We start from the raw sequence: 57,671 nt of genomic DNA on the forward strand, positions 1-57,671 counted from the left end.
CCAAAAGTAAAAGTAAAAACCTCAAGATCTATAGTAAATTTCGGTATGCCAATACTCTGTGAAACACCTAAAAAAGCTAATTCAGGCCATAATTTTATTATAGCATTCCCGATCCATCCTCCCACAATTCCTCCTAAGATAAGCAAAATGAGTAATACCTGCCAGGCAGGATATGAATGCGACCTTGATGCCATCAGCTTTATCTCCCCCTGCAAGATTTTTCTAAAGTTTAACATTACTTTTTAGTAAAAACAAGGGAGATTAAAAGAGTAAAAGCCCTCTTAAAGAGAGCTTTTATCAGCAATATATTATATATGACTAATCGAATAATCAACTGTTAAATACAAGATTGAAGCTTAACACTTCGAGATTAACCGAAAGATCCACATTACGCAAAACAACTTCACGCGGCACTTTTAATACTCGCGGGGAAAAGTTTAAAATGGCTTTAACTCCAGCCTTGATTAATTGATCTGTCACATCCTGAGCAGCTGAAGCCGGCACTGCTACTACCCCAATAGTTATATTTCTTTCCTTGACTCTAGTTTCTAAAACCTCTAAAGGTTCAACCTCAATATTGCCCAACTTAGTGCCGATTATATTCTCATCTACATCCAGAACCGTCGTAATATTAAAACCTCTTTCAGCAAATCCCTGATATAAGGCCAGAGCAGAACCCAATTTTCCGGCTCCTACAATCATAACATTCCACTGCTGGTCTAATCCTAATATTTTAATGATATGATTGTACAACTCTTCTACTTTATATCCTACCCCTCTGGTACCAAACTCACCAAAATAAGCTAAATCCTTTCTTACCTGGGCTGAGCTTACCCCTACACCTTTTGCTATATCACCTGAGGATACTGTTTCTACCCCTTCGCGTCCTAACTGATATAAATATCGGGAGTAAACAGAAAGCCTCATTACAGTTGCCTCAGGAATTTTAAAGACCTTCAAAAACCTCCCACTCCTTTAACATGGTTATACCTTATTGTAGCATTTTGTGAAAAAAATATCTATTATTTCTTTACTTATTAATCAACTAAATATCCTTATCATATTATAAAATAATGCGGCAACTAATCCAGATAAAGGTATAGTAATAAACCAGGCTATCACAATTTGGCGGGCAATACTCCATCTTACGCCTTTTAATCTTTTAGCTGCTCCTACTCCCATTATCGAAGATGAAACTACATGGGTGGTGCTGACAGGTGCCCCCAAAAGGGTTGCTGTATAAATAGTGATAGATGAAGTAAAATCAGCGGCAAATCCGTTTATGGGCTCAATACGAAATATCTTACCGCCCATAGTTCTTATAATCTTCCACCCTCCTATTGCTGTTCCTGCCGCCATAGACAAAGCACATGCTATCTTTACCCAGAGAGGAACATAAAAAGTTGAAATAAATCCTCCACTAAACAGAATCATTGTAATTATTCCCATGGACTTCTGGGCATCATTTGAACCATGAGCAAATGATGCCATGGCAGCAGATAGGACCTGCAGCTTGCGGAATTTATTATTAGTTTTAGCTGGAGATGCCCATCTAAAAAGCCAGAAAAGCAAGGTCATCATAATACTGCCCATAACAAATCCTATAACTGGGGAAATAATCAAACCGGCAAAGATTTTAACAAAACCATGCCAGTTTACAGCTTCAGATCCAAAAGCAGCCACAGCAGCACCGCTCAATCCCCCAATCAAGGCATGGGAAGAGCTGCTTGGAATGCCAAAATACCAGGTAAATAAATTCCAAAAAATTGCCCCTGAAAGGGCTGCAATTAAAACCAGAGGGGAAATAACTTCCGGCTGAACTATATTTTTACCGATTGTTGCTGCCACGGCAGTTCCGCTTAAAGCCCCTAAAAAGTTTAAGACAGCCGCCATCATTACCGCTGTCCTGGGAGATAAAGCTTTGGTTGATACTGAAGTTGCTACTGCATTGGCAGTATCATGGAATCCATTGATATAATCAAATGCAAGAGCTAATAATACTACCAGAACTATGGAGAAAAAACTATACATATTTTATAGCTACTCCCTTTAATATATTGCTGACATCTTCACAATCATCCAGAGTAGTTTCCAAATGTTCATAGATTTCTTTCCATTTTATAACATCAACCGGATTTTCGTTTTTCTCAAAAAGAAGGGCAATACCTGTACGATACAGGTAATCCCCTTCATGTTCCAATGCTCTTATTCTGTCACAAGAACTTATAATTTCTTTATACGCATTTCGTATGTCCGGAAGTTTTTTAATTGCTTTCTTAATTTCCAACGCAGCTTCTTCTAGGACATCAGCCAGTTTCAATACATAAATTGATTCAGGCTTACCTGCCTTATAGATAACTACCTTTTCCATAGTACCCTGGATGTGATCTATTACATTGTTCAATTCCCTTACCAGAAGCAGAATATCTTCACGATCAAAGGGGGTAACAAAAGAACTGTTAAGCTGCCGCATTACCTTTGATAAAAGTTGATCTCCCCGTTCTTCAACTTTGTTCATTTTTTCCAAAGTACTTTCCGGCTCAGCATATTCGGCAAAAAACTTTTTCAAAAGCTCCGATCCTTCACATAAAATATCTGCCATTTCATCAAAATAGGTAAAAAATCTTTCATCACGCGGCTTCAAGCGAAAGACCAATTTTATGCCCCCTTAAGATTTGCTATCCTGTATACATTATATCAACAATAAAATGAACTTACTGTTAAGAATTTGTTAATACTCTAGTCCTTCACAAATACACGGCGGGCTTGATTTATCACATAAAACGAACCGGTAATAAGCAGATATTCATCTTTCCTTAACATTTCTAAGCCTTTTTTTACCGCTTGAGCAATATCTTCTATCTGATAAACTTCTATTTCGGGATACAAATCGGCAAAAATAGCGGCTGCTCTCCTCCAGTTATTTCCACGCGGGCCTTCCGGCCTCGTAAGGACACACACTCTGGTGTCCTGACCTAAAAAATTCAAAGTTTCTGTGGCGTCTTTATCGTCTACCATCCCGCATACCAAGACCTTTTGCCTGCCTGGAAGCAAAGAGGCTAATGAACGGTTCAAAGCAGAAGCCCCATGCGGATTATGCGCCACATCGACAATTACCAAGGGATCACGACTAACTATTTCAAGCCTTCCCGGTATGTGAAGTGAAGCTAAAGCATCCCTGACATTATCATCAGTAATTTTATAGCCCAGTTGTTTTAAAACCATTAAGGCAGTATAAGCAGTTGCCAGGTTGTCAAGCTGATAATCTCCTAAAAGCGCAAAAGAAACTGAGTTTAATTCATACCCAGCAAATTCTATCGATACCTTTTGCTCCCCGATTTGAGGAAGATCCTCTCTTTTTACCCAGGTCATACTGCTGGCATAAATAGGAGCCCCTTTAGCCCCGGCCTCCTTTATTACTACCTGCCAGGCTTCTTCAGGCAAATCGCCTACTACTACCGGAACACCAGTTTTTATTATTCCCGCCTTGTTATAAGCTACTTCAGCTATAGTTGTCCCTAAAAAATCAGTATGGTCAAGCCCCACACTTGTTATTACTGAAACCAAAGGAGTAATTACATTGGTAGAATCATACAATCCTCCCATTCCTACCTCTATCACGGCAATATCAACTTCAGCATCCTTAAAATACTGAAAAGCTATAGCAGTAAGCACTTCAAATTCCGTAGGATGAGGGAAACCTTCTTCTACCATCACCGCAATTTTTTCTTCTACCTCATCGATATACCTTTTCAAAGTCCAGGGATCGATTTCCACTCCATCAATCGTAAATCTTTCCCGATACGAATGGACATGGGGAGAAATAAATCTCCCCACCTTATACCCGGCTTTAGTCAAAACAGAAGCGATTATAAGAGAAGTAGAACCTTTACCATTAGTTCCGGCAATATGCACACACTTAAGCTCTTTCTCCGGATTTCCCATTTCTTTCAATAATCTTTCAATTCGCTCAAGTCCCGGCTTGCTTCCCAAAGCAGTAAGCTGGGACAAATGTTCTTCTATGAGTTTTTCAATATTGCTAATCGTTGTAAGATACCCTCCTTCTTCAATTTTGCCTCTCTTAATTTAGCCTGTTCTTTCTCAATTACTTCTTTAGGAGCCTTGGCCAAAAAGTTCTCATTTTTAAGCTTGCCTTCTGCCTTTTTAAGCTCGGTTTCCACCTGAGACAGTTCCTTATTGAGGCGAACCAATTCCTTTTCAATATCAATAACCCCTTCTAAAGGAACATAAATTTCTGCCCAGGCGGTAAGGCTTGATACTGCCTGTTTCGGTTTTTCAAGCATTTCTTCCACAATCTCAATTTCATTCAAATTGGCCAGCTCTTTAATATAAATCTGATTATCCATAAAAATCTGTTTTTTGCTTAAGTCTTTAACCAATATTATCGTATTTATTTTAGCTCCGGGACTTATATTAAATTCAGCCCTTATATTTCTTATTCCCCTTATAACCTGCATAATATGCTGCATCTCTTCAACAGCTTCCATCCAAATTTGTCTATCATCAACTGTCGGCCATGGATCTAGCATAATAGTTTCAGTATGTCCAGGCAGATGCTGATAAATTTCTTCAGTTATAAAAGGCATGAATGGGTGTAAAAGCCTTAATACAGTAACTAATACCTTATGCAAAACATTCTGCACAACCAATTTTTCATGATCAGACGACGGTCTAAACAGCCTGGGTTTAGCCAGCTCAATATACCAATCGCAAAACTCATCCCATATAAAATCATACAGCTTTCTAGCTGCCTCTCCACTGTCATACTGTTCCAAAAGCCTGGTTACTTCCTTAATAGTGATATTCAGTCTAGAAATAATCCAGCGGTCAGGCAGAGCAAGTTCTTCATCTTTGAGCTCAATTGCTTCATATCCTTCCAAATTCATTAAGACAAAGCGGGAAGCATTCCATACTTTATTGGCAAAGTTGCGCGTATTCTCAACCTTTTCCCAGTGGAAACGAACATCATTGCCGGGAGTTACACCGGTAATCAGTGAAAACCTTAAAGTATCTGCTCCATATTTTTCTATCACTTCAATAGGATCGATTCCATTGCCCAGAGACTTGCTCATTTTTCGGCCTTGCCCATCAAGTATAAGCCCATGAATATTAACATCGCGGAAAGGAACCTTCCCAGTATGCTCAAGTGAAGAAAAAATCATCCTTGCTACCCAGAAGAATATTATATCCCTTCCGGTAACTAAAACACTGGTAGGGAAGAAATACTCTAAATCAGGTGTCTTTTCCGGCCATCCCATAGTAGAGAAAGGCCATAATGCACTGGAAAACCAGGTATCAAGCACATCTTCGTCCTGCTTCAGTTCAGTTGAATTGCATTTCACACATCTTTCCGGATCTTCTTTACTGCATATAACCTCACCACAGTTTTGGCAGTACCAAACAGGAATACGATGTCCCCACCAAAGCTGTCTTGATATACACCAGTCCTTAATATTTTCCATCCAGTTTATATAAATCTTTGTAAACCTTTCAGGAATAAAGCGAATTTCTCTATTTAATACCTTCTCTATTGCAGGCTCTGCCAAAGGCTTCATTTTAACAAACCACTGTTTTGACACCATAGGCTCAATTACGGTATCACATCTTTGACAATGTCCAACCGCATGGCTATGTGGCTCTACCTTTACCAAATAACCGCCCGCTTCTAAATCACGAACAACAGCCTCACGACATTCACGCCGGTCTAATCCTTGATATTTGCCGGCGTTTTCATTCATTATACCGCTTTTATCCATAACCACTATTTGCTCCAAATTATGCCTCAAACCCATCTCAAAATCATTGGGATCATGGGCAGGAGTAACCTTGACCGCACCCGTTCCAAACTCACGATCAACATATTCATCAGCAAAGATAGGTATAACCCGATTTACCAGCGGCAACACTACCCTTTTCCCTATCAAATGTTTATACCTTTCATCTTCTGGATGTACTGCTACCCCGGTATCCCCAAGCATTGTTTCCGGACGGGTAGTAGCTACTACCAAATATTCATCGCTGTTCTCAACCGGATATTTTATATACCAGAGATTTCCGTCAGTTTCTTTATGTTCCACTTCAATATCAGAAATGGCAGTCTGACAACGTGGACACCAGTTTATTATGTAGTCTCCCTGATAAATAAGTCCCTTTTCATATAAATTTACAAACACCTCACGAACCGCCCGGGAACACCCTTCATCCATAGTAAATCTTTCCCGGTTCCAGTCACAGGAAGAACCTAAAAGACAAAGCTGGCTGGTTATGCGGCTACCATAACGATTCTTCCATTCCCAAACCCTTTCCAAAAATTTTTCTCTTCCTAAGTCATATTTTGTTAAGCCTTCTTTAGCCAAAGCCTCTTCTACCTTGGCTTGAGTAGCAATTCCCGCATGGTCAGTCCCAGGAAGCCAAAGAACATTATATCCCTGCATCCTGCGCCAGCGCACTAAAATATCCTGTAAGGTATTATCCAAAGCATGTCCCAAATGAAGTGATCCTGTAACATTGGGTGGAGGCATCACTATAGAAAATGGCTTCTTGCTGCGATCTTCACTTGGGGTAAAATAACCGTTTCCCTTCCAGTATTCATACCATTTGCTCTCTACATTCTGGGGATTATAAACACTTGGCAAATTATCAGCCGGCATCAAAAAACCTCCTCTAAAAAAGACAATTTCTGACCTTATCAAATAACACCATACTTTATAAATTTTAATTAATACCTGCCATATAAAGCAAGTATCTGGTTTTTCTAAAATTATTAAACAAAATCAGGCTAAATAAACTAGAAAACTAAATATTGTTTGTCCCATCTGTATTATGATAAGCTAAAGTTCAGTAAATGGTCAAACGCCTTTAAAACAACATAATCAAACTAAAAATAAGCAGAAGAAGTCCCTGTTCATAAGGAAGCTATAAAAAGTACAAAAAATACTGCGGTTGCTTGGAAGAAATAACACGCAAATACAAATAAACTAAAATAAAAAGGGAGATTTTTACACTCTCCCTTCTTTAGAATTCCAAAAGTTCCTCAATAGCCGCTAAAATCTCTCCTACTCCTTCACCGGTTGCAGCTGAAAAAGGCAGTAAAATATCCTCCGGTTCAAGATCTAAAGCTTTTCTTATCTGGTTTAAATGTTTTTGTCTTGCTCCTTTAGAAATCTTATCTGCCTTAGTCGCTACAAGCAGCAAAGGTATTTCATAATGTAAAAGCCAGTCTTTCATCAGGACATCATTCTCGGTTGGAACATGGCGTATATCTAGAAGCTGAATTACTCCTTTAAGCTGCTTGCGCTTACTCAAATATCCTTCTATCATACGGTTCCACTTTAACCTTTCCGTTTTGGAAACCCGGGCAAAACCATAGCCGGGCAAATCAACAAAATACCAAGAATCATTAATCATATAAAAATTTATGGTACGGGTTTTCCCCGGCGTAGAACTTGATTTAGCTAAATTCTTACGGTTTACTACTTTATTTATCAAAGAAGATTTACCTACATTTGACCTGCCTACCAATGCTATTTCTAAATTATCTTCATCTGGAAGCTGCTTTAAATCTACAAAAGAACCTTTAAATTCTGCTTTTTTTACTTTTATCATTTTCATCACCTAATAATTTTTCATTTAAAAGACCAGGGACTAACCTGGTCTTTTCTCATCTTGACTTAAAGTTTCGTTTAAAACCTCATCCATATGTTCCACCAATACAAACCGCATTCTCTTTTTTACATTAGCAGGGACTTCATCTAAATCTTTTTTATTTTCGACTGGCAAAATAACCGTATTAATACCAGCTCGATGGGCTGCTAAAACCTTTTCCTTCACTCCTCCAATAGGCAGGACTCTGCCTCTTAAAGTTATTTCTCCCGTCATAGCCACATCATTCCTAACCGGCTTTCCAGACATAGCTGAGGCCAAGGCAGTTGCTATGGTAATCCCGGCCGATGGCCCATCCTTCGGAATAGCACCTTCAGGTACATGCAAATGCACATCATAAGTATCACGTACTTCATCACTTATTCCCAACTGTTCAGCCCGTGAGCGAACATAGGTTAAAGCAGCCTGGGCCGATTCTTTCATAACATCACCTAATTTACCGGTTAAGGTGAGATTTCCTTTCCCCTTGAGCAAAGCTACTTCAACCGCTAAAATATCTCCCCCCATCTCTGTCCAGGCAAGGCCAGTAGCTACCCCAATCTGATTTTCTTTTTCTGCCGTACCATAGCGGTATTTTTCAGGTCCCAACATTTTTATTATCCGGTTAGAAGTTATGTTGGCATAATAATTTTTGTCTTCTACTACCTGACGGGCTACCTTACGGCAAACAGCAGCAATCTGCCTCTCTAAATTTCTGACTCCTGCTTCCCTCGTATACTCGCGGATTATCTTGCGTACGGCTCCTTCGGTAAAAGAAATATTAATATCTTTTAATCCGTGTTCTTTTATCTGTTTTGGTATAAGATAATCCATAGCAATATGGACTTTATCTTCTTCAGTATATCCACCAAGCTCTATTATTTCCATACGATCAAGCAGGGGTCTTGGAATATTGTGTATTGAGTTGGCAGTTGTTATAAACATCACTTTGGACAGGTCAAAAGGTATCTCAAGATAGTGGTCACTAAAAGTATTATTCTGTTCCGGATCTAACACCTCAAGCAAAGCAGAGGCTGGGTCTCCCCTAAAATCCATAGTCATTTTATCAATCTCATCTAAAAGAAAAACTGGATTTTTAGAGCCTGCCTGTTTCATCCCCTGTAATATTCTTCCCGGCATCGAACCGACATAAGTCCGCCTGTGACCTCTAATTTCAGCTTCATCACGTATTCCGCCCAAAGATATGCGGACAAAATTTCGATTTAAAGCATGGGCTACCGATTTTCCAAGCGAAGTCTTGCCAACTCCAGGAGGTCCTACCAGACATAATATCGGACCTTTCATCTTTTTAGCAAGTTTGCGTATAGCAAGATACTCTATAATCCTTTCTTTTGGCTTTTTAAGTCCATAATGCTCTCTCTCTAGGATTTCTTCCGCCATTTTTATATCTAGTCTGTCCCGGGTTTCTACTGACCAGGGAAGAGATAAAAGCCAATCCAGATAATTTCGAACTACCACCGCTTCTGCCACCATAGGAGGCATCTTTTCCAATCGTTCCAGCTCCTTATAGGCTTTTTCCTCTGCATGTTTGGGCAGATTGGCTTTTTCGATCTTCTCCTTCAACTCTTCAATTTCTGTAATTTTCTCGTCTCTTTCTCCCAGTTCCTTTTGTATGGCCTTCATCTGTTCTCTCAGGTAATATTCCTTCTGAGACTTTTCCATCTGCTTGCGGACCCGAATATTTATTTTTCTTTCCAGTTCCAGGACTTCCATTTCCTTGGCTAATATTTCACAAAGATATTCCAAACGCTCATTTATATCTAAAGCCTCTAATATGCGCTGTTTTTCATTAATCTTCAGTGTTAAATGCGAAGCAATTACATCTGCTAATCTTCCCGGCTCCTCAATAGCTACTACTGATATAACCGTTTCCGGGGAAATTTTTTTGCTCATGCGAACATATTGCTCAAATTGGGAAATCAAAGTGCGCATCAAAGCTTCAACCCTATTGTCTTTTTCAATATCACTTTCATTAAATTGCTCTATCTCCACCTTAATATAGGGATCCATGGAAGTAAACTGCCTTATTTTGGCACGGCATATTCCTTCTACCAGTATGCGCATGGTTCCGCCCGGCATCTTTAAAATCTGCCTTATTTCCGCAACTGTACCTATATGGTAAATATCATCTTCTCCTGGATCATCAGTCTGGGCATCTTTCTGAGTAGCAAGAAATATTTCTTTATCTATAAGCATAGCTTCTTCTATAGCATTGATAGATTTCTTTCGTCCCACATCTAAATGAATTACTGTATAAGGAAAAACTAGGACACCTCTTAACGGTAACATGGGCATAACTCTGTATCCATTTTGCTGCTGCAAACATAACACCTCCCAAGCAAGTCCATTCTACTACAAGTGGATACACCGTGCAATAATTCCTGTTTAAAGCATAATGATCTTTTTTATATTACCTAATATATAGCCATTAAATACAACAAAAAGCAATACTTTTAAACAGATAAAGTGCCGTATTCTTTTAAAACATCGCTTTTATTCGGCACAAAAGCTATATTAAAGACATCTTCCAGTTTTTCCACCGGAATAACTTCAATATCGGAAAAATCTTTAAAAATACTAAGCCAGTTATCTGCTGGTATAACTACCCGTCTTATTCCAGCCCGTCTGGCAGCTTCGACTTTGCTGATTACTCCTCCAACCGGTTTGACCATACCATGAACAGAAACTTCTCCTGTCATTGCCAGGAGATTATCTACCGGCAGTTTTTTAATAGAAGAATAAACCACTGTAGCTATGCTTATACCTGCTGAAGGTCCATCGACCGGAACTCCTCCCGTAAAATTTATATGAATATCATAATCCTTAAGCTTAAGGTCATATCCACTTTTTAAAACTGTAATAACATTTTCGACTGCACCTTTTGCCATACTTTTACGCCTTATTTTGCGCGCTCCATTCTCCATCTGTTCTTCTTCAACCACCCCAGTAACAGTAATTTCTCCATTTCCCTTCACAGCAGGGACAACTGCTGCTTCGATTTCTATCAAAGTTCCAATATTAGCTCCATAGACTGCCAAACCATTTACAACCCCTATCTGTGGAATATCAGCAGGCTTCATATCAAAACGCGGTGAAAACCTGCCATTATTTAAAACCTTTTCAATTACTGCTAAATCAATTTTTCTTTTTCCTTCCATCATGGCTATTCCTGCAGCAAGCTGCATTATATTTACTGCCTCACGCCCATTATTCGCATATTTTATAATCTCATTTAGCGCATCTTCATCTAAATCAAAATTTATTTTAGATGCCGCATTTAAAGCAATCACTTTTATATGTTCTTTTTCTAAAGGCTTAAAAAATATTTCCACACAGCGGGATCTTAAAGCAGGGGGGATTTCTTCCGGCATACGGGTAGTAGCTCCCACCAGCCTGAAATCTGCAGGTAATCCATTCTGGAAAATATCATGGATATGAGGAGGTATACTGCGGTCATTTTCATTATAATAGGCGCTTTCTAGCATCACTTTGCGATCTTCTAACACCTTCAAAAGCTTATTCATCTGCATAGGATGCAGCTCACCTATTTCATCAATAAAAAGAATACCTCCATGTGCCTTGGTGCAAGCTCCCGGTTTGGGCTGAGGAATGCCAGCTGCTCCCATAGCTCCAGCTCCCTGATAAATGGGGTCATGTACCGAACCGATTAAAGGATCCGCAATATTTCTTTCATCAAATCGTGTAATAGTAGCATCAACTTCAACAAATGCAGCATTTTTCCCAAATGGTGAAAGGACATTTTTTTTTGCCTCTTCCAACACTAAACGAGCAGCAGCAGTCTTACCTACCCCAGGGGGACCATAAATAATAACATGCTGGGGATTAGGTCCGCACAAAGCAGATCTTAAAATACTTATCCCTTCTTCCTGGCCTATAACATCTTCTAATTTAGATGGCCTAGTTAAACTGGATAAAGGTTCTGTAAGCCTTATACCACGCATATTTTTTAATTTAATTCTTTCTCTTTCGGATTCTTTAGATACTACTGTCTTCTTGCTTTGCTGATTTTTTAAAAGATTCCAGAAATATATCCCAATTATTACCGCAAAAAACAGCTGAATTAAATACAGAATACCACCATATTTTATAAAAAAATCATTCATAAATTTTTCCCTTTCCTCAAGATTTTTTAATATTATCCCCTGTTATTCCCTGAGGAATGAGAAAAAAAACAAGTAAAAAAAAGGCAGCATACGCTACCTTTTCCTGTATATTAATTATTAATTTATTAATTAATTTTCCGCTTTGCATCAACAGTTACTAGCAAAGGTTTTTCTTTCTTTTCAATGACCTCTTTAGTAATTACTACCTTAGTTATATCTGCCCTTGAAGGTACTTCATACATTACATCCAGCATTATATCTTCAATTATCGCTCTCAAACCTCTAGCTCCTGTATTTCTTCGCAAAGCTTCTGTTGCTACCGCATCTAAAGCATCTGCAGTAAATTCTAGTTCCACTCCATCTAAATCAAAGAGCTTCTTATATTGTTTTACCAGAGCATTTTTAGGTTCAGTAAGGATCCTTATTAAAGCTTCCTTATCCAAAGCATCGAGAGTAACTATTATGGGAACACGGCCAACAAATTCTGGAATCAACCCATAGCGCAAAAGATCCTGGGGAAGAATCATTTCTAAAATCTCCCCGATATTCTTCTCATTTTTGCTTTTAATGTCTGCCCCAAAACCTATATTTTTTTGACCTATTCGGCTCTGGATAATTTTATCAATACCTTCAAAAGCTCCACCACATATAAACAGTATATTAGTAGTGTCGATTTGAATAAATTCCTGATGCGGATGCTTACGTCCACCTTGAGGAGGAACACTGGCTACTGTACCTTCTAAAATTTTAAGCAAGGCCTGTTGAACACCTTCACCTGAAACATCCCTAGTGATGCTGGGATTATCTGTCTTGCGGGCAATTTTATCTATTTCATCAATATAGACAATGCCCTTCTCCGCTTTTTCAATGTCATAATCAGCCGCCTGAATAAGCTTAAGCAAAATGTTTTCTACATCTTCCCCTACATACCCAGCTTCAGTAAGAGAAGTAGCATCAGCAATAGCAAACGGCACGTTCAAAATTTTGGCCAATGTTTGAGCCAAAAGGGTTTTTCCACTTCCAGTGGGACCTAAAAGCAAAATATTACTTTTCTGTAGTTCTACATCATCAAGCTTTCCGCCTATATTTATCCGCTTATAATGATTGTAAACTGCTACAGACAATGCTTTTTTGGCTTTTTCCTGCCCAACAACATATTCATCGAGTATAGCCTTAATTTCTTTGGGCCTGGGAATATCCCCCAAATCAAGATCAAATTCATCAGCCAGTTCTTCTTCAATTATTTCGTTACATAGCTCAATACATTCATCACATATATATACTCCGGGTCCTGCTACCAGTTTTTTTACTTGATCTTGGGTTTTTCCACAAAATGAACACTTTAATTGGCCTCTTTCGTCCCCGTATTTATGCATAACTTCACCTCTCTAAAAAAAGCTATTTGGCATTAGCTTTTTTCGGTTTAATTATCACCTCGTCAATAATGCCGTATTCCTTGGCTTCCTGGGCAGTCATAAAATAGTCTCTCTCCGTATCCTGCTGAATTTTTTCCAGTTTCTGACCGGTCCTTTCAGCTAAAATCCGATTTAAGGAATCCTTCATCCTTAATATGCGACGGGCATGGATTTCAATATCAGTAGCCTGCCCTTGAGTGCCTCCTAGAGGCTGATGAATCATAATCTCTGCATTAGGTAAAGCAAACCTCTTACCCTTTTGGCCCGCAGCCAATAAAAATGCTCCCATGCTGGCTGCCAGTCCTACACATATAGTTGAAACATCAGGCCTTATATATTGCATAGTATCATAGATAGCCATACCTGCACTTATTGATCCACCAGGGCTGTTAATATAAAGGTATATATCCTTATCCGGATCCTCAGCTTCCAAAAAAAGCATTTGAGCTATAACTAAATTAGCCACAGCATCATCAATGGCACTTCCCAAAAAAACTATGCGGTCTTTTAAAAGTCGCGAATAAATATCATAAGCGCGTTCACCGCGATTAGTCTGCTCAACTACCACTGGCACCAAATAAGACACAATCTCCACCCCTTTCCATCCTATGCATTACATTTAACACATAGTATTCTTTATTATTTAATTAGATTCCACTTTATCGCTTTCTTCAGGCTTCTTAACAGTAATATCAGCATTCTGAATTAAATAATCAAAAACCTTATCTACTTTTACAGTATATTCCATTCTTTCCCGCATACCTACAAGGCTTTCCTTGGCTTTTTCAAAATCCATTCCCATGTTGTCTGCGATTTCCTTAATTTGTTTATCTATTTCTTCATCGGTAGCAGCAAAACCTTTTTCTTCAATAATTTTTTCTAAAATAAAGTTGGTTTTTACTCTCTTGTCTGCTTCCGGCCAAATATCTTTTATAAAATCTTCTTCACTCATATTGAGTGCATTAAAATATGCTTCTAAGTTGAGCCCCTGTGCGTAAAGGCTGCGTTCAAACTCCTGCATCATCCTCATTGCCTGATCTTCAACCACTGCATCAGGTACAGCCAATTCGCAAACTTCTAAGAGCTTTTCAGTTATCTGCTCTCTAATAAGTTCTTTTTTCTGCTTCTCAACTGCATCTTCCAATCTCTTTCTAATATCAGCTTTAAGTTCATCCAAAGTTTCAAAATCGCTTACTTCCTGGGCAAAATCGTCATTAAGATCTTTTAACTTCTTGGTTTCAACTTTTTTAACTTTTACCACAAAACGGGCTTCTTTACCAGCTAGATCTTCAGCATGATATTCTTCCGGAAATACTACATTAACCTCTACTGTATCTCCGGCCTTTTTCCCAACCAATTGTTCTTCAAAACCGGGAATAAAAGTTTTAGAACCCAACTCTAAAGGATAATCTTCTCCTTTTCCTCCAGCAAAAGCTTCATCACCTATAAATCCTTCAAAATCAATAACTACCGTATCTCCCAGTTCGGCTGGTTCATCCTTGGATTCAATTTGAGCATAGCTCTCCCTCAGGTTTTCAAGGCTTTTTTCTACTTCCTTGTCAGTAACAGCCAATTCAGGTATCTCTACCTTAAGGCCTTCAATATTACCCAGTTTAACTTCCGGTTTGACAGGCACTTTAGCTGTAAAGATAAACGGCTTTCCAGCCTCAATATCACCAATGTCAAAATTAGGATCAGCAATAGGTTCAATATTAAGATCCTGCAGAGCCTTTTCGTATGCATCAGGAACTATATACTCTAAGGCATCCTGATAAAGTATTTCCTTGCCATAATACGACTCCAGAATCGGTCTTGGAGCTCTACCTTTGCGAAAGCCTGGAATATTCACTTTCTTTACAACTTTCCGATACGCATATTGTAAGCCTTCTTCCAGCTTATTGGCATCTACTTCAATCTGTATGTATGCCTCACTGTTTTCTATCTTCTCTAATTTAGCCTCCATCTATGCTCCTCCTAACTGATATTTTGTAATTATTCTTACAGCCTTAGAGTATATCAAAGTGCATACATTTAAAATAGTTCTCCTTAAGAATTTACCCTAATTTAATTAAAAATACAACACCTCGGCAGCCGCCGAGGTACAATTTTCTTTTATATTATGGAGCGGAAGACGGGATTCGAACCCGCGACCCTCGCCTTGGCAAGGCGATGCTCTACCACTGAGCCACTTCCGCACTAAATTGTATCCTTTATTAGGATATATAATTATCCACCTCGTAGTCAAGAGTTTTTATTTTTTAAAATATTTTCTTTAGTTCCTATTTGTCATTATTTTTTTATAAAACTCAAATATTTCTTAAACTTTTTCATAATTATTGCCTACTGCTCAATTTTTTAACCAATTTACTTTAAAATTAATTTTCTTTCAAATGCTCCATAAGCCTTGAGCCGAGCTTCAACAAGAATATACCCTGTGTCATCTCCATTTTCTCATCACCCAAATCATCCTGCCGCAATAACGCTAAAGACATCTCAGGATTCTTATTGAAAAAAGCAGCTAAATGAGCCACCATATAACTTTCCAATCGCTTAAGGCTCTGAAAACTTCCAGTATAATCCCTAAAAAAAACTACTATATCTTCACTTCGAAAAGCCTTTCTTATATCCTTAAGCATTTTTCCCTGATCCTTGCCAGGAGGAACGGTTAAAAACAGCTTATTATGCAAGATTAAAACATATCCCCACTGGTAATTTTGATCGCCCGAAAAAACAATCCATATAAAAGAAGCAACTTCTTCTGATTCAGTTAATAGTTTAAAACGGCCATATTTCTTAAGCTGCATAACAGCCTTATCAGGGGCTATAAGCTCAGCTACCTGCCATTTGATTTCCAAAGGTTGATTAATGAGATTCAGGGTATTCTGCTCCATTTCATCCAAAGCCAAAACATATGATTTTAAAATAATTTGTCCTCTGATTTTCAAATAGTCAAAATCATTGGCATCATATGGATGACAATTCTCCAAAAGCATTTGAACTTTAGCTGAAAAAATATCAGTGATTTCAGGCATGATTACAAAAAGAGGCGGCAAAACCCAAAAACCTTCCGTCAAAGGCAGTAAACGCGTTATACAAAGCATTCCAGGTTTTATTTTTTCTTTTATTTTCCACCCCAAAATTCCATATATCTCATAGCTCTGCCCGGTAAAAAAATCTTTAAACCTGATCCCATTTGCATCACGATAGTTAACTTCATAAACCCCTACATAACTCATTATCAGATTAAAAGCAGCTGTTTTCAGATATGGCGGAAACATAGAAGCATGCTCATCCCAAAAAATATGGGCAATAGTTTTTTCATCCTCTCCCTTAAAATCCAGCAAAGCAGATTTAAAGCAAAATTTATTATAAACCTCCTTAATGCTTTCATTCCAGAATTTACGGTTCTCATCTACAAATTGATAAAAATAATTCTTACATTTCTTTTTTCTATTTTCTCCTATATTTTTTAAACAATCGGCAAAAATACAAAGATGATGCCATACCTCCTCATAGATCTTGATTTTTTCTTCATCATCTAATTCTTCAAAACGCGGATACCAAGCAAGAGGGCGCGAAAAATCAAGCGGATATTGATTAAAATGGCGAACTATAAGCTGGGCATTCTTGCTTATAAGGCCAGTAGCAATACCAAATTTTTTAGCTATCTTTGCAAAAGCTATTTTCATACCTGCTAATTCCTGATAAGCATATTCTAAAGCAGCCATCCACCATTCAGGTTTATAAATCTTGGGTCTAAAAAGAGTAGAAAATTCATTCCACATAAAAATAATCCAGGCCAATTTCGGTCTCTCTTCAGGCACACGATAATAAATGTTATAAAATGCCGCGGCGATTTGTCTGTAAGATTCATTAATCCAGGTATAAGCCCCAACATATGGACTCAACTTTTGACGCAAGCGGAATTTTTCTACCCTTATAGCCATAACTTCGGGATTAAGCATTTCCCTGCTATTTATATTTTGGTGTAAATTAAGCCTCTTCCTTATCACGTAAGCAGGTAAATAATATTCTCCCCTGTTTCTTGCCTTAATCTCCATAATTTCTAAATCACTCAAGAGATTTTCCATTAAAACCCTGCCTTTAAGATTCTTAACTGCTTCTACAGGTGTCATTCCATCAAGTTCATGCTTGGGAGTATTAAGCCATTCCTCTAAATATTTATCATGCATTACCTCCAGAAGTATTTCTTCCGCTTCTTCTTCACATGTAAAATCGTAGCCCTCGCTCCATTTAATATGTGGATTTGTAGAATCGTCATTCAAAATACTATCAACCCTGCTGATTATAAAATCCAAATCTTCATCATTATCAGCTACTACGACCAAAGAACTCATACCCAAATAAACCCTTTTAAACCCCGGACTTTCATTCTTGCAAGCAAGTTTTAAGCATTTACTTCCCTGTTCTAGGACAACAAAATCACTTTTCTTAACCATTCTTATAAACTTATCTCTCTGTCCGCTATCCTTCCATATCAAACTGCAGCTTTTCAAAGTGTTCTTTCTTATCCCTATACTTAAATCCATCACCAAACCACACAAAAACTCAGCATGCTCGCGTAAAAAAACTTCCATATCGCTTATTCGCTCATTAATACGGCAGGAATTTAATTCTTTTACTAAAAACTCTTCATTATCCGAAGAAATTACTACCGTTCTGCCAACTGCTATCACAGCGTTGTTTACGATTACTAACCTTAAAAGCAAAAGATCTCCTTCCTCAATTATTCTTGTAACATCCCCAAAATTTCTTTCCACCACAAAATCACGAGAACTGATAAAAATATCCTTGAGTCCTACTGCATTGTTATTTATCCATTCAACCTTATAAACAGATAAATAAGATCTACGCAGGGCATTTACCACCATTTTCATAATTTCGTCAAATTTGTCCTCATATTCCACAAAATAAAAATCTATAATAGGTGATACATCTTGAAAAAATCGGTAATTAGTTATATACCAGAGCCAAAAAATTTCGGCCATTTTTTCATCAGGTTCTCTTAAATCTGTCCAAGACATAAACTTATCCCAAGCTGTTTCCTCCCAGTTGTAGTAATAATTTTTCGCATATAAAGTAAGATTATTTATAGCTTTCTCCAAATAACTCCCGTATTGATTTTTTTTCCCCAAAGGAAAGTGAATAACTGTGCACTCATTGATATTACATTTACCGCTTCTTTGTTCTTTTCTATCGCGGGACATCCGGGAATTCTGTTTATCCACCCTGGTCATATAAGACCCTCCCCCGTTATATTCCCTCTCTTCTATAACAAAGGGTAATTTTTATCACATATTGATATATTATATATATTCATAATAACAAAAATTCTGGTATTTTGTATATCAAAAAATAAATCCGGCCCTAAGCCGGTAAAAAATTTAGAAAATTCTACTGACCATTTACAACTTTTTTGAATAAATCACTCGTAACATAACCACTCTGCGGATATAACTGTTTAAGCTTAACAAACATTTCCTTAGCTTTATTAAAATCACCTCTTTCATGATATAATAATCCTAGATAATAAAGGCTTTCATCATAATAGTTAGAATCAGGAAACAAATTAAGGTATTTTAAATAATATTCTTCAGCATTTTCATAATCCTTTTTCAAATAAAAAGTCCGGGCTAAATAATACAAAGCTTCGCGATTTATATAACTTCCTGAATTTATAGCCACAACCGCACTTAAATTGCTTACTGCCTTATTCAAATTACCTGTTTTATATGCTTTATAACCTTCCCTGTAATAATATATTTCCTTATCTTCATCATAATAAGACCCCTGACTTAAAGTATCCTCTTCATAATTTTCTGAAACAGACTGGTTTGCGCTTAAAGCCGGAACAAACTGCTCATTAGGGCTGGCTTTCTCTTCTACAACCTTCGAATTAACAGAAGCTGCTTCATGCAAAAAAGAACGATCAGCACTAACTGCAGAAATAATCTGAACCGTTAACACCAGAAAGACTAACCCTGAAACAGCCCAGGCAAGTTTAGTTCTATTTAACGGTAAACCAAAAGTCTTAACATTGACTGCTTTTGATGACATATCTGGATCTTCATCAGCTAAATATACTGCTTCTTTTTCAAAAAACTCCACTAAATATCTATTGATATCTGCATTACTCTTATCCATTTTTAAACCTTGACTCCAGATTTTAAAAGCACTATCCTTATCTCCAGTAAAGGCATAACATAAGCCTAAAAATTTATAAACACTTATAAAGCTATCATTCTCTTGCAACAAAAGCCTGAAGATCTCTTTTGCCCGTTCGTAGTCGTGGCCTTCCATCAAATCTAATGCTTTGTTATAGCGTTTTAACCAGAATTGAAAAGCAGGAGTATTGAAATTTTTAAGTTTAGCCCGGGCAATTTTGTTATCTGGTTCATTTTCTAAAACCTTTCGCCAGTAGGATTCAGCTTTACCAAAATCTCCTATAATATAAAAACAGTCAGCTATTAAATTGAGTATCTGCATATCTTCTGGCATTATACTCCTTGCCTTTTCAAGTTTTTTTACAGCTTCGCTGATATTATGCTCGCATAACATTTCAAAAGCTTCACTACGCAAGGCTTCTGCCTTATTATCAGTAATCTTTTGCAAAAAATACACCACCCTTGTTCAATAGTTTAATAACTATTTCCACAAAGATGGTGTAAATTCCTTCCATAGATATATTTATTTTCCAATTACTTCAAGAATTTTATCAATACCTACTATAACTTCATGCGAAGCTCTTTCCATTTCCTCAATCTTTTCAATGGCCTCATTTATATACCCTTCATTATTCAGTTTTACAGCCTCTTTAGCCAACTGGTGCAGTTCTTTATGAGGCTTATCTACATACTTTTCAAAAACACTTAAAACTTTTTCATCTTCAACATTTTTAATCCACTTACCCAACCTGCACTGTTCATGATCAAATATAGTATCCGGATCTATATACAAACCATGTTCTACTATAAATTCATGTTTCTTCACAAACCCGCGATGATCATCCTTTACTTGATTCAAAAATACTTCATAAGGCAGTTTGTACTGAGCTAATATCTTGCGCAAGTTATCGGATATTTCATGGTTACTTTCTATTACTTTGATAAGTTCCTCAAAATCAGTTATACGATTTTCCGTCCCCTTAACCTGTTTTTCCAATGCGGAAAGTAGAGATGTAACCGCTGAGCTTACTTCATTAACCACCGCTGAAATTTCTTCAGATGAAGCACTCTGTTCTTCCACCGCGCTGCTTATATCCAGTATACTTCCTTCTACTGCAACAATACTATTAATTACGTTTTCCAGACTCTTTACTGCAGTCTCCGTTATCTGTTCACTCTCTTCCGCTGCACGTCCTACTGACTCCATCTCACCTGCAAATCCTGCTATATTAAGCTGCACCCGATCGATAAGACTGCTTATCTGTTTGGTATAACCAGCAGTCTCTTCAGCCAGCTTTCTAATCTCTTCTGCCACAACTGCAAATCCTCGTCCATGTTCACCAGCTCGGGCTGATTCAATAGCAGCATTCAAAGCTAAAAGGTTAGTCTGCTCAGAAACTACCATGATAGTGTTGGTAATCTGTCCAATATCATTGGACAACAAGGTAAGTTCTTTAACCTTGCTCACCGCTTCCTCTACCCGCTTCTTTAAATTATCAACTACCTCTTTTATCTGAGCAATTTCATCTTTGCCCTTGCGGGCATTATCAGCTAAGGCGACATACGTTTCCTGCAGGTTCTGAGTTTGTTTTGCCACCATCTGAGAAGCGCCGGCTATTTCTTCTACTCCCACATCTGCTTCCCTTAGGTTCTCGCCCAGCTCTTTCAGCCTTGAACTTATATCTTCCAGTTCCTGTATGCTGTTTTTTAATCTGAAAACTGCCGAACCTGCCACATCATTCATAAAATATGCATTGGTAGTAAGGGCAGATGTGTCGTGAAACAATTCGTAAAAAACCCCTTTTATCCTTTCTAACAAAGCGGAAAAATCCTGAGCAATCAAGCCTATCTCATTTTTAGAAGTTATCTCTACAATCTTGGTTAAATCGCCTTCACTAACATCCCGGATAGTTTCCTGCAAAGGCTTAACATGTTTAAGTATGTTATGCAAGACTAGATATGTAGCTAAACACAGAAAAACAAGAGCAGTTATTATTATGCCTAAGGCTCGTTTTTTAGCATTAGCCTCAGCCATCAAAAAAGCAGTCCTGGGGATCTCTCCCTGTATAAATGCGATCGTTTTGCCATCGACATCTTTGATAGGTACTAAAGAGAGAATATGCTTTTTGTCATCACTTAAACGGTAAAAGGCTTCTCCCGCCAGGATTTTCTTTTTATCTTTCTCAGTTAAACTTACTTTTGAATTTTCTTCTCCCCACAGGAAAGTTCCATCGGCTTTCTTGATAAAGTATGTTCCGTCAAGTTTTTTTAGCCTTTCTCCCAGCTCACCTTCCAAAGACATACCTATTTCAAAAACCCCTATAAATTCATCGCCTGAATATAACGGTTTTATGCATCTTATTCCATACCCTTGAACCCCTTCTTCTACAGCCAAAACCTGTTCCCGGTTATTTATAGCTTTCATCAAAGCCGGCCTGAAACTTAAATCATCCCCATATTCTTCAGGAGCATGTGCCCTATAAAAAGAATGGGCATCAGGGTTAATAAACTGAAGCTGGGATATATCATGTTTCTGTTTCCAATTTTCATAAACAGGATTAAGCAAATAAGCTAATTCATTCCGTTCCTGCCCGGCAAAAGCCTTAACAATGTCAGGATCGGCAGCCAGCGAATCGGAAAACAGCTCCGCTTCCTCCATAGCATCCTTAATTCCTGAATTCAAGGTATTTGTAACATTTTCGGCATATTCTTTCTCAAAATCCTTTATCAGAAGCTGTTGTAAACCCAAATTATTCCAGTAGAAAATTGTAAAAATAATAATGTTAAATACTACTAAATAAAGTATTATCCTGGTTTTTATACTCTGCATATTTCCTGGCATTATTATCACTTCCTCTCTTTAATTCCTGTTCACCTTAACCATTATTTTAACATATGCCCAATGTGGATAGGACAGATAAATTGTAAAATCTGCATTAAATAAATTATATAATTAAATAGTTAATCAGAAAATCCAAAATAAAAGCAGGTGATAGATTGAGCATAACAGTTAAAGACATGCTACTTATGTTCACAGACTTTAAAATAATGGCAGGAAGCACTGGTCTTAACCGTAAAATAAGCACCGTAAGCGTAATGGATGCTCCGGATATCCATGAATGGCTGAAAGGTGGAGAATTTTTAATTACCACTGCTTATATTTTGCGTGATGCCCCTATGAAAATATCAGAATTGCTGATAAACATTAATAATGTCGGGGCTGCAGCACTAGGTATTAAACTAAATCGATTTATAAAAAAACTGCCTGAAGAAGTTATTCAAAAATCCGATGAGTTGGGAATTCCCTTAATATACATACCTGATAAATACGCTTTTACCGATATAATAAACCCTGTGTTAAGCCGAATCGTCAATGAACAAACACGTTTACTTCAATTATCAGAAAATATTCATAATTCTTTTACTCAAATGGTTATAAAAGGAAGCAATGCGCGTCAAATAATCAATAAACTTAAAGAAATAATCAATAAAGAAATAGCCTTTATCGATTTTAAATTTGACAAAATATGGAACACCTGTCCATTTGTAAACTGTCCCAACATTTATTTAGATTCCTCAGCAATAGATAAAATTCTCGAAAAATACAAAACTTTTTCGGTTAAAGTCGAACACCAGCTATATGGATATCTAGTTTTAAATATAGAGAAAAGCCAGGAACTTACTCCATATGAAAACAAAGCTGTTGAACATGCCATTACTGTATTAATTTTAGAACTTCAAAAAAGACTTTTGCATAAACAAATAGAATCCCGTTATCGTGATCAGTTTATTCTTGATTTAATTTTCAATAATATTAAATCTAATAAAGAAGTTTTAAACCGAGCTCAACTGTATGGCTGGAATTTTACCCGAGGCGTATTAGTATCAATAATAGATATTGATAATTTTAAAGCTCAATACCTTGAAAAAACCATTATGGAAACTAATCGCCCAGAAGATATCCAAGAAAAAATTTTTAAAACAGCCCAAAATATTTTTCATTACTATATGCCGGAAGCAGCCTGGACCTCATTTACAGACAACATAGTTTTTCTGATCGAAACCGATAAAAATAACTTGGAAACTACTAAAGAAAAAATAAAAAAAATATGTACCAAAATACAAAAAGAAATAAAAAAAAGCACCGGCTTTTCGCTCACTGTCGGAACAGGAAACTTTTATCCCTGTATTACCGAAGCTCACAAAAGCTATCAGGATGCCTTAAAAGCTGTACAAATAGGCAGAAACATATACGGTTCCAACGCTCTTATTTTTTATGATGAACTAGGTTCATATAAGCTCCTCGGTTATCTGCACGGCACCCAGATAGCCGAAGAATTTTTAAACCAATACCTTCAAAATCTGATCGACTATGATAAAAATAACAACACTGAGCTGGTCAAAACCTTATGGTATATATCAAAAAATGACTGGAATTTAAAAGCAGCTGCAAAAGAACTTTTGCTGCATCACAATACAATAAAATATCGATTCAATAAAATATGCAACATCCTTCATATAGAAGATTTAAACTGGGAAAACAAGCTAAATCTATCCCTCGCTTTAAAACTATGGAACATCAAAAACCGTTAACTTTTTGTTTTTCCGGTATATAAAACCGGATTTTTTTTGTTTTATAAGAACAAAGACGATCTTAAACTTATCTGATAAGCTAAATTTAGAAAAAACAATTCAAATTTTTTCAACATATTAAGGAGGTTGATGAGATGTATAAAACTAAAGTCGGTTCTCTCCCTGATACATTGGCATCAGTGAAAAACAGTCAACTTTATGACCCTATAAAGCAAATTCCCGTATCTGGAAGAACCATTTTGAAAAACGGCACCGTAATTGACCCGGCCAATCAAGTAGAGGAAACAAGAGATGTGGTAATAAGTGGAGATAGAATTGAAGAAATAGGACAGGATATTAAACCTGAAAAAGGCGATATAGTAATCAATTGCGAAAATTTGCTGGTAGTTCCAGGATTAATTGACATGCACCTGCATCTAGGCGACTTATTTGAAATCAGCACCGCTCCCATCGATTGTGCAGTTGCAGACGGAGTAACTATGGGCTTATCTCCCGGAGCTGGCAATACCTTTATGGCCCCAGCTCTTTTAGGAGCAGAAGTCGACAGGGGGCTTCCCATGAACCTGGGGGTATATCTTGGTGCTGTTAATGTCCTGGGAACCATGCTCTCAGTAGAAGAATTAATCAAGCTTTTTAAAGGTGAACTCGAAGAAGAGATTGGCCTAAATAAAATGACACGCAACCGTATTACTTTTGTTACCGCTCCTTTAACAGTAGGCATAAAAGACCATATGGGACACTTTATTATGTCAGATGAAAATATTGATAAAATATTTACCATAACATCAAGGGCTAAGCTTGTTTATATGTCCCATACTCAGGATCCTGCTCATGCTGAGCGTTTAGTAAACCTTTCCAAAGGTCGTCCACTTCATCTCGCTCACGCCACCGCTGCAGGATGTGGCACTCATTCTGATCCGGTAGAAGGTATGGAAACTATTGTTGAATTATGTAAAAAAGAAAATGTAACCGCCGAATTTGTTACTACTATGCTTAGAAAAGGCAAAGGAAGTCGCGAAGGCCTCTTAATGCCTGAAAAAGCTCAAAAAATCGCATATGATGCACTGGAAAAAGGAATTGTCAATATCCTTATTTCCGACGGCCAAAATGACGCCACAATGAAAGGCTTTGGTGATACCCGAGATAATATTCCTGCTCTCTTGGAACTGGCTGAAATGGGAATTCTATCTTTAAAAGATGCTATTGCCACAATGACATGCAACCCAGCTAGATTAATAGCAGAAAGAACTGGAGTTAAATGGTGGATAGAAGAAGTAGGACACTTGGGCAAAGGTGCTTTAGCTAATATAACAATAATAGATCCTGATGATAAACTGGCTACCTATACCATTGTAAATGGAAAAATAGTAGCCTTTGAAAATCGGGTAGTAAGAAGAGGACATGGGGCTGGCGGCTGGATAAGCAAATTTGGAATGGTTAGAAAAACTGGCGTAGGAGATTTAGCTTCCATAACCTATCAAGACTAGTTGTGAGGTAATGAAATGATCACCGAAATTAAAAAATTTATCCAGCAGTCCAATTACCCCAGTATATTAAAACAGCTTATTCAAACCAATACTTCTAACCCCCCTGGAGATGAAAAAAAAATAATTGATCTGATACTTTCCTTTTTCCCTGTAGAACAGATAAATTACAAAATCATAAATCATACGGACAGCAGAAGCTCTCTGATAATTACAGTCGCGGGGAAAAACACCCGAAAATCCATCGCATTCGTCGGACATGTAGATACAGTTCCCGTTACCGATGGAGAAAGCTGGGTTCATCCCCCCTTCTCCGGGGAGATAGATGGTGAATATATTTATGGCCGCGGCGCTTCTGACATGAAGGGGGGAATAACCGCCATGATCTTAACAGCCCAATACTTTATTGAAAATAAAATAATCCCTCCTTACACTGTAAAATTCTGTTTTACTGCTGATGAAGAAGCCGGCGGCTTAGGTATTCAAGCCTTGCGCGATCAAGGGGACCTTGATGATACCTCCGAAGTATTTATATGCGAACCTTCAGAATGCAAAATTGGAATATCTGAAAAAGGGGCTCTCTGGCTTAAAATCATCGTAAAAGGCAAAGCTTCTCACGCTGCTCAACCTGAAGAAGGTATTAATGCAGTAGAGTATCTTATAGCCTACATAAACGCATTTAAGACACTTATATTAACAGGTAAAAGAAATGACCCTCTTTTAGGTCCAACCACAGTTACCATAACACAAATAAAAGGAGGCATCAAATCCAACATAATTCCAGAAGAAGCATATGCAACTCTGGATATTCGCACTAATACCGACTCTAACCATGGTGAAATTATCAAAAAAGCCGGAGAGCTGGCAGATTTATTTAGCCAGCAATTTCCCGGTTTAAAAATCAACATCATGGTGGAAAACAACAGACCACCAGTCAATGTTGATCCTAAAGCATCTATCATCAGGGCTTTAACCAAAATCTTAAATGACATGCATCTTACCACTGAACTTAAAGGAATGCACTTTTACACCGATGCTTCACAGCTTGTGCCTTATAAAAAAATACCCTTTGTCATTTTGGGTCCGGGGGAAGACAGCATGGCACACAAAAAAAATGAACGCATCCTTCTAAATTCAATTGCTACTGCTGCCGAAATTTATATCCGTTATATATTACAAAGGGAGGGGAACAGCAATGTCTGACAATAATTCTTCTCTAAAACGCCCGGTAGGATCTTTGGCAGGCTTTTTAATATCTATAGCCATTGGTTTAGTTATATACTGGCTTCTAAACAACATTAAAGGATTGGAAGTTTTTTTAACTTATAATGACATAGTTGCAAAAACAGCTCATGATCCTTTTCACAAACTTTTATGGCTATTAATGGATTTCACCGAAGCTGAATTTTATGCAGGGGTATTTGCGGGAATATTTATCATCATTGGTGCATTTATTGCCTGGCGTTTAGATGTAAAAAATTCCCGTTTGGCAGGTTTTAATATATGTTATGGCACCAATACGTGGCCATGGGTTTTTGCTTCACAGGTATTATCCATGATTCTGGTGCTATATGTATTAAATTATACTCATCTATTCAATGAGTACACCTTCCTGCCGACTTTTATAACCGTGGTTGGAGGACCTCCTGCTTTAATGCTGATATACGGTCCTAATCCGCGCGCACTCATAACCGGTTCAATTTTGGGTGCTTTCATCGCATTCCCTATTGCCTTCTGGCTCATGACCAAAGTTATATCGGTTATAAATGTCCCAGTAGTAGTGGCAAATGTTACTACTATGGCTCTAATCGGAATAATTATGTGCCAGGTCTTTAAAGTTTTGCCATGGATAGAGAAAACACCATATAAAACTATAAATCGCCAGGTTAAAGAACTGAGCAGAGAGGAAAAAATACAAGATATGTCTAAACCTTCTTGGTTTATAAGAAGGGTTTTTGCTGATTTCTCTGAGGCTCAATTTTATGGAAATGAAATTGCCGGGATATTCCTCATAATAGGTGTAATTATTGATTTTATACTTAATACTGCACATCCTGCTTATGGATCCGGTCTTCTTCCGGCCATGATTTTAGCCCAAATAGTAGGCTCTGCTACTGGAATATTTCTATACTTTGATAAATGGGTCGAAAAAGGTTGGTATGCTACTTTTGTCCCGGTAGTAAGCAGCGCTCCAGCATGTGTATTAGCCTTTGGCGGAACTATCCCGGTAGCCCTATTTGCCGGAATCCTGAGCGGCATCATCGGTGCTCCTTATGCTGAATATCTTGCCAATAAATTACCGGAAGATTTTCATCCTACCATTGCCAATGTTACTTCCATGGCAGTAACTACAATCATAGTTTATGTAGTAATGCAGGCCTTGCCATGGTTTTAAGCTAGCTTAGAAAATAACATACCAGACTCCATTTATAAATAAGGGCAAGTTTAAAATATCAGCTTGCCCTTATTTTTATACTAAAATAAAAAAGTGCTTATTCCGGTTAAATAGCCGTAATAAACACTTTAACTAATCATCTTGAATAATAAATGGTCGGGGCGACAGGACTTGAACCTGCGACCTTCTGATCCCAAATCAGACGCGCTCCCAAACTGCGCCACGCCCCGAACAGCAGCGGTTATATTTTATCACTGCTGCCCGCATTTTGTCAAATCTAATCTTCTACAGGCGGTCTCCATATTTCCCAAACTCTTCCAGCTAAATCAGTCGACGGTTTAAGCGTCTGACCTCCTTCTTGCCAGCCCGAAGGCATAACTTCACCTGTTTCTCGATTATGCTGGAATGCCTTTATCTGCCTTAAAAGTTCCTGCGGATTTCTTCCTACCGGGGGAGCTAATATTTCGGCAGCCTGAATCACTCCATCAGGATCAATTAAAAATCTGCCCCTTATGTCAACACCCGCGGCCTCATCGTATACCCCGTACATACTGCCTATTTTCCCACCGCGGTCAGACAACATGGGAAATGGTATTCCTCCTTCAACCATCTTCGAAAGCTCGGTTTCATTCCAAACTTTATGGGAAAATACACTATCTACACTTACTGCGATAACTTCCACCCCTAATGCCTGAAGTTCACCATAGCTCACAGCTATGTGCGATAATTCAGTAGGTCATACAAAGGTAAAATCTCCCGGGTAAAAACATAAAACAACCCATTTTCCTAGATAATCAGATAGTTTAACTTTTACGATTTTTCCCTGATGAAAAGCATCTGCTTCAAAATCAGGTGCTTTACGGGTTACTAGCATTTCATCTCCCCCTTGCAATTAAAATTTTCCTATAGCTTAATTTTATTTTCAAGCGACTGCAAATGTCAAAATATTTCTTATATAAACAAGGATTATATTATTAAAATTTATACTTATTATAATTTATATTCATATTAAAGTGAAAAACATGGTATGACATACCATTCAGAATACCCTTTAATACTTTACTAAATCTTAATATTTATGGCAAAAAATAAAAACAAATATAAATTATTAAAACAATATATGTTAAAATATCAGCATAGATATTATTGCAATATGAAATAAGCATTCAAAAAACCGCGTACAAGGAGGAATTTAAATGGATTACAAACTACCACTCCTGCCTTATGATGAAAATGCGCTTGAACCAATTATCTCCCGGGAAACTATTCAATATCACTACGGAAAACATCACCAGACTTATGTAAACAATCTCAATAAACTTATCAAAGATACCCCCTTAGAAAACATCACCCTTGAAGAAATCATAAAACGCGCTTCCGGTTCTTTATTCAACAATGCTGCTCAGGTTTTCAACCATACCTTTTACTGGAACTGTTTAACCCCCAATGTTGAAAAACCAACAGAAAAAGTAATAAAAGCATTAGAAAAAAGCTTTGGCTCCTTCGACAACTTCAAAACTGAATTTTCACAGGCTGCAGTATCTCTTTTCGGTTCCGGCTGGGTATGGCTGGTTAAAGATGAAAAAGGACAGTTATCAATTGAAAGCACCAGCAATGCTGACACTCCAATAGTCAGGCACAAAATTCCTCTTTTAACTATTGATGTTTGGGAACATGCTTATTATATCGACTACCGAAACAACCGGGCACTTTATGTCGAAAAATTCTGGGATATAATAAACTGGAATTTTATAGAAGAAAATCTATAAAATTCCATAAATAGAAAGGGAAAGGTTGGAGGTTAAAAAGCTAAAATAAAGCAAAAAACCATGCCTTCTAGCATGGTTTTTATTTTCAAAATGGTGGGTCATCCGCGACTCGAACGCGGGACACCCTGATTAAAAGTTATATAAGCAGCATAAAAATAATAAAACGTGTTTAAGTATGAAAAACGATGTTAAAGCAAATACCTTAAAATAGAAGCTGTTTTTGTATTGGCTTTAAAAACAATTAATAAATATACAGTATTTATATTAAAATTAAAAACAAATGTGACCTGGAATGTGACCTACTAAAAATGTAGCATTTTTGATAAATTAATTCTTTATATGTGAAGGATTTTCTGTTTTAAGATAGAATTTTAGAATTTTAGAATTTAAATTTTACAGAGAGGGGTAATGTGATGAGTGAAGATCAAGTAAAAAAGCCAATTTGGAAGCGTTGGTGGTTCTGGGGGATAGTAATTGTGCTTCTGATTGGGATTTTTGCTGGAGGAGAGGATAATAATACTAATAATTCAAAAGTAGTAACCACTTCATCTAGTCATAAATACGATTTAGAATTCAAACCTGATATAAAAACCTCTTGCACAGAAGATACCATTACTGTAAATGCCGAAATCAATTGTCCAGATGGAGCAATAATGCAAGTTTTACTAATGTCCGGAGATCTTAAAGAAATGTATTCTGATAAACCGATCGTTAAAAATGGACAAATATCAAGTGTTTTTAAACTCGAAAATACAGATCCTAAAAACTACGCAGGAACAATAATGTTCCAATTTAATGCAAAAGATTTACCTCAACCAGACAATGTGAAAAAAGTATATGGAACATACGGAGAGAAATTGGAAGGAGATAACACCATAGAAGCTAATTTTGGGGACGGTAGCAAAGGTAAAAATGCCTCAGTTACCTTCACGGTTCCCTATCCTTCCCAAGAAGCTGTTGAACAAAGATTGGCGCAAATTTTTGAAGAATTTACTTCTACTCTTATCAAGAACTCCAACGGCGTAATATTAGACATAGATCGCCCGTCAAGTGGGATTTATCATGTCATGGTTTCTAATTCTGCTTGGTATTTATCTTCCGAAAACGAAAAGCAATATTTTGCGGAAGAAATGCTTAAAACATTTACCCAAGTCGGCAAATCGATAGACGGTACAGACACTATTGTTCTAACCATTTTCGATGAATCAATGAATGAAGTAGCACGGAGTAAAGTATTAGGCGGAATGAAGATAAAAAGGTAAAAAAAAATTGGGGGCCTAAGCCCCCAATTCTCCTTTAAATCATCCTTTTATTTCTATGCTTTCCCCCGGCTCTAAACCGGAGGATTCTTTACCCTGGCTATATCTACCGCCGCCTCTCCGAAGATATATCCAAGCGCAAGGGCCACGACCTTCCAATACAAGTCCGCGTCTACGTTCCAACCCAGCCCTTCAGAAAGGACGATGAAAACCGCGCTTGCCACGGCTACCCAGAATTTGCGGCTGGTCAGTTTTTGTTTCATTTTCCCACCACCTTTAACAAATTTAAAGCCACCGCCAGCACAAACCATTTGCTGGCTAGTTCGTCCGGGTTATGATCGCTGGTTATTAATCCCGCTTTCTTTGCCCTTTCTATAATTTCAACCTTCCACTGTTCCGGCATAGGCCCCACCTCCAATCTCCTACGCAATTCTGCCCATGGGAATTTTTTCCCCGGACAAGATGTAGGCATTACGTCTTTATGCCCGACAACTTCCAATTCTCCGTATTTTGGGTATAAATATTCCCGAATGAGCCAAACTAAATTATCTATTTGAGCTTCCATTGGTTTTTCGATTTCAAAATTTCCCGTCAACACAATGCCGATACTGTCTGGATTTCCTGTCTTTCCAGCGTGTGCGCCAATAGTAAATTCGGGTCTTCCTCGTTCTATTTGCCCATTGGCACGAATTACAAAATGGTAACCTATCCCTGCCCAACCTCTGTTTTTATGCCATTTATGAATTTCATTTGCAGGCACATCAGAGCTAGCCGAATGATGGACAATTACACGTCGAGTACTTTTTCTCGAACGCAAACCATTAAATTGAAGGTTTGTTTCTATAATTTTCATGGTTTTCACCTTCTATTTTTTTCTTTCTTATCCCCGCTAACATCCATAGTTCGCCTGTAGTAAAAGCAAACCACGCACTAATTAAAGCCGTAGGTTCGTTCCCTATTCGCAAAAAAATATAAAGCACTGCCATTGTAAACAGCGCGTTAAGGATAATAACCAGTGCAACGATTACCTTTGAATAGCGCACATCGCCTCACCTCGGCAAACTCTGCACATACCAAATAAAAAAGCCCACCATACTGGTGAGCCAGAAGCCGATGAGGGTTTTAATCCAATTTGTAACGCTCTGTAGATCCCTACACACCGCATCCATTTTTTCCAGGACTTGCGCACTTTTTATTTCTAAATCTCGAATCCTATTTTCATGGTCTTGTACCATGTCCTTTATATCTTCGTGAAAATCACATTTGGTCAATATTTTCACTTCCTCTCCTCAAAAATAAAAATAGGGCAAATAGGTTCTACAACATCAAATTATCGCTTCTAAAATCTCTACTTTTTCTTCTTCAGTCAAAGCTGTATATTCTGCAATAATTTCTTCAGCAGTTCTACCTTCTTCATCCATTCTTCTTCTAATAACCCTCACAAAAATATTTTTCTTCCAAGTAAGCATTACACAGCACCTCCTATAATAGCAGCTAAAGCTACTTCAAGGTCAGCTATACGCTGTTCTGTGCTTCCTAAAGTATTAATATTAACACCAGTATTTTGTGGTAATAAAGGCCAACCTTCCTCATCAAACTGCACCTCATTATCAGGTACTTGTACTAATTCACTATCTAAATATTTATTTATTATATCGTCTTTCTGCGTATCCGCATGATACGCTAATACTCTGCCACCTTTTATTACAAGTATCATACATCTCCCCCCCCTATGTAGTAATAATTGCATTATAATTACCTTCTGTGTTTAATGCTGGACTAAATGTCGGCGTGCCTACATAACCGCCACAATAAATATACCCCATCTTTTCAGCTTTGTAATCTGTCCCATTCCCGCTTGCAGTACTTTGAGCCGCATAAATAACTCCTGAAAACAACGCATAAAACCCTACACTCACATTATTTTCTGCGGTACAATTTGCAACATAAGCGGCACTACCATCTACAGCATACACACCATGTACGCCATTTCTACTTACAATAGCTGTATAAAAAGTTCCACTTGAAGTATGGTTCAAATAAACACCATGAGAAAGATTTCCAATTATCTTGCTACTTGAAACATGAACACTACTAGAATATTCAACCAAAACCCCATAACCGCCATTTCCACATACTATACTAGTATACGCATGCACAATTGATGAAAAACTCGCAGTAATCCCAACACTACTATTTCCATTTGAAATACTGTTATTACCATAAATACTCCCACATTGCAAAGCATAAAATCCAGAATGATTATTACATGCACTTAAATATTTCCCTATAACCGAACCACCATTTCCTGTGACAAAACCATAAGTAAAACCACTTACCCCAACATAATCCCCACAATACACAGTTCCACCGCGCACATTAAACCAATTAGAATGACCTACCTCAATTCCTGCAGTTGTACTTGCAGAATTATTACCAACGATAGCTACTTGATTTAAATAACCTAATGCTTTGTCAAATACCCTTAAACCTATACAATCTGTAAATTTTAAAATAGTAGTTAAAACAATAAAATCTCCACCACTTAAAGTAGCAGTAGGAAATACATCTCCCCTATAAGTATTTTTAACCGTTACTGTATTAGTACCTGTATCTACTGCAGTTATTTCCCAAATTCCCTGAAAAGCATAATGATCGCCTGTTCCAGTTGTATTGCGAATAATAGCATATTGCCCAACCTGTGCCCCTACTGCGCTTGCTACTTTTATAGGTACGCTCCAAGCTCCAGCAGAACCAGAAATTGTGCCAACGCCTGTTATGGTAGTAGTAATAGGAGTAGCTCCAACTATCTGTATTTGACTTCCGCACGGGTGGTTAATAACAATTGAAGAAGTATGAGTATACGTTCCTGCCGCAACTTGGATAGTAACTGTAACATCTCTGGGTATCCAAGCGTATTTAAGGCTATCCAAAGCCTCCTGAACAGTAGTATAGTCACTGGGTACATTAATAGTAATATCTGTTTTTATAACAGTCTCAGCCAAATGCGAATCAAAATCAGTTTGCGCTACCGCTCCAATATCTTCCGGAACCACCGCGCCGATTTTTTGCCACGCCGAACCATCCCATTTTTTAAAACCATAGGGAGATGTGCTTATATCTATCCATAAATCATCGATAACCGGTGTGGAGGGCGCCGTAGCACTTTGTATAATATTTTTCTGCGTGTTCTGGTCTATGATGTCCCAATTTTCATTGAAACTAGCCCTAGATACTGTTTCATTACCCAATGGTTTTTTTATTCCCAGTTTTGGTGTTAGTTCAGGCATCTTATCACCTCCTTAATAAGTTGATGGGTCAAGAACCTCAAGCTCATCCCATGTGTAACTGTGCGCATCAAGCTGATCCCAGGTGGTATTTAAGCCGTCAAGCTCATCCCAAACAAGATAAGAGAATTCATAATCTACAGCTAAGTGCGCCGGTTTTATTTCCTCGATTGCGGCCTTTACGTCGTCCAAGTTTGGCGGGATGCCACGGGGGTCAACGAACTTCACTGTGAAGCTGTATAACTCCGGGTGCTCCGTGACCTCTACTGTGCCGTATACATAGCTTTCAGCTACATTCTTGATTAGGTTTACTGTCACCGTACCCATACCCCGGAGTTTAGAAATGATCCGGCTCCGGCGTTGGTCTAACGGCTTGCCGGCGTAAGAGGAGAGGCCCAGCATCTGCTCCCAAAGGGCGAGGCCCGTTTCGGTGGCGGTTTCAACGTAGAATTGCTTCAATACATCCTCAATATTTGTGTACAGCTGGTCAAATTCCACGCCCTCTGCATCCAACAGGGAAACAAAAACCTGGCTACTTCTCAGGAAATCAGGAATATAGCCTTTCATTGTTTCTACTCTACTCATTCAACGTCACCGTCCCCAAAATGGCAACCTCGGTGTCGCCTATGCTCACATTGCCGGTGCCTCCATTCAATGTTAACCCGGAGTAGTCTAGCACTCCTGGCGTATCCAATAATAAACTTCCGATTTTAGCATAGCTTACATAATCCTGCTGGAAGGCAATACTTTTTAAGTATTCAGTCAGCGAATTTTCAAATGACACCTGCACATCAGCTAGCGTGTATCCCGTATCAAGTACAACGGTTGCTGATACGTCTATGTTTAGCCCTGTTGCACTTTCAACTGTCACACTAGCACCTATAGGCCTTACCGTTTCAATATAACTAGCTACAGCTGTCACTATGTCCGTGCTTGCGGGTTGTTTATTGCTGTCTATTATTACAACCTTAACCGTTCCGTTACCGTTCCATAAAGGGAAAATCTTTGCATCTCCAACTCCTGTGACTTCCAATGCCCATTGTTTGTAATGTGCTGCATTTCCTGATGTTGCTGGAGTTCTTACTTTCTCTAAAAGCCGTGCCAGCAGGTCGGCGTCACTTTCTTGGTCAGTGCCCCCCGAAGTTGGGTTTGGGCTATTTACCGCTGTCACTCCTGCTATAGCAACAGGAATTTCTGTAATAGTGCCTGCGGGGACATTTCCGCTTGCCCCCGCTTCTACTGCTTCAATGTTAGCCGTTACCGTGCCGGTTTCGCCTATTATCACATCAGCAATAGTCTTAAACTGAACCCCTGCTCCAGTTGCAAAAAGGCTGCCGGCAGGAACCGTTGTTCCTGGTGTACCAGTAATGGTGACCTGCCCGGAGGCTTTGGTGGCCTCCTTCCTGGTCAGTCCGTGTTCCGCTGCCCTGTAATCCAAATATTGTCCATATGTAGTCTGCGCAAACCCCCATTGCAGCACCAAATCAAGCTGCATATATAGCTGGGCAAGTTCTAGGGCGGCAGGGGAAAGGGCGTCCCAAATAAAAGAACCCTCGCGCTTGTCGAGGGTATCTGGAACATTTGCCAAAAGTCTTGCCATGATAGCTTCATAGGTCTGGTCTTCAAACATTGTACGTCACCCCTTGACGGAGGGTCTGGCCGTCGAAGGTCACTACTGTAAACGTAACCTTCAACCAGTCCGCTCCGCGTTCAACCACGAAGTCTTTCACATCCTCGATTCGGTCATCATATATTAAGGCCTCCCGCACAAAACGCGGTATCTCACTTTCCAACACCGCCCTGGGAAGGTCAAAACCAATTATATCTTCTAATTCGCACCCAAAAGCGGAGGAATATATCGGCCAGCGGTAGCGGGTGGTCAATAAAGCCTTGGTAATCCATACTCGCAGAGCGTCAGGACCATCTACCACCTTCGGCTTGCCATCCTGGAGAATAAATTCTCCAGTAGTAAAGTCAAAGTCAGGTTCCCGGCCGTATGTTATCTGTGTAGATGAACCCGTATTAACTATATTGGGATTGGGTACCGAAATGTCAGGGAATAAAGCCATTAAAGCACCACCACCTTATCCCAAATAAGGTACTGCTGGCCGCCAGGCAGGGCCATAACTACCACCCGGTCACCGGCTTTAAGGTTGTAATGGATAGTTATTGTCTGTTGCTCAATGGTAAGCTGCTGTACTTCATGAGTATGCCTATGTCTTAGTTGGTTTGGGTCAGGATACTCATAATAATGGTCAATTGTCTCCTGCCAATATGAAACATCACTATCCTTAATATTTGATACGGTACTATATGTCCTGGTATGCTCCAATAGGTGTTCACAAACCAGTAGGTCCCCATCTTCAGCCCGAAGCATTATCTTTTCATTATCTAACCTAATAATCAAAGGGCTTGCCTGTATTACAGTCGCAAGCTCTATCCCTGGTGCCCTCGGTATTTGCCCTTGAATTATATCGATTATGCCGCTACTCATTCTCGCTTGCCTCCTTCGTTGCCACCACCGCCTGCAAGTCTAAGGCAAGGCGCATGGTGTGGATCCCGTTGCTTACCCGGTGGTCATCGCTGAGGACATAATATTGCCCCACTATACCCGTGCCTGGTTCCAGGACCTCTATCATCTGGCCGGCCTCAACGTCATCAATCCCCAGGGCCTCAATCTCCCACTCTTGCGACAGCCTCCCCAGCTCAGCCAGCAGGTTTTTAGCTATTACCTGGGCCTCAGCCGCCTTGATGTTGCTCTCCCGCTTGTACTCCTGAAGCATCCCGTACTGCTTAATAAGGCTGTCATTGCGCAGATCCGCCAGCACCTGGTCTTTGTCGCCTACGATGACCACTCGGTTTCGCATGTCCTCCAAGCTTTCACGGTAGGTTGCGTTTATCAGGTTTGAGCCTTCAGCTATTACCCATCGCTGCTTTTGTTTGCCAACTTCTTCGACAGTGAGTTTGCCCTGTTTCATCACGGCCCGGTACTTCTTGCCGGTCCTCTTTCCTGCTTCGGTGAGAATAATAACTATCATATCCCATAATAACTGCTCCCTGAGTATCAGTTTAGATAGGGTTATGCTTGTTGCCACTATGCTGCCGGCCTGTATGCCAAAATCATCACAAATCTTTTTTATCATAGCCTCCGGTGTCATATTTACAAACTTATAAGTGGTTTTATTATGCGTAAGGTAAATTGCATGGTCGAAACAGGTGATGCTGCCTACACCCCGCGTAATCTCCGGCTCCCATACTATGCCGCGGAACAGTTCAGCCCCCTGGTCATTTAGCAGCACTACCAAGGACCCTGCCGGCGGCTTGTATTTAGGGGTGTAATCATCTCCTCCATAAACAAAAGAGAGAGACAGTTTTCTCGCCGCCTCTCTTACATCGCCGCCCCAGGACAGCCCGGTGACAATCTGCGTTATATCCTGTTGTTTGCCTTCTTGTGTGATATTCAAAACTGTATAACTCATAACACCAGCACCTGCCCTGGTTTAATCAGATTGGGATTCGGCCCAATTATATCTTTGTTTTTTGTATATATTTCCCGCCATTTGTTTCCGTCACCTAAAGCTTTCTTGGCAATTAAATAAAGACTATCGCCAGGCTTTACAGTATAATTAGCCGGCTGTTCTTTTGTATCTGGCCGGCCAGCTAATGTTTTAACAGCTAATGTTATCTGTTCTGTAATTGATATCTGTTTTATTTGAATAAATCTATATTCCTTCAACTTCAAGGAAAATTGGACGTCCCGGCTCCCTCCGCGCTCTCCCCAAGTGAAGGATTCAATCGCGCAGGCCAGATTAACCGGGGTCCCAGTAATAATCAAGCGGATGGGGCGTTTTGACTTGCGCCAGCGTTCTATTGTTTCCACTGCACTGTAAGGGTCACCCAGGTAATACTGAGCATAAGGAACCCGGTTGGCCGGGAAGTGGCTGGTTATCTCTATCTTCGCCAGCCCCTCGCCCGTAATCTGGATGATGTCGCCCAAGCCCAGGATGTTCACCATCTCATTTTGGTTACTGGCCGTATACTGGTATTCTGGTGGCGGAACCGGCAGCTGCAGTTTCTCAGCAAAATTGTTATATGAAAGCCAAAATTCCATCACGCCATCGCCACCCTTCCACGATTAGCTGCTGCAAGTCTTAATTTTTGCTCTAGGGCTCTCACAATTTGATCTATATCAGCATCCTCACGAACTACTATTGTGTCTGCCAGCTTCGCAACAGTCACATTGCCACCACCAGCACGGTACAAATCAGCGTCTCGGCGCGGCAAAACTGCTTCACCCCGGTGCAGGAGAGCCAGATAATTATCATAGGGCACATAGCGCAACCCAGCTGCATGACCTTTTGCAGTCTTTGAAGGTACTTTGATTTCTGTAGGACCTGCGTCAAATTTTTCTGCCACCCATTTAACGCCTTTGGCTATCAAACCAAGACCTCTACCTACAGCCTCAAAAATAGGCTTCAAAACCTTCCATGCCGCGCTAACCACGGCTACAATGCCAGGCCATGCTATTTTAAATATTCCCCAAACTATCTTCATGGTGCTACCTATTATGCTTAAAATTGGGCCTATTATCCCCCATGCTGTCTGTAGAACAGATGATATAGTTGGCCAAGCAGTCTTCCACATGGATTTTACGGCTGGGATTTGCGACTGGATATAACTAATCAATGGCACTATTACAGGTTTAATCGTTTTTATTACATCTCTTGCTCCGGCTATCGCTTTGCCTATTGCCTGCCCAACCGCTTGCATCCTTGCGCTTATTGTCGGGCCCTTTTTCTCAAAAAAATCAACTAACCATTGCAGTTGTGGCCTCAAACCCTCAACAATACCCATACCAGCTTCAGTAAAAGCAGTGGATATATTACCTTTAACCGTAGTCCACAGCCCGGCAGTTGTTGAGGAAAGTTTTTTAGCCCCACCTTCAAAGAAGGGGGCTACTTGGCTTAACATTACAGCTTCAGCCCCGCCGGCCTTTTTTATATCTTCCTGTGTAATTTTGAAACCGAATTCTTTCATGCGTTCGGTTTCGCCTACCCGAAGGTCGGCCAGAGCCTCTATAGCGTCATAGATTGTTTTTTCAGGATTTAAAGCTGCCATGTCGCCAGCTATTTTGACTAGTTCCCGTGCTTTTGCTATGTCTCCCCCGGCTATGTTAATGGCCCGTGTCCCAACAGCAACGACTTCATTAGTTTCAAACGGTGTGAAATTGGCATATTTATTTAACCATCCAACGTATTGTTTCGCCTGTTTCTTTGCCTCCGCCTCGCTGATACCTGCGTTTTGAATGCCGATGAAATGCTCCATCGACACCATCTGCTGCTCACGCTTCATGGCTGTGCCGATGGTTGCTTCTCCAACAGCTCCCAGGCCCATAGCTGCCAGAGCGCCCGCTGCTAATCCTTTGAGGGACAAAAGGTTGTTTTTAATTTTGTTGAGTGTGCTGGTGGCCTGGTCTTTGAGCTTTACAACCGGGCGAACAACTGTCTTACCCAAAATCTTCATTTTTGCAGTTAATTTTTGAATAACTCCAGTTGTCTTCTGGGCCTCTTTCGAAAGTGTAGTAGTTGATTTTACTACTTTGCCCATAGTAGTTGTAAACTGGTCTTTTAGTCTAATTGTTGCGCCTAAAAGCATAATATTTCCTCCCTTAAAAGGAGATAAAAAATAGCCCCCATTCGGAGGCTCTTTCTAGTTTTGTTCTTGAAGTTTCTCTTGTTCGGCTGCCTTATCCACGTTCATTAATTTTTTGGTTCCGCAAACAGGGCAAATATTCTTTGGTTTCAACAAATAGTAAATAAAATAAAGAATCCCCGGGACTATCCCAATTATCAACAAAATAATAAAAACAGGCCAGTTAAATTTTTTGGTTGGTTCCACTGTCCTCTGGCACAAAGGGCAGTATTTTATATTTGCCATTCTGACACCCCCCTTTAAGGGGATTAAATTCAACTTAAATTCGATAATTCCTTTATTTTTTCTTCTATTTCCTTCATCATGCAAGCATATAGGAAAACCTTTTCGCCTTCGGGAAGGTTATAAATCTCGGACGGCAGGCGCCCCTTGCGCGTATACCAGTATATCATCGCCGCCTCACCGTCCTCGTCAATCAGTTTTTTATTTCTTCAATGTTCAGCCCGTCTTTATCAAATCCTGACAATCTCAAAATAGCCTGGTAAACAGTCAGAATCTCGCCCCCCAGGAGAATGGTATCAACAATATCCACCGGCCGTTTTACTCCGTATTTCTCCCGCAATTCCTTATTCTTAAAATCAGGGTCGATAGACATCTCATAAATGGTCCACTTCATTTCTTCGGTCTCATTGCCACCCGAGTTTTCCCCAATTTCTTTTATCTGGTCGATTGTAGCTGCTTTAAACTTAATATAAAACGGCTGCCCAAATTCCTTTGACAGCCGCTTTATCTCCACCTGCCCCGTAGGGATATTTTTAATTTTAGCCGGGTCAGCGGTTAGCAGCATTTCTAGCGTTTGCCCCATACATTATGCCTCCTTCGGTGCTATCGTGTCTAATAATTCCCAATCAGTAAAAGTAAAAGGACATTCAATTTCGCCCTTTGCTTTAGCTTCCCAGCTTGCTAGGGTTAAATCATCAAAAACAGCATCTTTAATCAATATGCGTTCGGCTCCATAAGCTGCCGGATCTTTTAGCGAAGACAATATTTGCACCCGTGGATTTATCCCTGCCTTAATTTGATCTGACAACTTAATCATCATCCGACTGTTGACTTTATGAAGCTTAAGGCTTCCGGTACCTTTGTAGCCCATCATCTTAGTATCTGTACCCAACTTCCCGCATACCGCGATATCTTCTTTGTCGATTTCTACCCGGGCCTCAAGCCCGTAGCATTCAGAGACCTTATCTCCATCAAGCCAGACTTCTCCAAATGTCCCGTTGATTATGCGATTTGCGTCAAGTGCCATTTAATTCACCTCCTACAGGTTAACGACCAGTTGAACATCCTCAATCGCATCAAGCGGTCGCACAGTCGCAAGTAGGAATACCTTATCCCGGGTGTTAGCCTCTTTAATCTGTTGTGTCGTCCTATTGTCTACATCTTCCCCTATACTGCGCAAATATGCCTTCTGGGCTTCAATATCGATCTCGCATTTGTTCTTGCCGGGGTCAAGAACCCGTTCTTGCTCTAATACCTCAAAATAGGCATTAATGGCTGCGCAAAGCAGGAGTTTGTTTTCATAACTGTTCTGGACCTTGCCAATATATTCATCTTCAATAGTTGTTTTTATATCGGTATAAATCATGTCCAGAATGCGTACCAGCTTAATCTTTTTCCAATCTTCGCCCTTGGTCTCGGTGGTGGTCACCAGACTGGTAACGCCCCGGGCAATTTTAACCTTCTCACCGTCATGGTAGAGGATTAATTTCCCGGCATCAATCTCGGTATCGGCTTCAGATTTTGTTAGGTGTGGCACGTCCGTTACTTCAGACAATACTTGATAGGTCGGTGCAATGGTCAGCGGTAAACCTGAAATTAGTCCAGCTATTCTTGCCGAATACTCGCTTGCCGAATAAGTATCGCTGCCGACTGTCACGACCCCAGCAACACCCGTCCCGTCCTCAACGCAGAAGTTTACGATACCTTCATGGTCCGCCGCCTCATCCGGCAGCACGGCTATAATCTTGCGTTCCTTGGTATCGCGCATAGATTTAACCCAACTGGCCACTGTTGAAGTGTCCGTGTCGGCTATTCCGGGGATAGCTAAAATATTAAACTTAATTGTTTCCAGATAATTCAAGGCTTCGCTGTAATCTGTTGCTGTGTCCGGAATTACTATGGCCTTCACCTCTTTAGGAGTGCCCCAAAATGCCTGTTCCAGATACGTTTGATTTGTCGTACTCAAAGTATCCGGGATATCAGCTATATCAGACATAATATATTCTGTCAATTCTGTCACAGAAGCATCTTTGAGAACCAGGGCCAAAGTTCCTATTGTGCCCCGCTCTATGGCCTTTATGGCTTTGCTTTGAAAAACTATATTAACACTGGGAAGCCCCATATTTTACACCTCCTGTTCGTAATGAACCTCACCCATCAGGTCATAGCTTGTTTTCGGCCTTGTCAGCTCGGTCTGCAGGGTCACGGTTATATATACCTCTGCATCTCTAGGGCCACCTTCTGTATTTATAACCTGATATTTAGTGCCAGACGGGCCAGTCAAAGTTATAGTATCCATCAGGGCCTGTTTTAGAGAGTCTGAAATAGCCAATTGATTCAAAACATCTGGTTGGCCGGTGCTAAGAAGCGGGGCAAAATATACTATTTGCCAAGTCATAGTTACCTGGTATAGATCCCGGCACAAGTGTTCTTCGCGGCTGGTCGCGAGCTGAACAAAAAAACCGGGACGTTCGAAAGCATCAGGCATCGTAGAAATATATATCCTATTCACATTAGGGAAGTTTCCCCTCAGTAAATTCCGTATTGCGTCCAGACTATCCCCATACATCCAGCCCCATCTCCTTCGCCATCTGCCTGATTGACTGTTTCAATAAAGCCGGAAATTCTTTTTCGGCTTCCTCACAAGCCCTACGGAAATAAAATTTGCCGGGGACAAACCCTAACTCAATTTTTTCTCTGCGCGGTCTTACTTTGCCTGGGATTTTATGCCGCCGGTATTTAACAATGGCATGTCCCTCTTCAACCATTTTTGCATAGAACAGATTGGTCCCCACTTCGACTATGTATTCATTACTGGGACTCTTTTTTACTCGCACCCGGTATGACTTACGCAGATCACCGCTTACTTTTGGGGTTATCTGCCGGGCCTTTTTCTTTACCAGATTACCAGCCTGCCGGACCAGCTTCCGGTAATGCGTTGGGCTATCTTCAATAATAGCCAGTACCCACTTTTCCCATTTATCCAATTCTGTTATGTCAAGAATATTTGGCATTATTTAAACACCTCTTTACACATTAGCTGAAGCTCAATATGCCTTTCTTCTGGGTCAATCACTGATTGGATATCAAATATCCTATTGCCGTATTTCACCCGCATGGCTGGCTTTATTCCCGGCTGAAATCGAATGCGTATCCTTATTGTCACTTCAGACTGCGTGTTTTGTAAAAGTATATATTCCCTGCCTTGTATAGGCTCAACAGCTGCCCATACCGTGCAAACATCCTGCCAGCCTGCTCCGATTGGCGTGCCATACTCATCTACTTGCTCTACAAATTCTTGGATCGTTATCCGATGTCGCAAATCCCCAATCCTCATACCGACACCACCCTGTCCTGCCAAAGCAAAGCATTCACCGCAAATTCAATTTCTTTCGTTATAGACCCTACTACAACTACCTCCCGGTGCTCGTACCAGTGCCCAATCAACAACAGCATCGCTTGTCTCACAGTCATAGGCACATCACTAGCAGTACCATAGCCAGCATCAAACTCAATGCATATCCCATTAGCCGGACACAGCGTTATTCCTAGCCAACTATTGTTTGCTTTTAACACCACCCGTCCAGGCTGACTTTGTGTATCAACGATATAGCTGTCAGCAGATAGAATATATTCGGTGCCGTCTTCACCGTAATATTTAATGCTATTCACAGCCCGCAACGGAGGTTTGGGTATAAGGATTTCTGAACCTGCCGCCCAATCATCGAGCCAATACTGCCAGGTCTGGGTGATGTATGCGCGGTTCTGGAAGTTTTCACAATATTGCCGGGCAGCAGTAATCAGGGAAGTAATATAAGCGTCCTCTTCGGTTCCATCTACCCGTAAGTGTATTTTTACTTCACTCAGGGATAACGGCTCACTAGCAGGAGCAGTTTTTAACACAAGAGCCATCCTACTTCACCTTCCTATGTCTAGTGACGGCTTTCTCCGGCACATCAATTGTTGCTGTTTTCTCTTCCTTAACTCGGACTGCATGCCCAGCCCTAACCAGTTCTGCCGCTAAGGGCTCATCAATTTCTATAACCTGTCCCGCCTGAAAGCTGAAAGTTAACCCTGCCACACTTGTCAGAATACGAACCTTAACCATCTTGTCACCCCTTTAATTTAAAAGAAGGCGGGGCTTAATACCCCGCTATATTTTAAGCTGCTGCCATCTGTAAGACTTTAACCGCTTCGGTCAAAATAAGTTTCCCGTCAACACGGCGATAAGCTCGGAAGCCTACTTGACCATTTACTGCGTATAACTCGTTTAACCGCTGGAACACAGTCCCCTGGCGATCTGCAATCCAGTAATAGGAGAAGTCGCCAAAGGCAATTACCTTTGCAGATGCAGCAATAGTCGAAACATCATCGCTTATAGCGACAGGGCGTCCCAACAACCGGTCAGGTTGCCCGCTCTGAAGCCCAGGCTGCCAGATGTACTGCCCATCGTTATCCTTCAGTTTGCGGATTACCTTAGCAGTAGCATCGGCCATCAGGAATGCAGCTCTCTGGCGATATGGGCGACCTAAAGAATGATACAGGTCTATAATTTCATCAGCGGTAATAGCATTAGTTGCGGCCGCCGTCACACCTACCTGAGCTGAACCGATTACCCCGGAAGGCTTGCCGCTGCCGTCTCCATTAACGAATGCAGCCTCTTCTGCCCTACCAATCCTACGGGCAAACTCAGACGCGATATACTGTTCAAGGTTGAAGGCGCTATCCTGTAGCAGTTCTTCAGAAACTTTGATAAGAGTCCCAACTTTGTGCGCACCCAGAGCAACACGGCTGAAGGCTTCGTCAGACTCGGAAAATGCCCCTTCTTCGGCAATCCACGAGGCGCTGCCGTGAGAAGCCACCACTGGAATGAGCCTGTCGCCGGAACCAGTCGTGATAACGGTCGCCAAGGTACGCATAACATTTTGGTTCTCAAGAGCCTGGACAAGAGTACGTTCAAACTCATCGGGAACCAGATACCCGCCTTCGGAATCGGTTCCAATCTGTAAAGCCCTCACTTCGTCCGCATACAAAGCATTCCTGGTATGCCGCATAGCTTTCCAAAAGGCACTGCGGTATTCCTCGCTGGCCCGGCCAGTTCTTATATCAACACTATCACCACCAGGCTGGTCTTGTTTTGCAGCCTTAATCCCGCCGGACTGCGCCATCTGCTTTTCAATCTCAAGAAGTCTTTCTTCTCGCTCAATATCCTTGCCTAATTTATCCACATCAGACATTATGCGGTCATACATTTGTTCTTCTTCAGCGGTCAGCCCCCGCTTTTCTTCCTCAGCCTTATCTAAAAGCTGCCTTGCCTGAGCAACTAAAGCTGCCCTTTTTTGTCTCATTTCCAGTATTTTATCCATATCATTCAACCTCCTTAAAATTTTTCTAAAAGTTCTAGTTTACGCCTTAACACAGATACTCTCGCCTGATTTCTCTGCGCTTCTATCTCAGCCGCCTTTACACTCGCCTGAGCAGCGGAATGAGCTTCAAGTATTTCTTTAGCACTCCTAATTCCAATACTGGTAGCCGGGTAAGCCGGGTAGGTTACCGGAGATACGTCAAATAGTTCTACTTCCACCAAGGTACGGATGATGTTTCTGGGGTCGCTCTCATCCCACTCATCCTTTTTTGTACGAAAGCCAAAAGACATCTGGTCCACGTCGCCTCGGCGGATAGATTCCACCAGGTCTTTAGCCCAGGTAGTATCCGGTGGCACAATTTCAATCCTTAACCCCCGTTCATCTTCCTCCAGGGCCAATGTCCCGGCCTTGTTTCTACCCAAAACAAAATCCGGGTTGTGGTTCCACAGAGCCCGGATATCTGACGTCTTTATGCTATTGGCGAAGGCTCCAGGTTTGATTTTTTCTCTGAAGCCCCCTAGGTCCTCAGACAGGGTATTAAAAACCGCCGCGTATCCTACGAGTCGCGGCGGTCCTGTATCGTCTGAACGTATTTCTACTTTCACCGGAAAGGCCCGGCGTTCAAGGTCTTTCATGAAAATTCCTCCTTCTTCCTGAAATTGGGCAACAAAAAACCGGCTCCGAAGAACCGGAACTGTCTCATTAATGCGATAAAACATTAATCTCTTTGACTATATCTTTTAACAGCCTCCCATTAATAACATAATTATTGACTAAAGCTTCTCCATTTTCAAATGTCGCCTCGGTTTCATCTTCTTTTCCCCATTCAGCTATAGATGGTCCTTTTAAAGTAGGACAAATTGAAAAATACTTACCTCCGTATTCAAACTCAATATCAAAATTACTGTCAATCTCTGCGATAAAATCTTCAATTGTTTTATATTTATCATAAGGTACATCCATACTTAAAAACCTCCCAAAATATCGCGGTTTTGTTCTAACTCTTTCTTAGTTAATTTACGCGGCTTACTTCTAACCCCAGCATCATAATCATGGGCATGAGCCCCCATAGGATGAGCTTTTGGCCTATTATGGTCACTTGTATCAATATCTAATACAACTTTGCCTTCTGCATCATAAAATCGCCGTTGAAGAACATTCCCTTGAGTCCCTAGCCGGTCATAAACCGCATTTGGTTCAGCCGTTAACGGAAGACTACGAGCCCTAATTACTTTATCTGGTTTTATTATATCACCTGCTCCTGATGTTGGAATACTTCTTTCCGCAGTTATAAAACAATCACACCCCTTATGTAGCGGAGGATGTTTTTTATCACCTTTCCCCCGGACAATAAAAGGCGTGTCAATATCCACTACCTTACCATCAAGCCGCTTACACAAAGGACAGCTTGTACCGCTTGCCACCCATCTAACTTTCGTAATCCCGCAGGCTTTCCAGGTTAAAATCGCTACTGCCCCACCCATACGGATTGTTTCTTCCTGAGCGATCTCCTGCGGTCTAGTCTCCTTCCAGGTATCGAAGGTCTCCTGCAGGGCTTCCAGCTGGTCATTTCCTTCGGTTACGGCCTGTTCTAACGCCTCACGTAACTCTGTTATCGATGCACCAGTATGCCGCCATATATAATTTGTCATATACTCATCAACAAACTTTTTCAGTTCTCGGCTCATTCCCGACTTACCGCCAACCTCTTCAGCAGCAGCCGCTTGGACAGCTTCCGCATATGCGGCAAAGGCCGGTTCCATTGTTTTACGGATAAACTCCTCATGCTCACGATAAAAATCCGAGAGCCAGGCATCGAACAAAGTTAAATTGCGACTGCCCAGAACTTTTCTCGCCTGACGCATGATATCCGCTTCTTCCCGCTTTAAAACCCTAGTAACAGCATCAGCAAAAACGCGCTTGTAGCTATTTGCTATTCCCCTTCTAATATTAGCGGCCCTGGTCTCCGGAATGCTCCTCTGTTCACCCGGCTGGGGAATCGACCGGGCCGCTTGCTGTTTTCCCACCATATCAGCCGGCAACATATTCCCATTTACTAGGTATATTTTCCCCTGACCGTCTGGCAGAGGATTCATATTTTCTAATTCCCTTATATCATCTGCTGATAACCAGCCATTTTGGCGACCAATTGCATACGCTTCATAACGGGACTTGATATCCCCTCGCAGCAACCCGTCAACCAAAAACTCCGCGAAATAAATGCTTCTTTCCCCCGGCAGGAATAAGTCTCGCTTAATAGCCTGCTCCCATCGCACCAGCCAGGGCCGAATGGTATGCACCACAAACTCAATAGACTGATGTTCTATGTTAGAAAAAGTGGCGCGTTCCAAGTCCCCTATCATGTGCGGCGGCACCCGAAAGATGCGGGCGATTTCGTTCACCTGAAACTTGCGTGTCTCCAGATACTGGCTGTCCTCCGGCGGGATTCCCACCTGATGATACTTCAAGCCCTGCTCAAGAATCATCAAGCGGTGGCTCTTGCTAAGGCCTCCGTAAGCCTCCTGCACAGATTGCTTGAAACGCTGATATGCCTCTTCTTTCAAAGCTCCAGGGTATTCAATTATTCCACCGGGATGAGCGCCGTTACTGAAAAATCTCGCTCCGAATTCCTCGGTCGCCAGAGCCAATCCTATAGCTTCCCTTGCTAGACGGATAGGAGAATAACCTACTATCCCATCGCCGGACAGACCACGAATATGCAATACCTGACCCGGCTTTAGCACAACATAGCTACCGTCGGGCAGCTGGTATTCGTACCGCAGTTCCCCCTGTTCCCGGACTACCTGCATCCTGTCAGGACGCAGTGGCCATAAAGCCTTTACTCTTCCTGCGCCATCCCGCTCTATTTCGGCAAAGGCATTCCCCCACAAAGCCAAATGCCCCATCAGAACCTCCCGAAACTCAAAACTGGTGAGTTCAGGATTGGGCAAATCATGCAGGATTGGGTAAAGATAATGGTCAGATGCCCTCTCTTTACCTCCCCCTGGCAACCTGCGGTATACAGGTAGCGGCAAACTGGCTACTGTTTCAGCCAGCACTCGCACGCACGCAAAAACCGCTGTGCTTTGCAACGCAGTTGATGGGGTGACACTTACCCCGCTGGCGGCCTTGGTCCCTCCCAGGGCTTCAGTCAGCCAACTAGTTGGATTTGCCAAACTCCTTCGTTCGATATAAATATTTGTGAATGGTATTCTCACAGGGTTATCACCCCCCTATCTTCATAAATTGACCGCTTGTTTTGTTCGTGTCTCATCGCTCTGTCTAAAGCCATCACCAGTGCAACAATCCCATCTATTTTCCCTTGGCTTGTAGCTTTGTCCGGTTTCAAGTTCCCTGCCGGATCCTGCTTCACAGCCACATTGTCAGCCATCCACCGCAGAACCGGGTTGCCGCCATGACAAATCTTCCTGGCCAGCAGCCGGCGTTCCAACTCTTTCATCGGCGTTGCCATGCTCATAAAACCTTGGCCCATACCTACTACCGTTAACCCTTCTTCATCCAATTCTATCGCCAGCTGATGAGCCTGGAATAAGCGGTCAATATTCAAATCAACTAACTGAAATGTCTCAGCATCTCTCAATATCTGATCCTTGATGAAGCTGTAGTCAATTGCATCGCCCGGGGTTGTTTTTAAAAATCCTTGTTTTACCCATTTTATATACTGGTCACGGTACCTGTTCTGACTGTTATTAAGCTGTGCTTCCGGCACCCAAAAGCGGCACAATACTTCCACCTTCTCCGGGTCCTCTTCATCAGGGAACACCATCACCCAGGCTGTAATATCTGAGACGCTGGAAAGGTCTAACCCGCCGTAGCAAACACGACCTTTGAGCTCTTCCTCAACTACCATGCCTGCATTTTCATCCCATAACTGCAGACTTATCCAGCGGTTGATTTGCTGTGTCCAAACATTCAAATACAACCTTTTTACCGTGTTTTCATAAGACGGCATTTCAAGTGCTTTCTTGATTTCCTGCTGATAAAACTCCTCCTGGACCGTAAAACCCAGACTGGGGTTGGCTTTTTTCCAGGTCTCAAGTTTAGTCCAGTCATCATCTTCATCGGCTGCAAATATGGCCGGATAAAAAGACGGGTCTTGTATTAACCCGTCTCTGACTTTGCAGGCATACTCATGTAATTCCCAACAAATAGAGTTTCTATCATATCCTGCAGTAGTTATAGCTACTATCAAAGGTTGAGTCCTAGCTCCTGTTGATGTCGTTAAGGTATCCCATAACTCACGGTTGGGCTGGACATGCAATTCGTCGAAAATTATGCCGTGTGCGTTCAACCCGTGTTTGGTTGGTGCATCGGCTGAAAGGACCTTGTAGGTCGCCCCCAATCGAGGCACAAATATGGCGCGTTTATAAACCTCAGCATACCGGGATAATTCCGGCGACCCCAATACCATAGCTTTGGCCTGCTCAAATACTATACTAGCCTGGTCCCGGTCCGCAGCTGCACTGTAAACTTCTGCCCCAGGTTCGCCTTCAAAAAGCAGGTACAGTGCTATGCCGCTAGCTAGAGTTGACTTTCCGGCTTTTCTGGGGACTTCTATATACACCGTTCGATATTGGCGGGTCCCATCTGGCCGCAGAGTCCCAAATATATCCCTGATGATTTTCTCCTGCCAGGGGAGCAACTCAAAAGACCTCCCTGCCCAACGGCCTTTGGTATGCCTCAATGCTTTGAAAAATGCAACTGCTTGGTCAGCTTTGAGTTGACCAAATTTTTTCAAGGATTCCTTCTTCATCGTTCTTCACCTCTACCGACAGCCGGCTGCGGCTGGCAGGGCTGAGACCAAACTCATTGGCCAACAATCGCACCGAATGTTCGGCCTTTTCAACCGACACCTCAGCCCGACGGATTACTTCTATGTCGTCAGCTTCTTTTAATACCTTCTTTAGTCTCTTGTTAGCATGACAATATCGACTCCATGCTTGACAGTAAGATATAAACATTTCCATGTCTGCTTCAGTCAACAACCCCAATCTCTCAAGGATAGGCACGTTCCTCTGCCAACACTGCTTGGCATACCGGTCTAACCCTTTTGGCATTTCAGGAGCAATAGGCGTTGGTTGGGGTTCGTTTGCCGGCATCCGATCTTTTCTTGCTGTGCCTTGTAAAACTTTCAGTTTTGTTGGTTTTTTGTTATGACATCCACCTTTTGGCATTTTTATCACCCTATTTTTAGAAATTTCTGACTGACAATATATGTTCGAACCTGGCCGCGCGGTCTTTAGCAGCCAGGCTACAGAGATTTACATCCCCCTACCCCCTTGCGGCCAAAAGCTTGTTCCTTGGCTGTGTGCCGGGAATGACAAGAATGGCACAAGGGTTCAAGGTTCTCTCTTCGTACATCTCTAACATCACCGTTTACGTGATGTACGTCTGTTGCAGGAGTTACTCTACCCTGCCTCATACATTCTCTACATAGCGGCTCTTCTTTTAGCACCATTTCTCTTATTCTTCGCCACCTAACGTCATAACCCCGACTAGCTGCACTACCTCGCTTCTCATCCTGCTGCCGCCAATATTGCTTTTGATGCTTCTCGCAATACCGCCCTGTGCTAACCAACTCAGGACAGCCTGGATAAGCACAAGGTCGTTTTATTTTACTCGCCATACTATCACCTCGTCCCCTGTCCCACCCCTACAATACATATCTGGGACGTTCTTCCCTCCTGCCTGTCCTAATTCAGGCAGGCAACCTTCAGGTAATCAAAAAGCCCGGGATTTCCTGCCCCGGGCTTTCGGCTTTGTTTTGCTATTTTAATTATATATGGCCGCCAGTATCACATTCTATCACATCTTTTTAATATCTATCCTAATAATACCATTCTTGAGATCGTATATTTTAAACCCCTCACCAGTAGCCTTTTGAATTACTCCTTGTTTAACAAGTTCATATAATTTTTGCATCTCCTGAAAATTAACCATAAAAACTTCACCTCCTACACTCTTTCTAACAAATTTTCACCTCTCTCAAAGCTTTAGCATGAAGCCGGTGAATATGCTGCCAACTATACCCCATCTCCACTGCTATCTCTTCCCATGTTTTACAATCAATGTATCTGTATTGTAAAAGTAACCTTAATTTATCATCCTTTATCTGTTCTATCTTTTGCTTTATTTCATTTCGTATATCAATCAACTGATCTATATCTTCGTTAACCTCTTGTTCTAAATCCACAATTTTAGCTATGATATCATCTAGTCTCATATCTCTCCCGGCATTTTTGGATTTTGGCTCACGTGTATAAACTGCTGTAACTCTTTCCAACCTATTTCGCCAATATGCGATTTCCCCTAGCTTTCTTTCTATCTCTTTATCTAAAAAAGCATATCTCTTTAAAAACATAATTTTGTCCTGATTCTTCTTAGATGTTTTTCTTTTATTAGTTATACTCCTATCAGCCGCTACAAGCCCCGCTTCTGAAAATAGTGCCATTCTCTGCACCTCCGTATTTAAACTATTGCCCTTAAGATGATGCTGTTTATCAAAACAGATTATTTCGCTATCCCCCCTGGTACTTCCATATCTTTTAATGCGCCTACCAGGGTTAGTTTATCTTTTGCTGATAAGTCCCGGAATTTATAATTGCTTAAAAATAATTCTATTAAAGATAATTTTATTTGATCTAAATCGTATGTAACTGCGACCGTTGCGTTATAACTTTTTTCTTTCTCTGGATACTTCTTAAAACATTCAGCACAAACTACTTTAGGCCTATCTACCTGGTAGAATCCAGGCTCGATAAATATATCCTCTCCGTCCTTCAATACAACTCCGCAATCATCGCAAGTATTGCACTCATCATCCTTGTCCTCAAGTTCTTCAACAAGTACAGCTTGCCTAGTAGACTCTTGGTTTTCCTGGCTTTCAACCAACTTAGAGTTTAATTCTGGCTCTGGATGCTGATTTCCTGATTTTGCTTTTTGTTTTTCACGCCATATTTTGCAATAAAGTTTATTTTTGTCTATTTTAAAAGCCTCTGCTATTTCTCCAATCTTTTGCCCCTCTTGAAGGCGCTTTTCGACTTCTGGCCAAAGAACGTCCCAATCAATACGATCCATACTATTATCTTCCTCCTCTCCAAAATTCTCAAAATTAATTTTTAGTATTTTAGCTTGACCACTATGTAAATCATTAATTAGTATCGTATCCGGATAGTTTTCCCCGTCAATTGCAATTAATTTTCCTGTTATTTGTCTCACTACCCCTTTTTTAATTTCTCTTCTACGTGGAGTAACTAAACTTATATATTCTATTTCGTCCCCAGGCTTTATAGCCGATATATCTATCACTAAATATTTCCCCCTTTCAATTTTTCTTGAAAAAGCTCCTTCACTTCATCCACACTATGAACTACCCCTACTACAGCACCCGCATCTGCCCATTTCTGGAGCATAGCTTGTTGCAACTTAGTCACTCTATTGTTCCCCGGGCGTTTAACTTCAAGTTTTATACTTTGTCCGCAATACACGCAATCTATATCAGGCTCTCCCGCACGTTTGGCATCACCGCTGGTTTTTATTGCACGACAGTTGTCCAAACTGTTTAAGTACTTTATGATGTTTTTTACAACCGTAGATTCCAAAGGTTGTTTTTTTATTCCAGCTCTTTCAGTAATTGCATTAGTATTTTCCCTTTGGGTACCAGATATTTCTCCCTCGCTTTCTTGTACTCTTCTTCGTTTGGCCATCCTAACACCCCCAATATTGGTTCTATTCTATATTTATACTGGTCTTTTCCACTAGCAACCAAGCGGCATCCTTGTGCTCGGAATCCTTGTAAAGTTATAGCTAATTCTTTGTCTTTTTTCCAAGCTGCAGCAAAAAGTTGTAACCAAAGTAAATGTTCTACCCCTCCCTCAATACCTTCTGCTAGATCAGGTCGTGGATCTTTCAGAATTAATACTTCCTGAAAACCGCTATTATCCCATTTTGAAAATGGTGGTATATCTATCTCTTCTTTTGTTCTATATTCCTGGGTTTCTTTATCTAGGAACGGAACATATACCTCCTTATCCTCGTCTTTTGATTTTTTTATTTCCTTATTAATTTTTTCCAACATTTTCCCTTCCCTCCAAATCTTTTGTTCCCCAAGTTCCCCTACAAATTAAATAGAAGAAGTTTAAGGGGAACACTCTCAAACGCCTTTTTTAAGGCATTTATCACTTCCTGTTCTCCCTGTTCCCCTGTTCCCCAGGAAAATTATAGAAATATATTTTTATATATACCCTTACACAAAAACTCTCTCTTTTCATAAAAGGGTGTTGCGTATATATATGTTTTTTTTATTTTTTAGGGGAACAGGGGAACACACATATATATAACCTCGATTTTTTCTAGGCTCAAGGCTGTTCCCCAAGTGGTTTTTTTTTGGGGAACAATGGAGAACAAGGGGAACAAAATTAAAATAAATCAAGTTCTACAAGGTTCTCTTCCTTATTTCTTAATGAGTTTTCGTCCTTGTTTTCTAAAAGTAGCTGCACATAATTAGTAGGTTTTCGGCTTATAGGGTCGCGTTTTTTAACACGTGCTCTTTGCTTTTTTTGCTCTCCATTTTTCCATTCGGAAGTCACAATTATCCCACGCTCAGCTAAATCTCTAGTTATCCGGCGAGTATTAAACTTAGCATCTGAGAGAGCTCGTTCAAAAATAGACGGATATATAAAAACATAATCATTTTCTATAAAGCCATATATTTCATGGTTAGGTACAAAAGGTTTTATTTCCGCATCTATACTTGTGTCTTCGATATAAATAAATTTCCCTTGGTTGCTATAAATCCATGAATATAGATATTCTAGCGCTCTGTCTGTTTCATCTATTTCCTCCTTACTCTCCAGAGTCTTCAATATTTCAAAGGTATTTTCCAGGGCTTCAGTATAGGCTTGTTCTGTTTTTTGCCCGAAAATAAAAACTGAGGAATATATATCCGCTAGAGTAACAACTGCAGCATAGCTTATATAGTTTGCCATTACCTCTGGTAACCAAGTTTCCAGTTGATTTAATACTTTTTCATAATCTATCCTGACTACTTCTGGATTGTTTTTTCGCATTTCTATTAGTTTAGTTATGTATTCTGCCCCTGCTACTCCGTATGCGTTTCCAATGTTTTTGTGTATATCTGAAGCGACCTTTTCTTCTGGAATTGGAACCCCGTATATTTCCAAACTTCTGGTTTTAATCCCCGTAGCACTATTTTCCGCTGACAACGGGTGTTCTCCATTAGTCAGGATAATGGATTTCCAAACAGAAAAATGTTGTAAACCACCGCTTCGGGTTGCTCTTGCTTTAGATTTTCCTCCGGAAAGGGTATAAATTAAGCTCTCGATATTTTCCTGTCTGTCTCCCATTACTTGGCGTTCGTCTATACCAAGAGGGAGGTCACAAAAAAGGGCTGCAAGTCGTTCTAATGCTGTTTTGGTAGCGTAAAAAGACATAAGTAAAGCTTCAGGATCACCCCAAACCGATAATGCGGCTTTCATGGTTGCAGTTTTTCCACCGCGTGAACTACCCCAGGTGTGAATTATAAAAACTCTTTGATTAACTAATTTCAGCAAAGGGCTAGCGAAACTGGCAGCTAAAATAAATCTAGCGATAGGATATTGCCTAATAGGTTCAATTGTTTTCTTCCATGTTGCAAGGTCACCTTTAGTTTTATAACTTGCAACAATACTTTCCGTATTAGGATCAGAGATATTAAAAATTACTTCTCCTTCGGCATACGGGAAAAAAGTATCATTTGTTATCCATCCCATCTGTTGAGTACTTTTAAGACAGGGAATATTATTTATATTCTCTCTTTCAAATTCAGCCAAAAACTTTACAAAATCTTTGGCATTTACTGAATTTATAGGCATTCCCTGATTGGCCAGTTGTATTATTGCTGTATGGTTAAATACCGTTGCCCGATCAGCTGTAATATAGTGCCATCTTCCATCCCGTCTGAAAGCTAATTTTATTTTTTCCTGTTCTGTTGTTATATCTTGTAATCTTTCAATAATCAAAACAGGAACAGGACAAGCACAGATTGCTCCTTTTTTAGCATCGTAAGTCCAAACACCGTTTTCTGTTAAATTCCAATCCTGAGGAATTGTTATATTTGAAAGAGGTAAATCAGGGAATAAATCCTGCGGCGGAACATAATCTGGTGTAACTATCTTCAATATTTTCTTTTTACTTCGATACGGTTTTAAAGCTCTTTGTAAATCATTTAAGTTAACTATACCCTTAAATTTTCTTTTGATTTTTGCAAATTCGGCTGGCATTCTCTCTGCAAGGAGTGCCAACGTTTGCAGGTTTTCTTCTTCGAATATATTTTCTTCCGTTATTTCTTCTGCTGCCCTACATGCTATTTGAAGTATTTCTTCTCCCTCAGGATATTTCCACGCGCTTTCTACTTTTGCTAATGCCTCTTTCTCAGGAAAAGGGGGAGAACAATTGGCTGCAGCTATACAAATTAATGCTTCAGCTTCTTCTTTTTTAACTCCGCGTGCTCGCAAAGATGATGCATATCGGAAAAGAGTTATATCTCTTTCCCCTTCTGGAACTCCTGCCAAAACCTTTTTAGGATCTATACTGCTACTGTTGGTTTCTTTTTGAAAAGATTGGGCGTCTAAAAGATCTAGTAACCATTCTGGGGGATCAACAGGTTTTTCTGTATCAGGGGAAATGCCCCATTTATATATTTCCCCGCAGGGATGAATACTAGGTGGTGCTACTATATAACCACCATCACCCCGTAAATCTAGTCCCGGTAGTCGCCGAGTAAAGTTCCGAATTTCTCCACCTGGGTGTTTAAATATATAGTGAAAACCTCCTGAACCTGTATGTGCACAGATAGTTGGCGGCAGTTCTTTATTTTCTAGACTTTTTCGTCCTTCAGGGACATCTACATCTAAGACAATAATTCCAGAAACAATTCCAGTGACGACACCAATATTGGCATTTGGCCATTTTTGCCACCATTCTTTTATTTCTTCTTCTGTAGCACGTCTTTTCTGAAATTCCGCCCATTGGAAAAGGGGTTTTTTCCCCCTCGGCTGGAGGGGGATAACATTCCAGCCGAGGGAAAGATATTTAAGTGCTGTATCTAGCATATTATCACCATTCCTAATAGCTTTTTTTGTCCATTACTATATCTTAGAAAGGCATTTCTTCTTCATCGTCCTCAGCTTCTTCTATTTTTTCTTTTGCAGATTCTTGCATATATTCATCTGCACCTATAGCTAGTTGCCGGGTCAAAACTTTAATCCCTCGAGAATATTCTGCCATAGCCTTTATCTGTTCTGGAGAAAGTTTTCCAACCAGGGTAAAGACTGCTTGACTATAATCGATGCCTCCGGCATTCTGGACTTTTTTAAGACTTACTTTAGTTATAACGCCATAGCTTCTGAGGCCCTTAGATACAATTCTTAGCCCCAGATAGTCAGAGAGGTTTTTTAGGCTGGTAGGGGGTAGAGTTAAAAGAAGCGGTAACATTTCGCCTTCTCTAAGAATATATATCCGGTGCATGTTCTTACAGGCCTTGCCGCGACCATCCTCAGCTGTTCCCCAATTATTATTCGGGCAAGAATTACAGGATCTGCGATTACCATTTTGGTCTACTCCGACTTTCCCATCTATACTAGAGCAATCAGGTGGATTGTTTGCTCCAGAATACCTGTTTTGCCAATAGGCATTCACAGGGTGGTGGTCAACAATGATTCCAATAATTTCTTTCTCCATATCTGGGTTCTCAGGATCGTCTCCAGGGATTTCAAAGGCAAGCCCGCCGCCACTGGGAATTTTAACCCTTGGGAAAGATAAAGTCAGCCCATCCATTTCTTCAGACATGGCCTGTCCAATCTCTTCGTCCAGAATAGGTAATTTAAAGTTTTCAATAATAGCCAAAGAAGCGGAAGTAGTTTCTTTTTTAGTCATATATATCAATCCTCCTTATTTTTTCCGTATAGCAACAACGTTTTTCTCGTATATATTCAGCAGTTGTTTCAACTCTTCAGGCAGACTTTCTTCTTCTAGTTTTTCTTTCACCCACGCCTGCAGAGTCTGGGGGTGAATAGTTTCCTTCACCATATCCTTTAGCCCGTTTTCTTTCATCCAAGTACAAATTACAGGCATCATACCGCTTTTGGCGCTTACGTA

59 protein-coding genes and 2 tRNA genes (2 of these 61 only partly in view) are annotated in these 57,671 nt (G+C 40.4%); 6 read left to right on the top strand and 55 right to left on the bottom strand.

The features are described 5' to 3' along the window. The 16 genes from H0Z36_RS04400 to H0Z36_RS04475 form a co-directional block, all read right to left on the bottom strand. A protein-coding gene (locus H0Z36_RS04400) for a DUF4321 domain-containing protein (protein ID WP_296864034.1) crosses the window boundary here: on the bottom strand, window positions 1-194 show its 5' portion. Its footprint begins 73 nt before the window's first position; 194 of the gene's 267 nt are visible here — the first part of the coding sequence; the start codon lies at window positions 192-194; its stop codon lies beyond the left edge, outside the window. Window positions 195-330: 136 nt separating this feature from the next. Continuing rightward, complete coding sequence (locus H0Z36_RS04405; protein WP_296864035.1) at window positions 331-960, bottom strand: redox-sensing transcriptional repressor Rex; 630 nt, start codon at window positions 958-960, stop codon at window positions 331-333. Between the two features lie 81 nt (window positions 961-1,041). Next, entirely contained in the window at window positions 1,042-2,031 is a 990-nt protein-coding gene (locus H0Z36_RS04410; protein WP_296864036.1) for an inorganic phosphate transporter, read from the bottom strand. After that, complete coding sequence (locus tag H0Z36_RS04415; RefSeq protein ID WP_296864037.1) at window positions 2,024-2,656, bottom strand: DUF47 family protein; 633 nt, start codon at window positions 2,654-2,656, stop codon at window positions 2,024-2,026. Before H0Z36_RS04415 ends, H0Z36_RS04410 begins: the two co-directional genes overlap by 8 nt. An 83-nt stretch (window positions 2,657-2,739) precedes the next feature. Continuing rightward, window positions 2,740-4,011: a folylpolyglutamate synthase/dihydrofolate synthase family protein gene (locus tag H0Z36_RS04420; protein ID WP_296864038.1), complete on the bottom strand. Its 1,272-nt coding sequence runs from the start codon at window positions 4,009-4,011 to the stop codon at window positions 2,740-2,742. Window positions 4,012-4,019: 8 nt separating this feature from the next. Further along, the gene (locus H0Z36_RS04425; RefSeq protein ID WP_296864039.1) at window positions 4,020-6,671 is read right to left on the bottom strand and encodes a valine--tRNA ligase; all 2,652 of its coding nucleotides are present in this window, start codon (window positions 6,669-6,671) and stop codon (window positions 4,020-4,022) included. 364 nt (window positions 6,672-7,035) lie between these two features. After that, the gene (gene yihA / locus H0Z36_RS04430) at window positions 7,036-7,626 is read right to left on the bottom strand and encodes a ribosome biogenesis GTP-binding protein YihA/YsxC (protein ID WP_296864040.1); all 591 of its coding nucleotides are present in this window, start codon (window positions 7,624-7,626) and stop codon (window positions 7,036-7,038) included. A gap of 39 nt (window positions 7,627-7,665) precedes the next feature. Further along, window positions 7,666-9,978, bottom strand: coding sequence for an endopeptidase La (gene lon, locus H0Z36_RS04435; protein WP_296864133.1), 2,313 nt, complete (start codon window positions 9,976-9,978; stop codon window positions 7,666-7,668). A 158-nt stretch (window positions 9,979-10,136) separates the two neighbouring features. Then, on the bottom strand, window positions 10,137-11,807 hold the full coding sequence (gene lonB, locus H0Z36_RS04440) for an ATP-dependent protease LonB (protein WP_296864041.1): 1,671 nt from the start codon (window positions 11,805-11,807) through the stop codon (window positions 10,137-10,139). Window positions 11,808-11,932: 125 nt separating this feature from the next. Next, the gene (gene clpX / locus H0Z36_RS04445) at window positions 11,933-13,183 is read right to left on the bottom strand and encodes an ATP-dependent protease ATP-binding subunit ClpX (protein ID WP_296864042.1); all 1,251 of its coding nucleotides are present in this window, start codon (window positions 13,181-13,183) and stop codon (window positions 11,933-11,935) included. Window positions 13,184-13,205: 22 nt separating this feature from the next. Next, on the bottom strand, window positions 13,206-13,808 hold the full coding sequence (clpP, locus tag H0Z36_RS04450; protein WP_296864043.1) for an ATP-dependent Clp endopeptidase proteolytic subunit ClpP: 603 nt from the start codon (window positions 13,806-13,808) through the stop codon (window positions 13,206-13,208). A gap of 57 nt (window positions 13,809-13,865) precedes the next feature. Next, window positions 13,866-15,185, bottom strand: a complete 1,320-nt coding sequence (tig, locus tag H0Z36_RS04455) for a trigger factor (RefSeq protein WP_296864044.1) — start codon at window positions 15,183-15,185, stop codon at window positions 13,866-13,868. A 157-nt stretch (window positions 15,186-15,342) separates the two neighbouring features. Beyond that, window positions 15,343-15,417, bottom strand: a tRNA-Gly gene (locus H0Z36_RS04460). Window positions 15,418-15,597: 180 nt separating this feature from the next. Beyond that, window positions 15,598-18,480 carry a hypothetical protein gene (locus tag H0Z36_RS04465; protein ID WP_296864045.1) on the bottom strand — a complete coding sequence of 961 codons (2,883 nt, stop codon included), beginning with the start codon at window positions 18,478-18,480 and terminating at the stop codon, window positions 15,598-15,600. A gap of 157 nt (window positions 18,481-18,637) precedes the next feature. Next, the gene (locus H0Z36_RS04470; RefSeq protein WP_296864046.1) at window positions 18,638-19,855 is read right to left on the bottom strand and encodes a tetratricopeptide repeat protein; all 1,218 of its coding nucleotides are present in this window, start codon (window positions 19,853-19,855) and stop codon (window positions 18,638-18,640) included. A 75-nt stretch (window positions 19,856-19,930) separates the two neighbouring features. Next, window positions 19,931-22,249, bottom strand: a complete 2,319-nt coding sequence (locus H0Z36_RS04475; protein ID WP_296864047.1) for a methyl-accepting chemotaxis protein — start codon at window positions 22,247-22,249, stop codon at window positions 19,931-19,933. Between the two features lie 155 nt (window positions 22,250-22,404). Here H0Z36_RS04475 and H0Z36_RS04480 point away from each other — a divergent pair, with 155 nt between their 5' ends. From H0Z36_RS04480 to H0Z36_RS04495, 4 genes are all read left to right on the top strand, one after another. Continuing rightward, the gene (locus H0Z36_RS04480) at window positions 22,405-24,000 is read left to right on the top strand and encodes a PucR family transcriptional regulator (protein ID WP_296864048.1); all 1,596 of its coding nucleotides are present in this window, start codon (window positions 22,405-22,407) and stop codon (window positions 23,998-24,000) included. Window positions 24,001-24,134: 134 nt separating this feature from the next. Beyond that, window positions 24,135-25,487, top strand: a complete 1,353-nt coding sequence (locus H0Z36_RS04485; protein WP_296864049.1) for an amidohydrolase family protein — start codon at window positions 24,135-24,137, stop codon at window positions 25,485-25,487. A 15-nt stretch (window positions 25,488-25,502) separates the two neighbouring features. Continuing rightward, window positions 25,503-26,687: a M20 family metallopeptidase gene (locus H0Z36_RS04490; RefSeq protein ID WP_296864050.1), complete on the top strand. Its 1,185-nt coding sequence runs from the start codon at window positions 25,503-25,505 to the stop codon at window positions 26,685-26,687. Beyond that, window positions 26,680-27,879 (top strand): hypothetical protein, encoded by a 1,200-nt coding sequence (locus H0Z36_RS04495; RefSeq protein ID WP_296864051.1) that lies wholly within the window; start codon window positions 26,680-26,682, stop codon window positions 27,877-27,879. Before H0Z36_RS04490 ends, H0Z36_RS04495 begins: the two co-directional genes overlap by 8 nt. 153 nt (window positions 27,880-28,032) lie before the next feature. Here the strand turns inward: H0Z36_RS04495 and H0Z36_RS04500 are convergent. Further along, window positions 28,033-28,109, bottom strand: a tRNA-Pro gene (locus H0Z36_RS04500). A gap of 47 nt (window positions 28,110-28,156) precedes the next feature. Next, window positions 28,157-28,753: a thioredoxin-dependent peroxiredoxin gene (gene prxU, locus H0Z36_RS04505; protein WP_296864052.1), complete on the bottom strand. Its 597-nt coding sequence runs from the start codon at window positions 28,751-28,753 to the stop codon at window positions 28,157-28,159. Window positions 28,754-29,075: 322 nt separating this feature from the next. Between prxU and H0Z36_RS04510 the strand changes: the two genes are divergently transcribed. Continuing rightward, a complete protein-coding gene (locus H0Z36_RS04510) occupies window positions 29,076-29,648 on the top strand; it encodes a superoxide dismutase (RefSeq protein ID WP_296864053.1) in 573 nt (190 codons plus the stop codon). 410 nt (window positions 29,649-30,058) lie between these two features. Then, a complete protein-coding gene (locus tag H0Z36_RS04515; RefSeq protein ID WP_296864054.1) occupies window positions 30,059-30,910 on the top strand; it encodes a hypothetical protein in 852 nt (283 codons plus the stop codon). Between the two features lie 71 nt (window positions 30,911-30,981). On the opposite strand, the gene H0Z36_RS04520 is transcribed toward H0Z36_RS04515, so the two are convergent. The 37 genes from H0Z36_RS04520 to H0Z36_RS04700 form a co-directional block, all read right to left on the bottom strand. Next, window positions 30,982-31,170: a hypothetical protein gene (locus H0Z36_RS04520; protein WP_296864055.1), complete on the bottom strand. Its 189-nt coding sequence runs from the start codon at window positions 31,168-31,170 to the stop codon at window positions 30,982-30,984. After that, a complete protein-coding gene (locus H0Z36_RS04525) occupies window positions 31,167-31,760 on the bottom strand; it encodes an N-acetylmuramoyl-L-alanine amidase (protein WP_296864056.1) in 594 nt (197 codons plus the stop codon). Before H0Z36_RS04525 ends, H0Z36_RS04520 begins: the two co-directional genes overlap by 4 nt. Next, window positions 31,729-31,950 carry a hypothetical protein gene (locus tag H0Z36_RS04530; RefSeq protein WP_296864057.1) on the bottom strand — a complete coding sequence of 74 codons (222 nt, stop codon included), beginning with the start codon at window positions 31,948-31,950 and terminating at the stop codon, window positions 31,729-31,731. Before H0Z36_RS04530 ends, H0Z36_RS04525 begins: the two co-directional genes overlap by 32 nt. Window positions 31,951-32,232: 282 nt before the next feature. After that, window positions 32,233-32,376 carry a hypothetical protein gene (locus tag H0Z36_RS04535; protein ID WP_296864058.1) on the bottom strand — a complete coding sequence of 48 codons (144 nt, stop codon included), beginning with the start codon at window positions 32,374-32,376 and terminating at the stop codon, window positions 32,233-32,235. After that, complete coding sequence (locus H0Z36_RS04540) at window positions 32,376-32,624, bottom strand: hypothetical protein (RefSeq protein ID WP_296864059.1); 249 nt, start codon at window positions 32,622-32,624, stop codon at window positions 32,376-32,378. Before H0Z36_RS04540 ends, H0Z36_RS04535 begins: the two co-directional genes overlap by 1 nt. 13 nt (window positions 32,625-32,637) lie before the next feature. Beyond that, a complete protein-coding gene (locus H0Z36_RS04545; RefSeq protein WP_296864060.1) occupies window positions 32,638-34,197 on the bottom strand; it encodes a right-handed parallel beta-helix repeat-containing protein in 1,560 nt (519 codons plus the stop codon). 12 nt (window positions 34,198-34,209) lie between these two features. Further along, complete coding sequence (locus tag H0Z36_RS04550) at window positions 34,210-34,779, bottom strand: YmfQ family protein (protein ID WP_296864061.1); 570 nt, start codon at window positions 34,777-34,779, stop codon at window positions 34,210-34,212. Then, entirely contained in the window at window positions 34,772-35,824 is a 1,053-nt protein-coding gene (locus H0Z36_RS04555; protein ID WP_296864062.1) for a baseplate J/gp47 family protein, read from the bottom strand. Before H0Z36_RS04555 ends, H0Z36_RS04550 begins: the two co-directional genes overlap by 8 nt. Next, window positions 35,817-36,263, bottom strand: coding sequence for a DUF2634 domain-containing protein (locus tag H0Z36_RS04560; protein WP_296864063.1), 447 nt, complete (start codon window positions 36,261-36,263; stop codon window positions 35,817-35,819). The genes H0Z36_RS04555 and H0Z36_RS04560 overlap by 8 nt, the downstream gene beginning before the upstream one ends. Then, window positions 36,263-36,688, bottom strand: coding sequence for a DUF2577 family protein (locus H0Z36_RS04565; protein WP_296864064.1), 426 nt, complete (start codon window positions 36,686-36,688; stop codon window positions 36,263-36,265). The genes H0Z36_RS04560 and H0Z36_RS04565 overlap by 1 nt, the downstream gene beginning before the upstream one ends. After that, window positions 36,681-37,673, bottom strand: a complete 993-nt coding sequence (locus H0Z36_RS04570) for a hypothetical protein (RefSeq protein WP_296864065.1) — start codon at window positions 37,671-37,673, stop codon at window positions 36,681-36,683. The genes H0Z36_RS04565 and H0Z36_RS04570 overlap by 8 nt, the downstream gene beginning before the upstream one ends. Then, window positions 37,670-38,305: a LysM peptidoglycan-binding domain-containing protein gene (locus H0Z36_RS04575; RefSeq protein ID WP_296864134.1), complete on the bottom strand. Its 636-nt coding sequence runs from the start codon at window positions 38,303-38,305 to the stop codon at window positions 37,670-37,672. Before H0Z36_RS04575 ends, H0Z36_RS04570 begins: the two co-directional genes overlap by 4 nt. Further along, window positions 38,305-39,849 (bottom strand): hypothetical protein, encoded by a 1,545-nt coding sequence (locus tag H0Z36_RS04580; RefSeq protein WP_296864066.1) that lies wholly within the window; start codon window positions 39,847-39,849, stop codon window positions 38,305-38,307. Before H0Z36_RS04580 ends, H0Z36_RS04575 begins: the two co-directional genes overlap by 1 nt. Window positions 39,850-39,903: 54 nt before the next feature. Beyond that, window positions 39,904-40,215, bottom strand: coding sequence for a hypothetical protein (locus H0Z36_RS04585; protein WP_296864067.1), 312 nt, complete (start codon window positions 40,213-40,215; stop codon window positions 39,904-39,906). A gap of 106 nt (window positions 40,216-40,321) precedes the next feature. Beyond that, on the bottom strand, window positions 40,322-40,711 hold the full coding sequence (locus H0Z36_RS04590) for a hypothetical protein (RefSeq protein ID WP_296864068.1): 390 nt from the start codon (window positions 40,709-40,711) through the stop codon (window positions 40,322-40,324). Window positions 40,712-40,714: 3 nt separating this feature from the next. Further along, a complete protein-coding gene (locus H0Z36_RS04595) occupies window positions 40,715-41,155 on the bottom strand; it encodes a phage tail tube protein (RefSeq protein WP_296864069.1) in 441 nt (146 codons plus the stop codon). A gap of 12 nt (window positions 41,156-41,167) precedes the next feature. After that, window positions 41,168-42,250 (bottom strand): phage tail sheath subtilisin-like domain-containing protein, encoded by a 1,083-nt coding sequence (locus H0Z36_RS04600; protein ID WP_296864070.1) that lies wholly within the window; start codon window positions 42,248-42,250, stop codon window positions 41,168-41,170. Window positions 42,251-42,253: 3 nt separating this feature from the next. Continuing rightward, a complete protein-coding gene (locus tag H0Z36_RS04605; protein ID WP_366508863.1) occupies window positions 42,254-42,697 on the bottom strand; it encodes a DUF6838 family protein in 444 nt (147 codons plus the stop codon). Next, complete coding sequence (locus tag H0Z36_RS04610) at window positions 42,684-43,142, bottom strand: HK97 gp10 family phage protein (RefSeq protein WP_296864072.1); 459 nt, start codon at window positions 43,140-43,142, stop codon at window positions 42,684-42,686. Before H0Z36_RS04610 ends, H0Z36_RS04605 begins: the two co-directional genes overlap by 14 nt. Next, window positions 43,142-43,465 (bottom strand): phage head closure protein, encoded by a 324-nt coding sequence (locus tag H0Z36_RS04615; protein ID WP_296864073.1) that lies wholly within the window; start codon window positions 43,463-43,465, stop codon window positions 43,142-43,144. Before H0Z36_RS04615 ends, H0Z36_RS04610 begins: the two co-directional genes overlap by 1 nt. Then, entirely contained in the window at window positions 43,462-44,040 is a 579-nt protein-coding gene (locus H0Z36_RS04620) for a head-tail connector protein (RefSeq protein WP_296864074.1), read from the bottom strand. Before H0Z36_RS04620 ends, H0Z36_RS04615 begins: the two co-directional genes overlap by 4 nt. 1 nt (window position 44,041) lies before the next feature. Next, on the bottom strand, window positions 44,042-44,236 hold the full coding sequence (locus H0Z36_RS04625; protein ID WP_296864075.1) for a hypothetical protein: 195 nt from the start codon (window positions 44,234-44,236) through the stop codon (window positions 44,042-44,044). A gap of 52 nt (window positions 44,237-44,288) precedes the next feature. Further along, window positions 44,289-45,494 carry a phage major capsid protein gene (locus H0Z36_RS04630; protein ID WP_296864076.1) on the bottom strand — a complete coding sequence of 402 codons (1,206 nt, stop codon included), beginning with the start codon at window positions 45,492-45,494 and terminating at the stop codon, window positions 44,289-44,291. A gap of 14 nt (window positions 45,495-45,508) precedes the next feature. After that, a complete protein-coding gene (locus H0Z36_RS04635) occupies window positions 45,509-46,213 on the bottom strand; it encodes an HK97 family phage prohead protease (protein WP_366508864.1) in 705 nt (234 codons plus the stop codon). Further along, complete coding sequence (locus H0Z36_RS04640; protein ID WP_296864078.1) at window positions 46,197-46,457, bottom strand: hypothetical protein; 261 nt, start codon at window positions 46,455-46,457, stop codon at window positions 46,197-46,199. Before H0Z36_RS04640 ends, H0Z36_RS04635 begins: the two co-directional genes overlap by 17 nt. Before the next feature lie 2 nt (window positions 46,458-46,459). Continuing rightward, window positions 46,460-48,712, bottom strand: coding sequence for a phage portal protein (locus tag H0Z36_RS04645; RefSeq protein ID WP_296864079.1), 2,253 nt, complete (start codon window positions 48,710-48,712; stop codon window positions 46,460-46,462). After that, the gene (locus H0Z36_RS04650; protein WP_296864080.1) at window positions 48,709-50,268 is read right to left on the bottom strand and encodes a terminase TerL endonuclease subunit; all 1,560 of its coding nucleotides are present in this window, start codon (window positions 50,266-50,268) and stop codon (window positions 48,709-48,711) included. The genes H0Z36_RS04645 and H0Z36_RS04650 overlap by 4 nt, the downstream gene beginning before the upstream one ends. Continuing rightward, a complete protein-coding gene (locus H0Z36_RS04655) occupies window positions 50,225-50,572 on the bottom strand; it encodes a phage terminase small subunit P27 family (protein WP_296864081.1) in 348 nt (115 codons plus the stop codon). Before H0Z36_RS04655 ends, H0Z36_RS04650 begins: the two co-directional genes overlap by 44 nt. Window positions 50,573-50,766: 194 nt before the next feature. Next, window positions 50,767-51,141, bottom strand: coding sequence for an HNH endonuclease signature motif containing protein (locus tag H0Z36_RS04660; RefSeq protein ID WP_296864082.1), 375 nt, complete (start codon window positions 51,139-51,141; stop codon window positions 50,767-50,769). A 179-nt stretch (window positions 51,142-51,320) separates the two neighbouring features. Further along, entirely contained in the window at window positions 51,321-51,455 is a 135-nt protein-coding gene (locus H0Z36_RS04665; RefSeq protein WP_296864083.1) for a hypothetical protein, read from the bottom strand. 25 nt (window positions 51,456-51,480) lie between these two features. Further along, entirely contained in the window at window positions 51,481-51,966 is a 486-nt protein-coding gene (locus H0Z36_RS04670) for a DUF1492 domain-containing protein (RefSeq protein WP_296864084.1), read from the bottom strand. Window positions 51,967-52,025: 59 nt separating this feature from the next. Further along, window positions 52,026-52,823, bottom strand: coding sequence for a hypothetical protein (locus H0Z36_RS04675; RefSeq protein ID WP_296864085.1), 798 nt, complete (start codon window positions 52,821-52,823; stop codon window positions 52,026-52,028). Continuing rightward, window positions 52,823-53,116 (bottom strand): VRR-NUC domain-containing protein, encoded by a 294-nt coding sequence (locus tag H0Z36_RS04680; RefSeq protein WP_296864086.1) that lies wholly within the window; start codon window positions 53,114-53,116, stop codon window positions 52,823-52,825. The genes H0Z36_RS04675 and H0Z36_RS04680 overlap by 1 nt, the downstream gene beginning before the upstream one ends. Before the next feature lie 11 nt (window positions 53,117-53,127). Continuing rightward, the gene (locus H0Z36_RS04685; protein ID WP_296864087.1) at window positions 53,128-53,592 is read right to left on the bottom strand and encodes a hypothetical protein; all 465 of its coding nucleotides are present in this window, start codon (window positions 53,590-53,592) and stop codon (window positions 53,128-53,130) included. 340 nt (window positions 53,593-53,932) lie between these two features. After that, entirely contained in the window at window positions 53,933-56,626 is a 2,694-nt protein-coding gene (locus H0Z36_RS04690) for a DUF927 domain-containing protein (RefSeq protein ID WP_296864088.1), read from the bottom strand. Window positions 56,627-56,669: 43 nt separating this feature from the next. Next, window positions 56,670-57,449 (bottom strand): hypothetical protein, encoded by a 780-nt coding sequence (locus H0Z36_RS04695; protein WP_296864089.1) that lies wholly within the window; start codon window positions 57,447-57,449, stop codon window positions 56,670-56,672. A gap of 15 nt (window positions 57,450-57,464) precedes the next feature. Then, window positions 57,465-57,671, bottom strand: partial view of a hypothetical protein gene (locus H0Z36_RS04700; protein WP_296864090.1) — the 3' portion only. Its footprint extends 192 nt past the window's final position; 207 of the gene's 399 nt are visible here — the last part of the coding sequence; the start codon falls outside the window, past its right edge — the gene reads right to left on this strand; it ends in the stop codon at window positions 57,465-57,467.

Origin of the sequence: Thermosyntropha sp., assembly GCF_017656155.1 — a bacterium.
Lineage (GTDB): Bacteria > Bacillota > Syntrophomonadia > Syntrophomonadales > Syntrophomonadaceae > Thermosyntropha.

Coding starts and splice junctions, on each gene's coding strand:
- H0Z36_RS04410 (WP_296864036.1), bottom strand. CDS start 2,031: ATGTATAGTTTTTTCTCCATAGTTCTGGTAGTATTATTAGCTCTTGCA.
- H0Z36_RS04425 (WP_296864039.1), bottom strand. CDS start 6,671: ATGCCGGCTGATAATTTGCCAAGTGTTTATAATCCCCAGAATGTAGAG.
- yihA (WP_296864040.1), bottom strand. CDS start 7,626: ATGATAAAAGTAAAAAAAGCAGAATTTAAAGGTTCTTTTGTAGATTTA.
- lon (WP_296864133.1), bottom strand. CDS start 9,978: ATGCCCATGTTACCGTTAAGAGGTGTCCTAGTTTTTCCTTATACAGTA.
- lonB (WP_296864041.1), bottom strand. CDS start 11,807: ATGAATGATTTTTTTATAAAATATGGTGGTATTCTGTATTTAATTCAG.
- clpX (WP_296864042.1), bottom strand. CDS start 13,183: ATGCATAAATACGGGGACGAAAGAGGCCAATTAAAGTGTTCATTTTGT.
- tig (WP_296864044.1), bottom strand. CDS start 15,185: ATGGAGGCTAAATTAGAGAAGATAGAAAACAGTGAGGCATACATACAG.
- H0Z36_RS04465 (WP_296864045.1), bottom strand. CDS start 18,480: ATGACCAGGGTGGATAAACAGAATTCCCGGATGTCCCGCGATAGAAAA.
- H0Z36_RS04475 (WP_296864047.1), bottom strand. CDS start 22,249: ATGCCAGGAAATATGCAGAGTATAAAAACCAGGATAATACTTTATTTA.
- H0Z36_RS04485 (WP_296864049.1), top strand. CDS start 24,135: ATGTATAAAACTAAAGTCGGTTCTCTCCCTGATACATTGGCATCAGTG.
- H0Z36_RS04490 (WP_296864050.1), top strand. CDS start 25,503: ATGATCACCGAAATTAAAAAATTTATCCAGCAGTCCAATTACCCCAGT.
- H0Z36_RS04495 (WP_296864051.1), top strand. CDS start 26,680: ATGTCTGACAATAATTCTTCTCTAAAACGCCCGGTAGGATCTTTGGCA.
- H0Z36_RS04510 (WP_296864053.1), top strand. CDS start 29,076: ATGGATTACAAACTACCACTCCTGCCTTATGATGAAAATGCGCTTGAA.
- H0Z36_RS04520 (WP_296864055.1), bottom strand. CDS start 31,170: ATGAAACAAAAACTGACCAGCCGCAAATTCTGGGTAGCCGTGGCAAGC.
- H0Z36_RS04525 (WP_296864056.1), bottom strand. CDS start 31,760: ATGAAAATTATAGAAACAAACCTTCAATTTAATGGTTTGCGTTCGAGA.
- H0Z36_RS04535 (WP_296864058.1), bottom strand. CDS start 32,376: ATGCTTACTTGGAAGAAAAATATTTTTGTGAGGGTTATTAGAAGAAGA.
- H0Z36_RS04540 (WP_296864059.1), bottom strand. CDS start 32,624: ATGATACTTGTAATAAAAGGTGGCAGAGTATTAGCGTATCATGCGGAT.
- H0Z36_RS04545 (WP_296864060.1), bottom strand. CDS start 34,197: ATGCCTGAACTAACACCAAAACTGGGAATAAAAAAACCATTGGGTAAT.
- H0Z36_RS04550 (WP_296864061.1), bottom strand. CDS start 34,779: ATGAGTAGAGTAGAAACAATGAAAGGCTATATTCCTGATTTCCTGAGA.
- H0Z36_RS04555 (WP_296864062.1), bottom strand. CDS start 35,824: ATGTTTGAAGACCAGACCTATGAAGCTATCATGGCAAGACTTTTGGCA.
- H0Z36_RS04560 (WP_296864063.1), bottom strand. CDS start 36,263: ATGGCTTTATTCCCTGACATTTCGGTACCCAATCCCAATATAGTTAAT.
- H0Z36_RS04565 (WP_296864064.1), bottom strand. CDS start 36,688: ATGAGTAGCGGCATAATCGATATAATTCAAGGGCAAATACCGAGGGCA.
- H0Z36_RS04570 (WP_296864065.1), bottom strand. CDS start 37,673: ATGAGTTATACAGTTTTGAATATCACACAAGAAGGCAAACAACAGGAT.
- H0Z36_RS04575 (WP_296864134.1), bottom strand. CDS start 38,305: ATGGAATTTTGGCTTTCATATAACAATTTTGCTGAGAAACTGCAGCTG.
- H0Z36_RS04580 (WP_296864066.1), bottom strand. CDS start 39,849: ATGCTTTTAGGCGCAACAATTAGACTAAAAGACCAGTTTACAACTACT.
- H0Z36_RS04590 (WP_296864068.1), bottom strand. CDS start 40,711: ATGGGGCAAACGCTAGAAATGCTGCTAACCGCTGACCCGGCTAAAATT.
- H0Z36_RS04595 (WP_296864069.1), bottom strand. CDS start 41,155: ATGGCACTTGACGCAAATCGCATAATCAACGGGACATTTGGAGAAGTC.
- H0Z36_RS04600 (WP_296864070.1), bottom strand. CDS start 42,250: ATGGGGCTTCCCAGTGTTAATATAGTTTTTCAAAGCAAAGCCATAAAG.
- H0Z36_RS04605 (WP_366508863.1), bottom strand. CDS start 42,697: ATGTATGGGGATAGTCTGGACGCAATACGGAATTTACTGAGGGGAAAC.
- H0Z36_RS04610 (WP_296864072.1), bottom strand. CDS start 43,142: ATGCCAAATATTCTTGACATAACAGAATTGGATAAATGGGAAAAGTGG.
- H0Z36_RS04615 (WP_296864073.1), bottom strand. CDS start 43,465: ATGAGGATTGGGGATTTGCGACATCGGATAACGATCCAAGAATTTGTA.
- H0Z36_RS04620 (WP_296864074.1), bottom strand. CDS start 44,040: ATGGCTCTTGTGTTAAAAACTGCTCCTGCTAGTGAGCCGTTATCCCTG.
- H0Z36_RS04625 (WP_296864075.1), bottom strand. CDS start 44,236: ATGGTTAAGGTTCGTATTCTGACAAGTGTGGCAGGGTTAACTTTCAGC.
- H0Z36_RS04630 (WP_296864076.1), bottom strand. CDS start 45,494: ATGGATAAAATACTGGAAATGAGACAAAAAAGGGCAGCTTTAGTTGCT.
- H0Z36_RS04635 (WP_366508864.1), bottom strand. CDS start 46,213: ATGTTTTATCGCATTAATGAGACAGTTCCGGTTCTTCGGAGCCGGTTT.
- H0Z36_RS04640 (WP_296864078.1), bottom strand. CDS start 46,457: ATGGATGTACCTTATGATAAATATAAAACAATTGAAGATTTTATCGCA.
- H0Z36_RS04650 (WP_296864080.1), bottom strand. CDS start 50,268: ATGAAGAAGGAATCCTTGAAAAAATTTGGTCAACTCAAAGCTGACCAA.
- H0Z36_RS04655 (WP_296864081.1), bottom strand. CDS start 50,572: ATGCCAAAAGGGTTAGACCGGTATGCCAAGCAGTGTTGGCAGAGGAAC.
- H0Z36_RS04660 (WP_296864082.1), bottom strand. CDS start 51,141: ATGGCGAGTAAAATAAAACGACCTTGTGCTTATCCAGGCTGTCCTGAG.
- H0Z36_RS04665 (WP_296864083.1), bottom strand. CDS start 51,455: ATGGTTAATTTTCAGGAGATGCAAAAATTATATGAACTTGTTAAACAA.
- H0Z36_RS04670 (WP_296864084.1), bottom strand. CDS start 51,966: ATGGCACTATTTTCAGAAGCGGGGCTTGTAGCGGCTGATAGGAGTATA.
- H0Z36_RS04685 (WP_296864087.1), bottom strand. CDS start 53,592: ATGTTGGAAAAAATTAATAAGGAAATAAAAAAATCAAAAGACGAGGAT.
- H0Z36_RS04690 (WP_296864088.1), bottom strand. CDS start 56,626: ATGCTAGATACAGCACTTAAATATCTTTCCCTCGGCTGGAATGTTATC.
- H0Z36_RS04695 (WP_296864089.1), bottom strand. CDS start 57,449: ATGACTAAAAAAGAAACTACTTCCGCTTCTTTGGCTATTATTGAAAAC.